Source organism: Streptomyces sp. NPDC007084 (genome assembly GCF_040703595.1).
Classification (GTDB): domain Bacteria; phylum Actinomycetota; class Actinomycetes; order Streptomycetales; family Streptomycetaceae; genus Streptomyces.
The window spans coordinates 299,763-357,433 of sequence record NZ_JBEYFY010000003.1; the positions used below are offsets into that span (position 1 = coordinate 299,763).

A 57,671-nucleotide genomic window follows, 5' to 3' on the forward strand; every position below is an offset into this window, starting at 1 on the left:
CTCGCCCGGAACCCCCTCCTTCACCTCCCGGCCTGGTCAGGACGGCCCTCAGGCTGGCAGGATCGCGCGCATGCTCCAGGCACTCCCCCGCATCGGCAAGCGCCCCGCGCTGTTCGGCTCAGCGGCCGTCCTCGCGGTCGTCGGGCTGCTGCTGTGGTGGCTGCTGCCCATCGGCGCGAAGTCACCTTCGGGGACGATCACCTTCAGCGCGGGCACCCCGACCGGGGTGTACCAGCGGTACGGCACGCTCCTCCAGGGAGCCATGGCCAAGGACATGCCCGGGGTCGACGTCAGGCTGCTGAACAGCGACGGCTCGCAGGAGAACGTGCGGCGGGTGGCCACCGGCGAGGCCGACTTCAGCATCGCGGCGGCCGACGCCGTGGAGACGTACATCCTGCAGAACAAGCCGGGCTCGGGCCGGCTGCGCGGCTGCTCGCGGCTGTACGACGACTACGTCCACCTGGTGGTGCCGCGCTCGTCGTCCATCCGTTCGGTGGCGGACCTGAAGGGCCGCAAGGTCGCCGTCGGGCCGAGCGGTTCCGGGGTGCGGCTGATCGCGGACCATGTGCTCCAGGCGGCGGGGCTCGACCCCGACAGCGACATCGTGCCGTTCGACAACGGCATCGCGACCATGCCGGAGCTGCTCAAGGATCACCAGATCGACGCGTTCTTCTGGTCGGGCGGCCTGCCGACGAACGCCGTGCTCGGGCTCTCCGAGACCGACGACATCAAGCTGGTGCCGATCGGCGGCGACCTCATCAAGAAGCTGCACGAGCAGGGCGGCGCCTCGCGTTACTACCGGGCCGCGGTGATGCCCGCCGACGCCTACCCGAAGGCGCAGCGCGGGGCGGCCGTGCAGACGCTGGCCGTGGCGAACTTCCTCATCACCCGGGACGACGCGAACGCGAGGCTGACCGAGGAACTCACCCGCACGGTGATCGCCAGCCGCGACCGCATCGGCGCCGTGGTGCACGCGGCCCAGCTCGTGGACCTGCGCACCGCGATCTACACGGACCCGCTGCCCCTGCACGAGGGCGCGCGGCGCTACTACCGCTCGATCAAGCCGTAGCCCAGGCCTGCCGCCGAGGCGGCTGCCGCACGGGGCTCAGGTCACCGCGCCGGGCTCCGACCTGGGCACCCGCACGGTCACCCGCAGGCCGTGCGGTTCGTGATGGTCGTACGCGATGGAGCCGCCGCCCGCCTCCAGGAGGGCCCGCGAGATGGAGAGGCCGAGGCCGGAGCCCTTCACGTTCTGGTGGACGGCGCTGCGCCAGAAGCGGTCGCCGATCCGGGTCAGGTCCTCGTCCGTGAGACCGGGGCCGCCGTCGGTGACCACGACGGTCGACGTCCGGCCGTTGGACGCGACCGTGACCTCGACGCTCTCGCCCTCGGGCGTGAACTTGAGCGCGTTGTCGATCACCGCGTCCAGGGCGCTGGACAGGGTGACCGGGTCGGCCCAGGCGGTGGTGGCCGGGCAGTCCCCCACCAGCCGTACGCCCCGGCTCTCGGCGACCGGATGCCAGGACGCGACCCGCTCGGCGGTCAGCGCGCCGATGTCGGTGAGGCACACGTCGGCCTCGGCGTGCTCGGCGAGGGCCAGGTCGAGCAGGTCGTCCAGGACCTGGGCGAGGCGCTTGCCCTCGGTGCGGACGGAGGCGATCTCCTCGTTGCCCTCGGGCAGTTCGAGAGCGAGCAGCTCGATGCGCAGCAGCAGCGCGGAGAGCGGGTTGCGCAACTGGTGCGAGGCGTCGGCGACGAAGGCGCGCTGCTGCTCCAGCACGTCCTCGACGTTGTCGGCCATCTCGTTGAACGACCGGGCCAGGCGCTGGAGTTCCGGTGGCCCGCCGGCCGCGGCGACCCGGGACTTCAGGCGTCCGGTCGCGATGTCGTGGGTGGTGGCGTCGAGGACCCGCACGGGCCGGAGCACCCAGCCGGTCAGCCGCAGCGCGGCGCCGACGGCGAGGAGCATCGCGGCGATCTCGCCCGCTCCGATGATCAGCCAGCCGTGCAGGGTCGCGGACCGCATCTGTCCGGTGGGCGAGTCGGTGACGACGACGGCGATGACGTCGCCGTCTTTTATGACGGGGGAGGCGACGACGAGCCGGTGCCGCTGCCAGGGCCAGACCTGGGACGGGTCGTGGCTGCGGCGGCTGACGAGGGCCTCGTTGAAGGCGTCGCGGGCCACGCCGGTCCGGGGCAGCCGCCAGTCGTCCGGGGCGTTGGCCATCGGCTTGTCGTCGCGGTAGAAGACACCGGCGCGGATGCCGTACACGTCGTAGTAGCGGGCCAGCTCGTTGCGCAGCGTCTCGCCGCGTTCGTCGGGGAAGCCGCCCTGAGTGCCGCTCGGCGGTTCGGTGACGTACTGGGCGAGCGCGGAGAAGCGCGCGGTGTCGTCGATGCGGTCGACGACGACACGCTGCTGCTGGGCCGCGGCGACGCTGACGGCGAGCGGTACGCCGAGGGCGAGCAGGACGGCCGCCATCAGGACGATGAGCAGCGGCAGGAGACGTGTGCGCACCCGGGCCCGCTATCCGGCCGGGGCGACGAGCCGGTATCCGACGCCGCGCACGGTCTCGATCAGCGCCGGCATGCGCAGTTTGGAGCGCAGCGAGGCGACGTGCACCTCGAGGGTGCGTCCGGTCCCCTCCCAGCTCGTGCGCCACACCTCGCTGATGATCTGCTCGCGGCGGAACACCACGCCGGGCCGCTGGGCGAGCAGCGCGAGCAGGTCGAACTCCTTGCGGGTGAGCTGGACGGTCGCGCCGTCGACGGTGACCTGCCGGTTGGGGAGTTCGATGCGGACGGGGCCGAGCAGCAGCGCGTCCTCGCCGGGGGCGGCGGTGTCGTCGTGGCTGGTGCGCCGGGCGACGGCGTGGATACGGGCGAGCAGTTCCCCGGTGTCGTACGGCTTCACCACGTAGTCGTCGGCGCCGAGGTTGAGGCCGTGGATGCGGGAGCGGACGTCCGCGCGCGCGGTCACCATGATCACCGGGGTGGCGGTGCGCTTGCGGATCTTGCCGCAGACCTCGTAGCCGTCCTGGTCGGGCAGTCCGAGGTCGAGCAGGACGACCCCGAATCCGTCGCTCTCCGGGACGAGCGCCTGGAGGGCCTCCTCGCCGCTGCGGGCGTGGGTGACGTCGAAGCCGTGCCGGGCGAGCACGGCGGACAGGGCCGCGGCGACGTGGTTGTCGTCCTCGACGAGCAGCAGTCTCATTCCGGCCCCCTCCGGTTCATCGGTCGTACGGTGCCATGCGCACCGGTCGTACGGTCTCGTTCACCGGCCGTACGGTCTCGGCGCGTAGAACGCGGCGCACGCGCGCGTGCGCCAAGAAGGAAGTCACTCCGATGGAGCAGGACGGCGTCAAGAGTCTTCGGGTTGCCTGCTACTTCCGTTACCCAGCCGGTACGCGCCCGCGCACGGGTCGCTACGACACGTGTCCGATTGCTACCGGATCGTGATGCTCAAGTTCCCCTCAGATGTAATGACGCTGGTCGTGCCGGGTCACTACTGTCCTGCGAAACCGAGGAGGACGGAGCCCAAAAGCGATGACCGAAGTATCGGTGGCCCAGGACGACCTGGCCGGGACCGACGAGCTGGTCGTCCTGAAGAGCGTCAACAAGCACTTCGGCGCGTTGCACGTACTCCAGGACATCGACCTGACGATCACACGGGGTGAGGTCGTCGTGGTCATCGGACCGTCCGGGTCCGGGAAGTCCACGCTCTGCCGGACGATCAACCGCCTGGAGACCATCGATTCGGGTGACATCTCGATCGACGGCAAGCCGCTGCCCCAGGAGGGCAAGGGGCTGGCCCGGCTCCGGGCCGACGTCGGCATGGTCTTCCAGTCCTTCAATCTCTTCGCGCACAAGACCGTGCTGGAGAACGTGATGCTGGGCCAGGTCAAGGTCCGCAAGACCGACAAGAAGGCGGCGGAGGAGAAGGCCCGCACCCTGCTCGACCGCGTCGGTGTCGGCACACAGGCGGACAAGTACCCGGCGCAGTTGTCCGGCGGCCAGCAGCAGCGTGTCGCGATCGCGCGGGCGCTGGCGATGGACCCCAAGGTCATGCTCTTCGACGAGCCGACCTCGGCACTCGACCCCGAGATGATCAACGAGGTCCTGGAGGTCATGCAGCAGCTCGCCCGCGACGGCATGACCATGATCGTCGTCACCCACGAGATGGGCTTCGCCCGTTCGGCCGCCAACCGCGTGGTGTTCATGGCCGACGGCCGCATCGTCGAGGAGGCGGTGCCGGACCAGTTCTTCAGCAACCCGCGCAGCGACCGCGCCAAGGACTTCCTGTCGAAGATCCTGCACCACTGAAACCGTCGCACGACCCCAGTCTTCGACAGCCCGTACTTCTTTTCCTCACGCAAAGGATGTTCACCATGAAGCTCTCCAAGGTCGTAGCCGCCTCGGCCGCCGTGCTCGCTCTCACCGCCACCGCCACCGCGTGCGGTTCGGACAACAAGGACGACAGCGGTTCCTCGGGCGGCGGCAAGATCAAGGTCGGCATCAAGTACGACCAGCCCGGTCTCGGCCTGAAGCAGCCGGACGGCTCCTTCTCCGGCTTCGACGTGGACGTCGCCACCTATGTGGCCAAGGAACTCGGCTACAAGCCCAGCCAGATCGACTTCGTCGAGACGAAGAGCGCCGACCGTGAGAACGCGCTCGCCCGTGGCGACGTGAAGTTCATCGCGGCCACCTACTCGATCACCGACGAGCGCAAGCAGAAGGTCGACTTCGCCGGCCCCTACCTGCTCGCCCACCAGGACCTGCTCGTCAAGGCCGACTCGAAGATCGCCAAGGGCACCGACCTCAACGGCAAGAAGCTGTGTTCGGTGACCGGCTCGACCTCGGCGCAGAACGTCCAGAAGACGATCGCCCCGAAGGCCAACCTGCGCCAGTACAGCGGCTACTCGGAGTGCATCGCCGGTCTGCAGAGCGGTGCCGTCGACGCGGTGACCACGGACGACTCGATCCTCGCGGGCTTCGCCGCGCAGGACAAGTACAAGGGCCAGTTCAAGCTCGTCGGCCTCAAGCTCAGCAACGAGAACTACGGCGTCGGCATCAAGAAGGGCGACTCCGCCCTGGAGAAGAAGATCAACGCCGCTCTCACCAAGATGGTCAGCGACGGCTCCTGGGACGCGGCGGTCAAGAAGAACTTCGGCCCGGCGAACTACAAGAACGAGCAGGCCCCGAAGATCGGCGCGATCGTCAAGTAGTCCGACAGCAGTCCGACCGTCCGAGGTCTCCAGGCACAGCGGGGACCTCGGGCAACGCAGGGCCCCTCAGGTGACGCAGGAACCCGCGGCTCACGCGAGGTTCCGCCGGTGCGCCGCCGCCCGCCGCGATCACGGCGGCGGCGCCCCGCGTCCGCCACGTACGCCACCACCCGGAAGCGCGGGAGATCGTGTTCGACTTTCTTCAAGGTTATGACGTCCTGGGGGCGTTCTGGATGACGGTGAAACTCACCGTCTACTCCGGCATCGGCTCCCTGGTCCTGGGCACCCTGCTGGCCGCGATGCGGGTCAGCCCGGTCCCGCTGATGCGCGGGTTCGGCACCGCCTACGTGAACATCGTCCGGAACATCCCGCTGACCGTCATCATCGTCTTCAGCTCGCTCGGTCTCGCCGACATCTTCGGCGTGACGCTGGGCGCCGCGGACGACTTCAAGCTCCAGGGCTTCCGGCTCGCGGTGCTCAGTCTCGTCGCCTACACGGCGGCCTTCGTCTGCGAGGCGCTGCGCTCCGGGATCAACACCGTGCCCGTCGGGCAGGCGGAGGCGGCGCGGGCGATCGGGCTCAGCTTCGGCCAGACCCTGCGGCTCGTCGTGCTGCCGCAGGCCTTCCGTTCCGTCATCGTCCCGCTGGCGAACGTGCTGATCGCGCTGACCAAGAACACCACCGTGGCCGCCGCCATCGGCGTGGCCGAGGCCGCCACCCTGATGAAGACGATCATCGAGGCCAAGGCGCAGACGGTCCTCATCGCCGCCGTCTTCGCCTTCGGGTTCGTGGTCCTGACCCTCCCCACCGGCCTCATCCTCGGCTGGCTGGGCAAGCGACTGGCGGTGAAGCGATGACTTCCGTCCTCTACGACGCCCCCGGTCCCCGGGCCAAGCGCCGCAATGTGCTCCTCTCTGTCGTGTTCTTCGTCCTGCTCGCCCTGATCCTGTGGTGGATCTGGACGGCGATGGACGACAAGAACCAGCTCAAGTGGGACCTGTGGGAGCCGTTCACCACGGCGGACGCCTGGAGAACCTATCTGTGGCCGGGGCTTCTGGGCACCCTGAAGGCCGCCGCGCTGAGCATGGTGATCGCCCTTCCGCTGGGCGCCGTCTTCGGCATCGCCCGGCTCTCCGACCACCGCTGGGTGCGCGTTCCGGCCGGTGCCGTGGTCGAGTTCTTCCGCTCGATCCCGGTCCTGCTGCTGATGCTGTTCGCGAACGAGCTGTACTCCCGCTCGGCCGGCATCGCCAGCGAGGACCGCCCGTTCTACGCAGTCGTCACCGGCCTGGTCCTCTACAACGCCTCGGTCCTCGCCGAGGTCGTCCGGGCCGGCATCCTCGCCCTGCCCAGGGGACAGACGGAGGCCGCGTACGCCATCGGGCTGCGCAAGGGCCAGACGATGGGCAGCATCCTGCTGCCGCAGGCGGTCACGGTGATGCTGCCGGCGATCGTCGGCCAGCTCGTGGTCATCGTGAAGGACACCGCGCTGGGCGGCGTGATGATCGGCTACCAGGAGCTGCTCACGGCGCGCAGCACCCTCGCGGCCAACTACGCCAACGTCATCCAGAGCTTCATCGTGGTCGCCGTCATCTTCATCATCGTGAACTTCGCGATCACCAGCTTCGCCTCCTGGCTGGAAGGCCGGCTGCGGCGCGCCAAGAAGTCGACGGGCGCGGTGCTCGCGCCGGACGACGCGTCGATCGCTGGTACGGCGGGAACAGGCGCCAACTTCTGACAAGCAGTCAATCCGCTTGGACGATGGGGCAGTGGCGGGTGGGGGCAGTGGCATGATCGCCACTGCCCCCGTCACTTGACGCAAGCACCGGCAATAGGTTGCATACGTTCTGTGATCGTGCACCCCGCTCCACCTGCCTGTTCCCGTACGTCTCTCAGGACACCGCTCCGGGCAGGGGGCACCGCGTCGTGGACCCGGTGATCATCGTCGGAGCAGGGCCCGTCGGGCTCACGCTCGCCCTTGCGCTGGCCCGCCAGGAGGTCCCCTCCGTGGTGCTCGACGAGGGGCCGGGCAAGGACGAGCAGCGGCTCGCGCGGAGTGTGGTGCTGCGCGAGGACACGGCCGCGCTCGTCGGCAGGCTCACGGGGCGCCCGCTCGACACCGTGGGGTTCCGTTGGGCCGGATGGCGGTCGATGCGGCGCAAGCAGGTGATGCGCGAGGTCGTCTTCGGCGGAGCCGGAGCCGGAGCCGGAGACGCGGGCGGCTTCGGGTCCCGGGGCGCCGAGGTCTCCCGTGGTGGCGGCCCTCGGGGGGCCGTCACCGGCGGGGCGGCGGGTACGCCCAGGAGTACGGAAGCCCCGGAGACGGCCGGGGAGTTCAGCGCCCCGCTGCACATCGCCCAGCACGAACTGACCGCCGTGCTGCGCGAGGCGATCGTCCACGAGCGGCTCGTCAAGGTGGCCGTCAACAGCCGACTCGACTCCGTCGAGCAGGAGGCCTCGGGCGTCACCGCGCACACCCGGGGCCCCAACGGCACGTGGTGGCGCGGCAGTTACCTGGTCGGCTGCGACGGCCCGCGCTCCACGGTCCGCAAGCTCCAGGACATCCGCTTCCCCGGCCGTACCGCCGTCGAACGGCACGCGGTGGCCGCCCTTCGCGCCGAACTCCCCTGGCCCGGAGAAGCGTTGCTGCACCGCCTGCCGCCGTGGCGGACGTCGGGACCCTCCGCCGGGGAAGTGACCGCGCGCCCCCTCGCCGAGGACGTGTGGCGTCTGGACTGGCTGCTGCCGCAGAGCAAGGACCTGGTCACGCCCGACCTGCTGGTGGCGCGCGTCAGGGAGACCCTCGGCGGCTGGAGCGGCGGCTCCACTCCCGCGTACGAGCTGCTCGACACCGGCGTCCACACCGTGCACCACCGGCTCGCCCGGCGGTGGCGCGTGGGGCGGGTCTTCCTCGCCGGGGACGCGGCCCACCTGCTCGGCGCCCTCGGAACGCAGGGGCTGGACGAAGGACTGCGGGACGCCGACAACCTCGCCTGGAAACTGGCGCTCGCCTGGCATCACGGCCCGCACGACGCCCTGCTCGACAGTTACCAGGCCGAGCGGCGCGCCGTGGTCGCCGCCCGGCTGCGCGCCGCCGACCAGGCACTCCCCGTCCTGCGGGGCGGTGGCGGACTGCGCGCCTACGTCCCCGGCTCCGCCCGGGGACACGACGCGATCCTCACGGACGGTCACCTCGGACGCGGGCCGCTGGGCGCGCCGGGGATCTACGCCGACTCCCCGCTCGCTCCCCCGCCCGCCGACTCCCAGGCCGTCGTCGGCACCGAGCCCGGCGCGCCGGTCACCGACGTGCGGGTCACCGCCGAGGACGGCTCCTTCGTCCCGCTGCGTGAACGGCTCGGGCGCGGGGTCCTGCTCGTCGTGCTGATCGCGCCGGGCACCGGTGTGTGGGAGCGCAAGCACTGGGTGACGGCCGGCATCATGCCCCGGCTCGCCGCCGCCGTGACCGCGCTGCCGCACCCGGCCGAACTGCTCGTCGCCGAGAGCTATCCGGGCGCCGCCGCCCACACCGTGCTCCTCGTCCGGCCCGACGGCCATCTGGTCACCGCGCTCAGCGGCGTCCGCCCTGCCGATCTCTACGAGGCGGCCGAGGCGGCACTCGGCGGACCGGCCCCGACGGAGGCGACGGAAGCCACGGCAGAGGGGACGACGGAGGCGGAGGCGACGGCCGGCCGCAAGTGAGTCCGGCGGAGGGGGTGATCACCTGCCAGGAAACGACTCCGGGCGGGGGCCGCCGGTCTCCTGCTGGGACGGCACCCAGCCCCGCTGTGGGACGGCACCCGGCCGTCAGGACGCGGAGCACCCTCCGGAGACGGGACCTTGCCGGTACCGCTCCCCGGCCGGGACCGGCCCTCCGTCGGAGCGGAATCCCGGCCGGGGACAAGCCCCTCACCGAAGCCTTCCCCCGGCCGGAGCCGAACGCTCTGTGACCGCGCGAGCAAGGACTACGCATCACCGTGGGCCTCAGCGGTCCACATAGTGACAGTGAGTTGACCGGCCCGCACCACCATGGTCTACTCCGGAGCGTGACCGACACCTGTGTGCGCCTGTGGCGGAGGGTCCATATGGACCTCCTCCGCTATGCGGGCTGCGTGTGTCGCCCGTCCTTCTGACTTCGCATCCCCATCTTCCGCGCGCCGCAGCCGTGCTCTCGCGCGCTCCTCTCGCGAACCTCAGGACGGTCCGAGTGTCTGTGTCACCTTCTGCCCGCGTCTCCCCCGCTGTCCCCGCGCCCTCCGGCGCCCCCACCCAGGCCGACCTGCTCGCCTTCGTCCGCCGTACGGCAGCCGACGCCGAGCTGATCGCCTCGCTCCCCCTCGACCCCCAGGGCCGCACCTGGGTGCGGCTCGAAGGACCCGGCGGCAGCGAGGCCTGGCTGATCGGCTGGCCCCCCGGTACCGGTACCGGCTGGCACGACCACGCCGAGTCGGTCGGCGCCTTCCTCACCGCGTCGGGCGAACTCAAGGAGAACTCGCTCGCCGCCCGCCTGCCCGCCGACGGCTGGAAGACCCTCGAACTCAACGAGGACATCGACCGCCACCGCACCCTGTCCGCCGGCACCGGCCGCGCCTTCGGCCGCCACCACGTGCACGAGGTCCTCAACGAGTCGACCGAGGAGCACGCGATCTCGGTCCACGCCTACTACCCGCCGCTGCCGCAGATCCGCCGCTACAGCCGTACCGGCCAGGTGCTGCGCCTGGAGCACGTCGAGCGTCCGGAGGACTGGCAGTGAGCACCCCGCCCCCCGTCGGCATCGACGAACTGCTGGAGCAGGTCCGCGCCGGCCTCGACCGGATCGAGGCCAAGGAGGCGTACGAGGCCGCCCGGGCCGGTGAGGTGCTCCTGGTCGACACCCGCTACGCGGCCCTGCGCGACCGCGACGGTCTGGTCCCCGGCGCCCTGGTCGTCGAGCGGAACGAACTGGAGTGGCGGCTCGACCCCAACGGCAGCCACCGCGCCCCGGAAGCCACCAGCCATGACCTGAAGGTCGTGGTGTTCTGCAACGAGGGATACGCGTCGAGTCTCGCCGCCGCCTCCCTGCGTCAGTTGGGGCTGCACCGGGCGACCGATCTGGTGGGCGGCTTCCAGGCGTGGAAGGCGGCCGGCCTTCCGGTCGTCGCACCCGCCGACACGGAGGCCTGACCCGCCGCCCCGCCGGGGGTCGGGCGCGCTCGGTTGGGCAGCCGGCCCCTCTCGGGCCGCCCGCGGGCGGCGGGTGCGCCCTCAGGCGAGAGGCGCCCCCTACGTGTCGAGGCTGGAGAAGTCCGTCGAGACGGGCGGCGGCACCTTCGCAGGTGCCGCCTCTCACCTACCTCCCGGTACCGCCGACTGCCGGGCTCCCGCGCCCTGTGCCCCGCCTCCCGCGCCCGAGAGGCTCCGAACGCGATCGGCGCCCCCGCGCGTCCACCGTGTTCAGAGCCCGCCAGACCGTCCGACGTGCAAGTCCCATGAGCCCGGCCGCCGTTCAGATCCGGCGACGGCCGACACTCAAATCCCATGAGCCCGGCCGACGTTCAAATCCCGTGACCGGCCCACACTCGAATCCCGTAGAACCAGCTGCCGTTCAGAGCCCGTGAGGCCGACCGCCGAAAGGTCGGCACATCTGGGCTGGGCGGGCCCGGAACCTCACCGCCTCACTCAGAACCCCTCCTCCCCCAGCCCCTCCGTGTCCTCCCCCTCTTCCTCCAACGCCTGCCGGACCACGCGCAGCGCCATGCCCTGGGAGTAACCCTTGCGGGCGAGCATGCCCGCGAGGCGCCGCAGCCGCTTGTCGCGGTCGAGCCCGCGGGTGGAACGCAGCTTGCGGGCGACCAGCTCCCGCGCGGTCGCCTCCTCCTGCTCGGAGTCGAGCTGTCCGACGGCCTCGTCGATCAGCGTCGGCTCCACGCCCTTGGTCCGCAGCTCCTGGGCGAGCGCCCGTCTGGCGAGCCCACGGCCGTGATGCCGGGACTCGACCCAGGCGTCGGCGAAGGCGCTGTCGTTGATCAGCCCGACCTCTTCGAACCGGGACAGGACCTCGTCCGCGACCTCGTCCGGGATCTCTCGCTTGCGCAACGCGTCCGCGAGCTGCTTGCGCGTACGCGGGGTCCCGGTGAGCAGACGCAGGCAGATCGCGCGCGCCTGCTCAGCCGGGTCCCTCGGGGGCTCCCCCTTCTCGGCCCTCGACGAGGAGGGGGTGCCTCCGTCCCGCGGGTCGTCGGACGGCTCGCCGAAACCGCCGCGTCTCCGACGCCCCCGTCCCCCACGCGGTCCGCCCGCACCACGTCCACCGCCACGCCGGGAACCCTCACCCGGCGTGCCGTCACTTCGCCGCGCCCCGAAGGGGGGCGCGCCGCCGTCCGGATCACCGTCGCCCGGACCGTCGGCGAAGCAGCCGTCCCCGCCGCCGAAGCCGCCGTCGGCGGGGCCGTACGAACGGCCGCCGTACCCCCCGGCACCGCCGTACGCTCCGTCACCGTCACCGTCACCCTCTCCGTCCGGGCCGGCGTCGCCCCCGCCGTACCCCTGCCCCGGCGCCGAGGGGGCGGCAGGGGAGGCGTACTCGGCCCAGTCGGTTCGCCGTGTCATGGGCTAGCCCTTGGCCGCCGCGGCCTTGGACTTGGTGGCCTTGGCCGCCGGCGCCGGAACCGCCTTCGCGGTGTCGTCCGGTGCGGCCGAGACAGCGGCGTCCGTGCCGGGCTCGGCGGTGGGCTGCTCGGGCTTCACACCGACGCCCAGCTTCTCCTTGATCTTCTTCTCGATCTCGTTGGCGAGGTCGGGGTTGTCCTTCAGGAAGTTACGGGCGTTCTCCTTGCCCTGGCCGAGCTGGTCGCCCTCGTACGTGTACCAGGCGCCGGCCTTGCGGACGAAGCCGTTCTCCACGCCCATGTCGATCAGGCCGCCCTCGCGGCTGATGCCCTGCCCGTAGAGGATGTCGAACTCGGCCTGCTTGAAGGGCGGCGCGACCTTGTTCTTGACGACCTTGACGCGCGTACGGTTGCCGACCGCGTCGGTGCCGTCCTTGAGCGTCTCGATGCGGCGGATGTCGAGTCGCACCGAGGCGTAGAACTTCAGCGCCCGGCCACCGGTGGTGGTCTCTGGGGAGCCGAACATCACGCCGATCTTCTCGCGGAGCTGGTTGATGAAGATCGCGGTGGTCTTCGACTGGTTGAGCGCGCTGGTGATCTTCCGCAGGGCCTGGCTCATCAGACGGGCCTGGAGACCCACGTGCGAGTCGCCCATCTCGCCCTCGATCTCCGCGCGCGGCACCAGGGCGGCGACGGAGTCGATGACGATGAGGTCGAGCGCGCCGGAGCGGACCAGCATGTCCACGATCTCCAGGGCCTGCTCGCCGTTGTCCGGCTGGGACAGGATGAGGTTGTCGATGTCGACGCCGAGCTTCTTCGCGTACTCGGGGTCGAGGGCGTGCTCGGCGTCGACGAACGCCACCTGGCCGCCGGCCTTCTGCGCGTTCGCCACGGCGTGCAGCGTCAGGGTCGTCTTACCGGAGGACTCCGGGCCGTAGACCTCGACCACGCGGCCGCGCGGGAGCCCGCCGACGCCGAGGGCGACGTCGAGCGCGGTCGACCCGGTGGGGATGACCTCGATGGGCTCATTCGGCCGCTCGCCCAGGCGCATGACAGCGCCCTTGCCGAACTGCCGTTCAATCTGCGCGAGCGCGGCGTCGAGCGCCTTCTCGCGGTCGGTTCCTGCCATGGGTTCCACCCGGTTTGCTTGAGTCGATCGCTTCACGTCAAAGACGCTAACGCCTGCCACTGACAATGCGCCCCGACGCCCGTCCGGCCTGTGGATAACTCGGGCACATCTCCACGAAAACCCTGCCGAAATCCCCGTCGAGGGCTCCGCCGGAACTTCCATAAGAATGGATGTTCGATTTTCGTGTCAAGCGCACCACGCGGCACCTCCGAGACTACGTTCACGGTCCGACAACGCCCCGGATTTCCGGTTTCTCTCCGGCCGGGGGCTCGCCACCCGCCCGACAGAACAGAAGGACAGAACGGAACAGAAAGGCGCCGGGGCTACTCCCGAGGGCGTAGCCCCGGCGCCTTCGGGAGTACGACGACGTCCGCCCGGTCCGCCGGGCACGCTGTGCGCCATGGAAACGACGAGGGCCCGCCCCCTGACCCCGCCGAGGCTCCCGCTCCGTCCGGCCGAGCGGCTCTGCCACGCCACGGGCGCCCTGCTCGTGCTGTCGGGATGCGCGCATCTGCTGGTCCTCGCCGTCGACGGGGGTCCCTGGGACGGCCCGGTGTCCTGGCGCAAGCCCGTCACCTTCGGGCTCTCCTTCGGGCTGACGCTGATCGCGGTCACCTGGGTCACGTCGTACCTGCGCGTGGGGGCACGGCCGCGTGCCGCGCTGCTCGTCGTGTTCGCGGCGGACTGTGTGGTGGAGGTCGGCGGGATCACCCTCCAGGCGTGGCGCCGGGTGCCCTCACATCTCGACATGGAGACCGGCTTCGACACGGCGGTGTCCATGACGCTCGCGGCGGGCGGCGCCGTCCTGGTCGTGGTGCTGACCCTGTTCGCGGTCGCGTCGTTCCGGAACCGGCCCGCCGGTCCCCGGGGCATGCCGCTCGCCCTGCGCTCCGGGTTCGCGATCCTGCTCGTCGCGCTGGCCTCCGGGGCCGCGATGATCGCGCGCGGGGTCGTCCTCACCCGCACCGGCCACCAGCGGGCCGCCTACCACTCGACGGCTTCGCTCAAGCCGCTGCACGGGGTCAGCCTGCACGCCGTCCTGGTACTGCCCGCGCTGGCCTGGCTGCTGTCCCGCACCGACTGGAGCGAACGGACCCGGGACCGCGTCCTGTCGGGGGCGGTCGGCTGCTACGCCGCCGCCGTCCTCGCCGCCGGCGTCGAGGCGGTGCTCACCTGGTGAGAGGTGAACGTCACCGGTCGAGGAGTCGCCGCACGCGCGCGACGATCCCCTCCGAGCCGCGCGTGCGGTGGCCGTGGACGCGCGGGTCGTCCATGACCTCGTACCGCTTCACATAGGCCCCGAGGAACGCCTGGAGCGTGGCCACGGCGGGGATGGCGATCAGGGCGCCGACGGCTCCGAGAAGCGCGGTGCCCGCGATGACGGACCCGAAGGCGACCGCCGGGTGGATGTCCACCGACTTGGAGGTCAGCTTGGGCTGCAGCATGTAGTTCTCGAACTGCTGGTAGATCACGACGAAGACGAGCACCCACAGCGCGTACCAGGGGTCGACGGTGAAGGCGATCAGCATCGGCAGGGCGCCCGCGAGATAGGTGCCGATGGTCGGGATGAACTGGGAGATCACACCGACCCAGACGCCGAGCACGGGCGCGTAGGGCACGCCGAGCGCCTCCAGCAGGATGTAGTGCGCCACTCCCGAGATCAGCGCCATCAGGCCGCGCGAGTAGAGGTAGCCGCCGGTCTTGTCGACGGCGATCTCCCAGGCGCGCAGCACCTCGGCCTGCCGGGCGGGCGGCAGCACCGAGCAGAGCGCGCGCCGCAGCCGCGGTCCGTCGGCGGCGAAGTAGAACGAGAACAGCGCGATCGTCAGCAGCTGGAAGAGACCGCCCAGGACCTGCCCGGAGACGTCCAAGACGCCGGTGGCGCTGTTCTGCACGTACTTCCGCAGCCAGGCGGAGTGGAGCAGGCTGTCCTGGATGTCGACCCGTCTCAGGTCGGTGTGGAAGTGGGTGTTGATCCAGTTGATGACGGAGTCGAGGTAGTCCGGGAAGCCCTCGACCATCTTGATGATCTGCCCCGCGAGCATCGAGCCGAGGAGTGTGACGAACCCGGCGATCAGGATCAGCGAGCCGAGGAAGACGAGGAACGCGGCCAGCCCCCTGCGCATGCCCCGCGCGGCCATCCAGCTCACCGCCGGTTCGATGGCGAGGGCCAGGAAGAACGAGATCAAGATGTTGATCAACAGGCCCGTGAGCTGGTGGAACGCCCAACTGCCCAACTGGAACGAGGCGACGAGCGCCAGCGCGAGCACCATGGCTCGCGGCAGCCAGCGCGGCATACGGGCACCTTGTGCGACGACGCCCTCTCCGGGCGGGTCGGGGGGTGTCGTGCCGGACGGGGATGCCTGCTGGTCGACCTGCGTGTCGTCGTCTGTCGGGGCCACGGAGCAAGTCTCGCCCACGCCACCGACAATCGGTCCCGATCCCCCCTGTTCGATGCCCGTCAGAGACGAGCCCCGGTTCCGACCAGGTGCTTTTCGGGTCCCTGTCAGTGCTTTTCGTACGGAACGTCCATCGACGCGCACACCACGCGCCAGACGTCCTTGGCCTCCCAGCCCGCGTCCAGCGCCTCGTTGACGGTGCGCCCGCCGAGTTCCGTCATCACGTGATCGCGCGCGAAGGTGTCGGCGTATGCCGCGCCGAAGTGATCAGCCATTCGCTGCCAAAAGACCGTCAACCGCATGACTCCAGTATCCCGCCCCTGAGGGTGGGCCCGAGCCGGTACCGCATGCCGGGACCGCTTCGCGCCCTACGGTCTGAAGCATGGCCGAAACAGGAGCTTCCCCACTCCCCCAGACGCCCCCGGCGCGTTCCCCGCTCGCGCGCGCCGAGCACTTCATCTGGCTCACCGCGCGCGTGCTGGAACAGCGGCGCTTCGCGTACCACTTCCTCGGCGGTGGCGCCGACCCGGTGGAGACCGCGCTGGCGGCGTACCGCAACGACGACGAGGGGTACGGTCACGCGCTCGAACCCGATCTGCGCGGTCCGGTCAGCCAGCCGCTGCACACCGGGCACGCGCTGCGGGTCCTCGACTCGATCGGGCGCTGCGGCGGGCAGCGGGTCGAACGCGTGTGCCGCTATCTGACCTCGGTGTCGACAGCGGACGGCGCGCTGCCGGCGATCCATCCCAGCCAGCGCGGCTACCCGGCGGCGCCGTTCCTGCCGATCGTGGACGACCCGCCGAGCGAACTCCTCGCCACCGGTCCGGTGGTGGGTCTGCTGCACCGCAACGAGGTGTGGCACGCCTGGCTGTTCCGGGCCACCGACTTCTGCTGGCAGGCGGTCGACTCCCTGGAGCGGTCCCATCCGTACGAGATCCAGGCGGCGGTCGCCTTCCTCGACTCGGCGGCCGACCGCCCGCGTGCGGAGGCCTGCGCCGACCGGCTCGGCCGTCTCGTCCGCGAGGACCGGCTCGTCGTCCTCGACCCCGGTGACCCGGCGGCCTTCCCCGTGGCGCCCGGCTACGCGGAGGGTGAGCACCACTTCCCGCACGACTACGCGAGCACTCCGGGTTCGCTCGCGCGCGGGTGGTTCACCGACGAGGAGATGGCGCGCTCCCTCGACCATCTCGCGGGCGAGCAGCAGGAGGACGGCGGCTGGCCGGTCCGCTGGCGTCAGTGGGCGCCGGGCACCGCCCTGGAGAGCCGTCCCCTGGTGACGATCGAGGCGCTGCGCACCCTTCGGGCGCATGGCAGAGCGCTCGGCTGAGGAGGCCGGCCCGGCGGGACGGTCAGCCCGCGATCGCGCGGACCCCGGCCGTCACCACCACGGCAGCGGCGATCACCAGCAGGAAGGGGGCACGCAGGATCAGCGCCACGGCCGCCGCGGCGAGCCCGGCGGCCTTCGCGTCCACGACCAGGACCCGCCCGTCCGCCAGGGTCTGCTGCGCCGTGAGGGCGGCCAGGAGCGCGACGGGCAACAGGGCGGCGAGTCGCTGCACGAGGGGCCGCTCCAGCACCCCGGCGGGGATCAGGAGGCCGATCAGCTTGACGACGTAGCAGCCGACGGCGGTGGCTCCGATGGCGATCCAGATGTTCAACGGTCTTCCCCAGATGCGTCGTGCGGTACGTCGTCGTGCGATGTGCCGTGCGGTGTGTGGTGCGGTGTGTCGTGCGATATGTCCTCGGGTGCCCCCTCCGGGACGCCGGTCGGTGCCTCGGCGCGAGTCGGCGCCGGGGTCGCCGCCGTGCCGCCGGGCTTACCGCTGGGCGTGTCGCCGCCGGTCCGCGCGGGGCGGCGCCCGGTCACGTAGAGCACGGCGGGCGCGGCGAGCGCGGCCACCAGGACGGGTACTCCGGCGGGCAGCACGGGCAGCAGACCGAGCCCCAGCAGGACCGCGATGCCCGCGACCGCGCGTTCCGTGGCGGACTTCAGCATGGGTGCCAGCAGGGCCAGGAACACGGCGGGCCCGGCGGCGTCCAGGCCCCACGCGTCGGTGTCCCCGATGGCCTCGGCGCCGACCGCGCCGACCAGCGTGGTGAGGTTCCACAGGAGGTACAGCGTCAGACCGGTGACCGTGAAGCCGAGCCGGACGCCCCGGCGGGTTGGCTGGGCGAGCGCGACGGCCGTGGTCTCGTCGATCACCCAGTGCGCGGCGAACGGGCGCACCGCGCGCGGGAGGGCGAGGAGCTGCGACAGGCGCAGTCCGTAGAACGCGTTGCGCACTCCCAGGAAGAAGGCGCCGGCGGCCGCGGTGAGCGGGTTGCCGCCGGCCGCGAGCGCGCCCACCAGGGCGAACTGCGAGGCCCCGGTGAACACCAGGAGGCTGAGCGCGCAGGTCTGCGGCAGGCTGAGGCCGCTGCCGGCCGAGGTCACCCCGAAGGCGAAACCGGACAGTCCGACGGCGGTCCCGACTCCGAGTGCGTCGCGGACGACGGCGGCGTCGGGTTTTCCGCCTTCTTCACTGTGAGGGTCCGCGAGAGCTGTCTGTTCTGCCACGTGTCGGACGGTAGGAGGAGCCGCCCCGCCGCGTCTTGTACGTTCTTGCGCTCCCGCTGGTAGGCGCCCGGGGGCACGCCCACGATCCGGGTGAAGTGTCGGTTGAGGTGCGGCTGGTCGGTGAAGCCGACGGCGACGGCCGCCTCGGCGGGGGCGGAACCGGCGTCCAGAAGATGACGTGCCCGGCGCACCCGGGCGTCGGTCAGCCAGGTGTGCGGCGGCATCCCGTAGGCGTCCCGGAACGCGCGCAACAGGGCGAACGAGCTGGTGCCGAGGTCGGCCGCGAGCCGCTCCAGCGTCGGCGGCTCGGCCATCCGCTCGTCCAGCACGGCACGCGCGCGTGCCGCGAGCCGGGCGCCCGCGGTCCGCACGGCCCGCTGGGGCAGGGGCCCGCCGTTCAGGCGCAGCAGCCGGGTGACGGCGACCCGCAGCAGGGTGTCGGCGGCCAGCGCGTTGCCCTCGTCGGCGGCGCGGAGCACCTGGTGGACCAGGCCGGCCGCGTAGGGGTCGTCGAGGACGGGGCGGGTGAAGCCGGGGGCGCCGCGCAGGGTGGTGGTCTCGGCGGCGATCTCCGCGACGAGTTCCGGCGAGGGGTACACGGCCCCGTAGCGCCAGCCCTCGGGGACCCCGGCGCGTCCGGTGTGCGGGGTGTCGGGGTTGACGAGGGCGAGCGCGCCGGGACCGGCGTACTGGTCGGCGCCGCCGTGGTGGAAGACCTCCACACCCTCGTCGATGGCGGCGATCACGAAGTTCTCGTGGGTGTGCCGTACGAAGATCTTCTCGACGTACCGGGCTCGCAGGAGATCGACACCGGGCAGCTCCGCGTACTGCCAGTGCCGTGCCCGCTCCTGCCCCGAACCTGTCACGTCCTCATTCTCCGCCACCCGCGCCGCGAGGCCCGCGCCCGTCCCCTCGCACCCCGCTGCCGAGCAACGCGGCCGTCCGTCGCGGCCCATTCCCGGGCGCCCCGACCGCCACCGCAGCCCGCTCCCGAACCCGGCGCCCCATCCACCGCGCCCCCTCCACCACAACCGGCTCCCGCCCCTCGCGGTGGCCGGCCGGCCACCGCGCCCTGTGGCCGTATCCGCGCAGGTCAGGGCGATTGTCAGTGTGCGGGTGCAGGATGGACGCATGGTCAGCTCCGCACATCGAGCCCTCGACGGCTTCTCCCCCGCGACCCGCGGCTGGTTCACGGGGGCGTTCTCCGCGCCCACCGCGGCCCAGGCCGGGGCGTGGCAGGCCATCGGCGCGGGCTCGGACGTGCTGGTCGTGGCCCCGACCGGCTCCGGCAAGACGCTGGCCGCGTTCCTCGCCGCGCTCGACCAACTGGCGTCGACGCCCCCGCCGGCGGACCCCAGGAAGCGCTGCCGCGTGCTGTACGTGTCACCGCTCAAGGCGCTCGCGGTCGACGTGGAGCGGAATCTGCGCAGCCCGCTGACCGGTATCCGGCAGGAGTCGGTGCGGCTCGGGCTGCCGGAGCCCGAGGTGAAGGTCGGTATCCGCTCCGGGGACACCCCGCCGGCCGAGCGCAGGGCGCTCGCGACCCGCCCCCCGGACATCCTGATCACCACCCCCGAGTCGCTGTTCCTGATGCTGACGTCGGCCACCCGCGACGCGCTGACGGGCGTCGAGACGGTGATCCTGGACGAGGTCCACGCGGTCGCGGGCACCAAGCGCGGCGCCCATCTCGCGCTGACCCTGGAGCGCCTGGACGACCTGCTGCCCAAGCCGGCCCGGCGGATCGGCCTGTCGGCGACCGTGCGCCCGGTGGACGAGGTCGCGCGGTATCTCTCCCCGCAGCGCAAGGTGGAGATCGTCCAGCCGCCCTCCGGCAAGGAGTTCGACCTCTCGGTCGTCGTCCCGGTGGAGGATCTGGGCGAGCTGGGCGGCTCCCCGGCCGCCGACGGCAAGGAGGGCGCGGAGAAGCCCTCCATCTGGCCGCACGTCGAGGAGCGGATCACCGACCTCGTCCAGTCCCACCGGTCCACGATCGTGTTCGCCAACTCCCGGCGCCTCGCGGAGCGCCTGTGCAACCGGCTGAACGAGATCGCCTACGAGCGGGCGACCGGCGAGCCCCTGGACGAGGCGCATTCGCCGGCCGAGCTGATGGGCGGCTCGGGCGCGGCCCAGGGCGCTCCGGCCGTCATCGCGCGGGCGCACCACGGTTCGGTGTCCAAGGAGCAGCGGGCGCAGGTCGAGGAGGACCTGAAGGCCGGCCGGCTGCCCGCCGTCGTCGCCACCTCCAGTCTCGAACTGGGCATCGACATGGGGGCGGTCGACCTGGTCATCCAGGTCGAGTCCCCGCCTTCGGTGGCCTCGGGGCTCCAGCGCGTGGGCCGCGCGGGCCACCAGGTCGGCGCGGTCTCCACGGGCGTCGTGTTCCCGAAGTACCGGGGGGACCTGGTGCAGGCGGCCGTGGTCACCGAGCGGATGCGCACGGGCTCCATCGAGTCCCTGCGGATTCCCGCCAACCCCTTGGACGTCCTGGCACAGCAGCTCGTCGCCATGACGGCGCTCGACACCTGGCAGGTCGACGACCTGCTCACCACCGTCCGCCGCGCGGCCCCCTTCGCCTCGCTCCCCGAGTCGGCGTTCACCGCCGTGCTCGACATGCTCGCGGGCCGCTACCCCTCGGACGCCTTCGCGGAGCTGCGGCCCCGCGTCGTCTGGGACCGCGTCGCGGGCACGGTCACGGGCCGGCCCGGCGCCCAGCGCCTCGCCGTCACCTCCGGGGGCACGATCCCCGACCGGGGGCTCTTCGGGGTCTTCCTCGCGGGAGCCGACCCCAAGAAGGGCGGCGGCCGGGTCGGCGAGCTGGACGAGGAGATGGTCTACGAGTCCCGGGTGGGCGACGTGTTCACCCTCGGCACGAGTTCCTGGCGCATCGAGGACATCACCCGGGACCGGGTCCTCGTCTCCCCGGCCCCCGGCGTCCCCGGCAGGCTGCCGTTCTGGAAGGGCGACCAGCTCGGCCGGCCCCTCGAACTGGGGCGTGCCGTGGGCGCGTTCCTCCGCGAGGTCGGCTCCCTCCCCCAGGACGACGCCCGGCTCCGCCTCCTCGCGGCGGGCCTCGACGCCTGGGCCGCCGACAATGTCCTGGCCTACCTGACCGAACAGCGCGAGGCCTGCGGTCACGTGCCCGACGACCGCACCATCGTCGTCGAGCGCTTCCGCGACGAGCTGGGCGACTGGCGCGTCGTCGTGCACTCCCCGTTCGGCGCCCAGGTGCACGCCCCCTGGGCGCTCGCCCTGGGCGCGAAACTGTCCGAGCGCTACGGCATGGACGCCCAGGTGATGCATGCCGACGACGGCATCGTGCTGCGGCTGCCCGACGCCGACCTGATGGGCATGGACCTGCTCGACCAGGCCCCCACGAAGCCGGGCACCGAGTACGACGCGGACCAGGCACCGGTCGGCGCCGCGGACGTCGCCTTCGACAAGGGCGAGGTCAACCAGATCGTCACGGACCAGGTCGGCAGCTCGGCCCTGTTCGCCGCCCGCTTCCGCGAGTGCGCCGCCCGCGCCCTGCTGCTGCCGCGCCGCAACCCCGGCAAGCGCACCCCGCTGTGGCAGCAGCGGCAGCGTGCCGCCCAACTGCTCCAGGTGGCGAGCGAGTTCGGCTCCTTCCCGATCGTCCTCGAAGCGGTCCGCGAATGCCTCCAGGACGTCTTCGACGTCCCGGGTCTCACGGAGCTGATGGGCGACATCGAGTCCCGCAAGGTCCGCCTCGTCGAGGTCACCACCCCCGAGCCCTCCCCGTTCGCCCGCTCGCTCCTGTTCGGCTACGTGGCCCAGTTCCTGTACGAGGGTGACTCGCCGCTCGCCGAGCGGCGGGCCGCCGCGCTGTCGCTGGACTCGCGCCTGCTGGCCGAGCTGCTCGGCCAGGCGGAGCTGCGGGAGCTGCTCGACGCCGATGTGCTGGCCGAGCTGGAGAGCGAGCTGCAGTGGCTCACCGAGGACCGGCGCGTCAAGGACGTGGAGGGCGTCGCCGACCTGCTGCGCGTGCTGGGGCCGCTCACGGACGCCGAGCTGGCCGAGCGGGGCGCCGAGCCGCACTGGGCCCAGGAGCTGGCGTCCGCGCGCCGCGCCATCCGGGTCCGGATCGCCGGGGCCGACCACTGGGCGGCGATCGAGGACGCCGGCCGCCTGCGGGACGCGCTCGGCACGGCCCTGCCGGTCGGCGTCCCGGAGGCCTTCACGGAACCGGTGAAGGACCCGCTCGGCGACCTCCTCGCCCGGTTCGCCCGCACCCACGGACCGTTCACGTCCACGACGGCCGCCGCCCGCTTCGGTCTCGGGACGGCGGTCACGGACGGGGCGCTGCACCGGCTGGCCGCCGCCGGGCGGGTCGTGCAGGGCGAGTTCCATCCGGCGGGCATCGGCCAGGAGTGGTGCGACGCGGCGGTCCTGCGCAGGCTGCGGCGCCGTTCCCTCGCCGCGCTGCGCCACGAGCTGGAGCCGGTGCCGCCCGCCGCGCTCGCCCAGTTCCTCCCCCAGTGGCAGCACGTCGGCAGCGGGCACGGGCTGCGTGGCATCGACGGTCTGGTGCGTGCCGTCGAGCAGTTGCAGGGCGCGTCCGTGCCGGCGTCCGCGCTGGAGAAGCTGGTCCTGCCGTCCCGCGTCGCCGGTTACACGCCGGCACTGCTCGACGAGCTGACGGCCGCCGGAGAGGTGGTCTGGGCCGGGGCGGGTTCGCTGCCGGGCAAGGACGGCTGGGTCTCGCTCTACCTCGCCGACGCCGCGCCCCTGCTGCTCCCGGCCGCGCACCCCCTGGAGCTGACGGCCCTGCACCAGTCGGTCCTCGACACCCTCACCGGCGGATACGGCCTCTTCTTCCGCCAGATCGCCGACCAGGTCCGCGCCACCACCCACCCCGACGCCACCGACCCCCAGCTCGCGGACGCCCTCTGGGACCTGGCCTGGTCCGGGCGCCTCACCAACGACACCCTGGCCCCGATGCGCTCCCTGCTCGGCTCGGGCCGCACCGCCGGCTCGACCGCCCACCGCGCCAAGCGCTCGATCCCCCGCGGGCGGTACGGCGCCCTGACGGGCGGCGCCCGCCCCCAGTCCCGTACGGGCCCGCCGACCGTGGCGGGCCGCTGGTCGCTCCTGCCCGAGCGCGAGCCCGACCCCACCGTGCGCGCTCACGCCTTGGCCCGCACCCTGCTCGACCGGCACGGCGTGGTGACCCGGGGCGCCGTCGCGGCGGAGGGCGTGGAGGGCGGCTTCTCCGCGGTCTACCGCATCCTGTCCGCCTTCGAGGACAGCGGCCAGGCCCGCCGGGGCTATGTGGTCGAAGGCCTCGGCGCCGCCCAGTTCGCCATGGACGGCGCGGTGGACCGGCTGCGGGCCGCGGCCAACGCCCGGGACCGGGGCGACACCTCGTCCGGCCTCATGTCCCCGGGCGGCCCCGGCTTCCCGGACGACTCCCCCGGCGCGCACGGTTTCCCCGACGACCACGCCCTGCCGCCCGGACGGGGAACCGGTCACTACCCGACGGACCTTCCCGGCTCCCCCGATCTCCCCGGGTTCCCGGACATCTCCGGCCTGCCGGGCACCGGCGGCCTCTGGGACACCGCCGGCCCGCCGGACCCCGACGGGGACGGCGACGATCCCCCCTTCGACGCTCCCCACTTCGGCACCCCCGACTTCGGCACCCCCGACACCGACGGCCACGGCACCGAGGGTCACGACCCCGCCTTCAGCGCACCCCCCTCGTCCCGGCACAACGGCTCCCCGTACGGAAACAGCCCCGCCGGTCCCGCCCGCCAGGGTTTCCCGCACGGCGGCTTCCCGGCCGGTGCCCGCTCCCGTACCCAGGACACCTCCCCGGCGGTCGTCCTGGCCGCCGCCGACCCGGCGAACGCCTATGGCGCGGCGCTGCCCTGGCCGGAGTCCCCGACCGAGGCGGGCCACAAGCCGGGCCGCAAGGCGGGCTCCCTGGTGGTCCTGGTGGACGGCGAGCTGACCCTGTACATGGAGCGCGGCGGCAAGACCCTGCTGGCCTGGCCCGCCGATCCGGACGGCCCGGTGGGCGAGGACCCCCGTCTGCGCGCCGCCGCCGAGGCCCTCGCGGCGTCCGCCCGCGCGGGCTCCCTCGGCACGGTCACGGTCGAGCGCGTCAACGGAGCGTCGGCCCTGACCTCACCGCTCGGCACCCTCCTGGAAGGATCGGGCTTCATCGCCACCCCACGCGGGCTGCGCCTCCGAGCCTGACCCCGCCCCGCCTCTCCCGGGCCGCGCCTCGGGGCCCGGCAGCGCTCCCCACATCACGCAGCCGGGTCCACGGCTCCGCGCCCCGCCCCGAGGGCCGGCTCCCGAACGGCTGAATCCCGAACTGCTGGATCCCGAAGGCCGGCCTACGGAGCTGCCCAGTCCCCGCCCTACGCGGCCGCGTCCACGGCCGGGGGCCGCCCCCACCATCGCGGGCGGGCGCGCCCACGCGCCCCTCACCGCCCCCCACCGCAGCCGGGCACTCCCAGCCCGCGCCCCTTCACCGCCCCGACACAAGCTGAGCGCCTACGGACGGACCTGCCACCCACACCCCCGGACCCACCACACCCCCCGCACACCCCACAGTCCACTCCACTCCACCCCACACCACTCCACTCCACTCCGCCCCCACCCATGCCACCCTGGACCCATGCCCGAAGGAGACACCGTCTGGCAGGCCGCGAGGCGGTTGCGTCTGGCCCTCGCGGGGAAAGTGCTGACCCGGTCCGATCTGAGGGTGCCGCGCTATGCCACAGCGGACCTCACCGGCCGTACCGTCCTGGACGTCACCCCGCGCGGCAAGCACCTGCTCACCCGGATCGAGGGCGGCCTGACCCTGCACTCGCATCTGCGGATGGACGGCTCCTGGAAGGTCTTCGAGCCCGGCCGGCGCTGGAGCGGCGGCCCGGCGCACCAGATCCGGGCCATCCTCGGCACCGAGGACCGCACCGCCGTGGGGTACCGCCTGCCCGTACTGGAACTCCTGCGCACCAGCGAGGAGGAGCGCGCGGTCGGTCATCTCGGCCCCGATCTCCTGGGCCCCGACTGGGACCCGGACAAGGCATTGGAGAACCTTCTGCGCGATCCCGACCGCGCCCTCGGCGAGGCCCTCCTCGACCAGCGGAATCTCGCCGGGATCGGCAACGTCTACAAGAGCGAGCTGTGCTTCCTGCTCGGTGTCACCCCCTGGCTCCCCGTCGGCGCCCTGCCCGCAGGCCTGGCCGCCCAACTGCCCGGCCTCGCCAAGAAGTTGCTGGAGTTCAACCGCGACCGCCCGGCCCGCGTCACCACGGGCCTCCGCGACCAGCACCTGTTCGTGTACGGCCGAGCCCCCCGGCCCTGTCTGCGCTGCGGGACGCCGATCCGTGTCGCCGACCAGGGCGACGGGTCCCGCGAGCGCCCCACGTACTGGTGTCCCCGCTGTCAGACGGGTCCCACCCCCGCGCCGGGCGCGCGCCGAGCCGTACATCAACCCCGCACAGCCAATTGACGACCCGTCAGAAACGCTCGTACCGTCGCTTCATGGCCCCCGTCGCGTACGACCTCACCGGACGCACCGCCTTCGTCACCGGCGCGGCGAGCGGTATCGGCCGCGCCTCCGCGGTGCTGCTCGCGCAGGCGGGCGCCGCCGTGCACTGCGCGGACCGCGACGGGCAGGGCCTGCACGAGACGGCGACCCTGATCAAGGACCAGGGCGGCACGGCCCACACGCACCACATCGACGTCACCGACCGCGCCCAGGTACGGCAGGCGGTCACCTCGTGCGAGCGCGTCGACGTCCTGGCCGCCGTCGCCGGGATCATGCACAGCAGCCCCGTACTGGAGACGAGTGACGAGGATCTCGACCGGGTGCTGAGCGTCAACTTCAGAGGCGTGCTGCACGCCTGCCAGGAGGCGGCGCAGGTCATGATCGCGAAGGGGGTGCGGGGCAGCATCGTCACGATGGCATCGGGCGCGATCGACACCGGAGGGCCGGGCCTGTTCTGCTACAGCGTCTCGAAGGCGGCCGTCGTGCAGCTCACCAAGACGCTCGCCACGGAGGTCGGACCGCACGGGATACGTGTCAACGCGGTCGCGCCCGGCTGGGTCCGTACGCCCATGACCGACCGGCACGGCGAGAAGCAGGCGCACACCGAGGCGTTCATGGCCCGGCTGTCACCACTGGGCCGGGTCGGGGAGCCCGAGGACATCGCCCACGCCGTACTGCACCTGGCCTCGGACGCCTCGGCGTTCACCACGGGCCAGATCCTCCGCCCCAACGGCGGCGTCGCGATGCCCTGGTAGCGCACGCCGCACCCCACCCACAGCCCGCCTCACACGCAGACGCCCGGCGGCCTCGCCAACGCCCGGCCCCGCACCGAAGGCCCGCCGACCTCGCCGCCCCGCTACCCCACCCCCGGAGCCGCTCCGGGCCCCTCCCCGTTCCCCTGGCCGCTTCCCCGGCGGCGCCAGGCCTCCCGCCAGTACGCCCACCAGCGGTCGGAGCCCACGGCGCCGGCCGCGCGGGACTTCGGCACACAGTGGACCGGGAGCAGGCTCAGCCCCCAGCCGCCCGCCGCGATCGTCCCCTCCAGCACCCCCGCGCCCGGCACGAAGGCGAGCCGGAGCACGCTGCACCACCACACCGCGCCCAGCGCCACGGCGGCCCCCCGGCGCACTATTCGCCCCGCCATGGCACCCTCCTCCGGCCCGGCACCCGGGCCATCGACGCGGTCGGCCGTCAGCCGTTCTCCGCCTGGAACATCCAGTGGTGCTTCTCCAGGTCCGCCGTGATGGCGATGAAGATGTCCTGGCTCACGGGGTCCGGTTCGCCGGTGGAGTCCACGCGTTCCCGCATCCGGGTGATCACCGCGGCGAGCGCCTCCACGAGGGTGGCCACCGCGTCCTCGTCCTTGATCCAGCCGTCGGGGGTCACCCCGATGCCGCTGCTCGTGGCCACGGTCGCGGCCCGCCCGTCCGGCGGGACGCCCAGGGTCGCGGCGCGCTCGGCGACGGTGTCGGAGTGCAGGCGCGCGGTGTCCACGACCTCGTCGAGCTGGAGGTGGACGGAGCGGAAGCGGGGCCCCACGACGTTCCAGTGCACCTGCTTCGCCACGAGGGAGAGGTCCACCAGGTCGACCAGGGCGCCCTGCAACGCCTCGGCGACGGTCTTCAGGTCCGCGTCGGACAGGGGGCTCTTCACGACGTACATCCGCATCCTCCGATTCACCACGGGTCCGGCGGTCGGCCTCGCCCCGTCCCTCCACCATGAAGGGCGCACCGAACCCCGGCAAATGGACGCATACCGAACGTCACTGTCCGTGTCCGGGGGACGCGAAAGCCCCGGCCAGGCTCCTCCAGGTCTTCCTGGAGACGCCCCGGCCGGGGCTTCCATGTGCGTGTGACCGCTCAGGGACCTTCGAAATCCGTGAGCGTCAGGCGGCGACGACGTCGACCGCCTCGGCAGGCGCCTTGATCGTGACCCGTTCCGGTGGCACACCGGTCACCGATACGGAATTGAGCATCGGGCGACGCACCGGTGCGGGCACCGGTTCGGTGGCCGCAGCCGACTGGGCCAGCTCGGCGAGAGCGAGTTCGTCGCTCACTTCCCGCATGAGCTCGGACATCCGTACGTCCAGCGCGTCGCAGATCGCGGAGAGCAGCTCGGAGGACGCCTCCTTCTGCCCCCGCTCCACCTCGGAGAGATAGCCGAGTGAGACTCGGGCGGACGAGGAGACTTCGCGCAGAGTACGGCCCTGGCGCTGGCGCTGCCGACGCAGCACGTCACCAAGCAGGCGACGGAGCAGAATCATCGGTGGCTCCCTCCTCGGACCGCGTAGCCGCATCCTTCACGCCCCACCGTACCGCCTCGCGCCGCGGCCGTGCGGGGAGCGATGTCGTGTTCACTCAGGGCTGCAAACATCAAAACCCCCGGGAGAGTCGCTACAGCACTGTCACCTGCGAAGACGTCACAATAACCGTCTCTGAGGCTACCTTGGGGGCTACTTGTGTCTTTCCCCCCGTCCTGGGCTTCAACGCTGTACCTGCACGGACGGGCCGCAGGGGAGACATCAGAACTTCGGGCAAGCGGCACGCTGAGGGTTACACCTCGATTCTCGTCCATACTCCATGTCGCCACTTTTACCCGTTAACGGGTCGACGCATCCGCTTCATTCCAACTTCTACGGACCGGGCTCGACCAATGTTCAAAGATGAACGCTTGCCCGCCGAACTTTCGCTCCCTACCGCCGGTCCGGCGGACGCCTGCTGCTCAAACCCTCCGCGGAGGTCGCGCCCGAGGTGGCGGGCGGGCCCCTACTCGCAGCACGCGGTGTCCACTACTCGCAGAACGCGGTGTCCACGGCGGACATGACCGCCTTGGCCGACTTCTCGGGGTCGCCGCCGAAGGTTCCCGGCAGGGCGGTGACGGCGAGGCCGACGGAACGGCCGTCGTCCGTGGCTCCGCCGCGGGTCTCGAACCCGTCGATGTCACCGCCGTGACCCCAGTACCTGCCGCCGCAGCTCAGCGGGACGCTGAACACGCCGAGCCCGTACCGCCACCCCGGGAGTAGCGGAGCGTCGACCGTCTTGCGCATCTCGGCCAGCTGCCTGGCCGGAAGCAGCTTCCCGTCGAGCAGTGCGCGGGCGAACTTCGCGAGGTCGCTCGGCGTCGATATCAGCTGGCCGGCGGCTCCGCCCCAGGACGGGTCCATCTCGGTCGCGTCGACGACCTTGCCGGTCTTCGGGTTGCCGATGGCGTATCCGCTCGGGTGCGGGCTGCGGATCGTCTGGTCGCCAGGCTGGGGCCAGTAGGTGTGATCCAGCCCCGCCTTCTCGATGACGCGCCGGGTGATCTGCTCCTGCACCGGGCGTTCGGTGATCTTCTCGATCAGCATGCCCGCGAGAAGATAGTTGGTGTTGCTGTACTCCCACTTGGTGCCGGGGGCGAACTTCGCGGGGTGGGCGAGCGCCGCGGCGAGCAGATCGCTCGGGTGGAAGAACTTGTGCTGGACCTTGTCGAACTCCTCGAGTCCGATGTGCTCGGTGTAGTTGGGCAGGCCGCTGGTGTGTTGCAGCAGGTTGCGGACGGTGATCTTCTCGGCGTCGATGCCGGGGCCGCGAACCACGTTCGGCAGGTACTTCTCGATGGGCGCGTCCAGGTCCACCCTGCCCTCGGCCACGAGCTGGAGGACGACGACGGCGGTGAAGCTCTTCGTGTTGCTGCCCGCCCGGACCTGGGCGTCGTGCGGGACCGGGTCGTGTTTGCCCAGGCGGGAGGAGCCGGCGACCAGCGAGGTTTCCCGGCCGCCCTTGCTCGTCCAGGCGAGTGCGGCCGGGAACTTCTCCTGCTTCACCAGGGAGTCGAGGCTTTCCTGGAGGGGGCGGTCGTGGGCGGGGTTCGCCACGGCCGCGCTGGTCAGGGTGGTGGTGCTGATCAGGCCCGCCGCGGCAAGGAGCAGTAGCCTGCCGCGCAGCTTCGAGGTGTGGGTACCAGGCATCGGAATCCCCTTGTTCGTTCGGGCGGATCGACATCCACAACGATGTCCGAATCCGGCCCGAAGATCAGTGGAGGTACCACCTGAAAGCGGGGTGGAGCCGGCACCACCCCGAAAGGGACGTCGCGACTCTCCCCGCCACACACACGAGGTCCGCGCCGGCGGAAGGACGGCCGGGTGTCAGTGCCTTGCCGAGCCGGTCACCATGGGCAGCCCGACAAAGTCGGCGAGAGCCCGCTGTCCCGCGACGTTCACGTGCACTCCGTCGCCGGTGTCGTAGGCGGGATTGATGCTGTTCGGCTTCAGCGGGTCCTTCAGCACCTGGTCGAAGTCCAGAACACCGTCGCACGTGCCGGAGCAGTCACCGCCCTTGCGCACGAACTCCGCCACGGCGTGCCGTGCCCGGTTGGCGGTGTCGCTGTAGCCGGGGCGCGGGGTGATCGGGGTGACGTACACCTTGACCCCGGCCTTGTGCAGGCGCTTGAAGGTCTCCCGGTAGCTCGCGATCACCTGGTCTGCGTCACAGCCGGCCGCGAGGTCGTTGGTGCCGTAGTAGAAGAGGACACCGCTGACCCCGTTCAGGGAGAGCACGTCACGCTCCAGGCGGGCGAGCGAGTCGAATCCCTGGAAGTACGGTGCGGTTCCGGGGCAGTCGGCGTAACTGGTGGTGCCGATGATGCCGGCGTTGGCGACGGCGAACTGGCGGTTGGCGGGCAGCTCCTTGTGGATGCGTCGCGCCAGGATGTCCGTCCATCGCTGGTTGTTGCCCAACTCGGTGCAGCCGGTGCCGCAGTTGGTGCTGCCGGTGCCGTCCACGACCGAGCTGCCGTAGGCGACAAGGGTGCCCTTCAGGTCCTTGTTGCGTACGTCGACCGCGCTGACGAGGTAGGTGGACTCGACCTTCTCGGTGTACGCGTCCGGACCCGCGTCCGAGGTCCGGTCGCCGGAGCCCGGCGCGGACAGGTAGTTGGTGCGGAACGCGGAGTCGTGGCGGCTTGCGCTCGCCTCGCCTGCCACCGACAGCGAAACGGCCACATCATCGCCCGCTTCCGACCGCAGGGAGACCGGGTCGCTCCACGCCTCGCCGCCCGCCGGCACGGCGATGCCGCTCTTGCCGTGGAACCGGACCGCCCTGGGCTTGCCCTCCAGCGCGGCGCTCTTGCCGTCGCTCGGGGCGACGGAGGCCGCGTCGATGACGAGCGGAGTCCTGCCGAGAGTGTTCTGCACACGGATGCGCAGCGCGTCCCCGCCCTGGCTGAGGTGGCTGATCATGCGGACGGACTGGTCGCGCAACGGGTCCGGGGCCAGGCTGTGCGGCGGGTTGGCCCATGCGGTGTGCCATCCCGCCCGGGCGGGCGCGTGAGCCTGGGACGCCGGGGATTCCTGCGTGCCCGCGACCGCGACACCCGCCGTGCAGGTGAGCGCGGCCGCGAGGATGAGAGCTGACGAAGCACGGAACATGACACTCCTATGGAGGGACGCGGGCGACGAGTGGGATGAGTGAGTGGGGGCGGGGCCCGCCCGTCCGGCACCGGGGCACCGCGGTGGTACACCGATGCCGGACGGCCACCGGACGGACGGGCTCCGCCAGGAAGCTCAGGGCTGCCAGGTGCGCGGGGAGCCTAGGGCCGCCGGGTGCAGGAAGCTCAGGGCTGCCGGGTGCGCAGGGAGCCTAGGGCCGCCGGGTGCAGGAAGCTCAGGGCTGCCAGGTGCGCGGGGAGCCTAGGGCCGCCGGGTGCAGGGAACTCAGGGCTGCCAGGTGAAGGTCGCCACCGCGCCCGCGGGCAGGGTGTACGTCAGCGAGCGGCCCCCGTCCGTGATCGAGAACTTCTGCGCGGACGAGCCGGTGTTGACGGCGTACACGACGCGTTCGCCGTCCGGGTTCTGGAAGGCGACGTTCTGGACGGTGCCGGCCGTGGTGGAGCCGATGCGGGTCGCGCCCACGTCCACGAACTTCGTGAGGTGGCCGAGGGTGTAGTACTCGGCGTTGCGCTTGACGGTGCTGCCGGCGATCTCGACGACACCGTTGCAGCGGGTGCCGCAGTTGCCCTGGTGCGGGCCACCGTTCTGGTCGAGGGCGAGGTTCCAGTTGACGACCGTCTCGCCGCCCGCGCGCATGTTCCGCACGACCAGGTTCTCGGCGTGCCACTTCAGGGTGTCCTTGAAGGTGTCGGCGGTGTTCGCCGAGTCCGTGCCGGAGCACTCGGTGAAGAACACCCGCTTGCCGGCGTCACGGATCTGCTGCTGTCCCTCCGGCGAGCCGCCGTAGCAGTGGAAGGCCGCGCCGATCAGCCGGGACATGCCAGACGTCTTGCTGAACACGTCGAGCGGATAGTTCGGGTGGTCCCAGTTGTGGTCGTAGGCGAGCAGGTTGGTGCCCAGGCCGTTGGCGGTGAGGGTCTTGTCGAAGACCTTCAGGAAATCGGCCTGTTCGCCCGAGGTCATGCCCATCGAGGGGTACGTCGTCTGGAACTCGGGCTCGTTCTGGACGCTGAGGTCGGTCAGCTTGATTCCCTCGGCGCCGTACGCCTTGATCGCCTTGACGAGGTAGTCGGCGTAGTCCTGGTAGTGGGCAGGGTCGAGCTTGCCGCCCTTGAGGTCCTTGCTCGTCTTCATCCAGGCGGGCGCCGACCAGGGGGTGCCCATGAAGCGGATCGAGGAGTTGACCGACAGGGCCTGCTTGATGACCGGGATGGTCTCCTTCTTGTCCCGGGCGATCGAGAAGGAACCCTTGGTGTCCTCGTACGTGGCGAAGCCGGGGTCGGCGTTGAAGTCGCTGCTGCCGAGCGGCTGACGCAGGTAGTTCAGCCCGATGCCGTCCCCGGTGCGCGAGAACAGCGAGGTGAGCAGGGAGCTTCTTGTCGCGGAGGGAAGCTGCTGGATGAGATGGGCGGAGGCCTCGGTGACCGAGGCGCCCGCCCCGGTGAACCGCTGCCCGGTGGCGGACGGGTTGATCGCCACGTTCGCCGACTGCTGACCGCCCGTGAACGGTGTGCTGCCGGCGTCCCTGAGCTTGCTGGTGCCGTCCGCCGTGGTGATCCATACGCGGGCTGAGTCGGCGGCCGCGGACTCCGGGCGGACGGTGCGGCCGTGTCCGCCGTGGCCTCCTCCGCCGTGGCCTCCGCTTGCCGCGCCGTGGGCGGTGCCCGTACCGGCGAGGGCCAGGGCGGCGGCCAGGACGGCCGCCTTCATCGCCTTCGTCCGTGTGCGACGTGGTGCGCTTGCTGTCATCTTGCGGCTCCTTCGATGGCGTTCTGACGCTTACGGTTGTGCCGCGATCTCCTCTCCGTGCGGGGTGACCGGCCTGCGGTGGGCCGGCTTCGGGTACGTGAGACCGGCCTCGGCCACGTGAGACCGGCGTCGGCTACTTGAGGCCGGTGTCGGCTACTTGAGGCCGGTGGTCGCGATGCCCGCGATGAAGTGGCGCTGGAACAGCAGGAACACCACGACCATCGGGGTGAGGACGACGAGTGCTCCCGCGAGCAGCACGCCGAAGCGGGTGAAGTCCTGGCCGCTGGATATCAGGGCGAGGCCGACGGGCAGCGTGTACTGCTCCTCGTTCTGCGCGACGACCAGCGGCCACAGGAAGCTGTTCCACGAGCCCAGGAAGCTGAAGATCCCGAGCGCGGCAAGGGCGGGCCTGGTCAGCGGCAGGATCACCCTCCAGAAGATCGCCAGTTCTCCGCAGCCGTCCACCCGGGCCGCGTCGATCAGTTCGTCCGGCAGCGTCCGCATGAACTGCCGCATCAGGAACACCCCGAAGGGCGTGGCGAGGAACGGCAGGATCAGGCCGAGCAGGGAGTCCGTCATCCCGAGGTTGGTCATCAGCACGTACAGCGGTACGAACGTGACGAGCGCCGGCACCATCAGCGTGGCGATGACCAGGACGAACACGGCCTGCCTGCCCCGGAATTCGAGCTTGGCCAGCGCGTAGCCGAGCATCGAGCAGAACACGAGGTTGCCCGCGGTGACGGCGGCGGCGACCACTACCGAGTTCACGAACATCGACAGGAAATCCAGCTTCCCGAAGAGCTCCGAGTAGTTGACGGCCGTCAGGTTCGACGGGACGAGGGTCGGCGGCACCCGGCGGATCTCCGCCTCCGGCTTGAGCGAGCCGGACAGCATCCACAGGAACGGCACCACCATCAGGACCAGGGCCCCGGACAGCGGCAGATACAGCCAGGGGCTGCCCCACTTCTCGCGGCGGCGCCGCTTCCTCCGTACGGCCGGCGGGATCGTCGACGGGACGGCCGAAGGGACCTCGACAGTGTCGGTGGCGGTCATCACGTGTCGTCCTTCAGCAAGCGGAACTGCAGTGCGGTGAGCGCCGCGATCAGCACGAAGACCACGTAGCCCGCGGCGGCGGCGAGGTCGTAGTTGCCGAAACCGAACTGCCGGTAGGCGTAGAACGTCGCCGACACCGTCGAGTCCAGCGGGCCGCCCTGGGTCATCACGAACGGCTCGTCGAAGAACTGCAGATACCAGATGCCGAGCATCACCGAGGTCAGCAGCGTGGCCGGTCGCAGCAGCGGCAGGACGATGTGCCGGAACCGCTTCCACGGGCCGGCGCCGTCCAGTTCGGCGGCCTCGATCAGGGAGTTCGGGATGGACTGCAGCCCGGCCAGCATGATCACCATGACGGTGCCCAGGTTCCGCCACACCGCCATCACGATCATCACGGGAAGGGCCGTACGGGTGTCGGCCAGCCATGCGGGCCCATCGATCCCAACCCATGCGAGGACCGTGTTCACCAGGCCTGCCCGGGGTTCGAGCAGCGTTTTCCAGATGACGGCCACCGCGACCACGCTGGTCACCACCGGCAGGTAGAAGCCCACCCGGAACACCGACCGGAAGCAGCGGATGCCGCGGTCGAGGATCACGGCGACGGCGAGGCCCGCGGCGAGCGTCAGCGGCAGCCCCACGAGCACGAAGACCGCGGTGTTGCCGAGGGCCTTGAGGAAGACCGGGTCCTCGAAAAGCCTCACGAAGTTGTCGAGCCCGACGAACCCGACAGCGAACGGGGTGCGCAGGTCGGCGCTCTTGGTGTCGGTCATGCTCATCACCAGGGACCACGCCAGCGGCAGCAGCATGAAGGCGAGGAACAGCATCAGGAAAGGTGCGGCGAGCAGCCAAGCCGCGGGGGCCTGGCGCCGGCGCGCCGTCGAGCGCCGCCCGCCCGCCGCCTTCTTCCGTACGGGGGGTGGGGTGCTCGCCCGTTCACGCGTGGGCAGGAGGGTCATGCCGGTCAGCGCCCCGCGCCGATGCCGGTCGCCTTCTCCTGAAGCGTCTTCTGGACCTGCTCGGGCGTGGCCTTGCCGAACGCCAGCTTCTCCAGCTCCTTGTCGATCACCTCGGCGACCTGCTGCCAGGTGGTGATGGCCGGGGGCGCCTTGGTGACCTCCAGTTGCTCGGCGAACGCCTTGAGCTTCTCGTCACCGGCCAGCCGCTTGTCCTCCCAGGCCCGCTTTGCCGCCGGCAGCTGGCTGGTGGCCGCTCCGTAGGTGGCCAGGTTCTTCGGCTCGCTCAGGAACCTGATGAACTTCCATGCCGCGTCGGAGTTCTTCGCCTCCTTGAACACGGACAGCTCGACGCCCCCCGCGAGGCCCGCGCTCTGCTTGCCCTTGGGCAGCGGCATGGTGGCCCACTTGCTGTCCAGCTCGGGCGAGTTGCGGTGCAGGTTGGCGCCGATGCTCGTGGACTGCTGTAGCGCGCCGAGTACACCGTCGGTGAAGCCCTGCGCCTGGTCCGACTTGTCGGTCGGGGCCATGCCTTCCTCGAAGAACCGCCCGTAGTACTGGAGCGCCTGCTTCACCTCGGGGGAATCGAAGGTGAACTTCTTCGCCTGCGGGTCGTAGATGTCACCACCCGCCTGCCAGACCAGCGGCAGCCAGAACAGCCAGGCGTTGAAGCCGGTCTGCAGGCCGAAGGAGCCGCGCAGCTCGGGGTTCTCCTTCTTGGCGGTGGCCTGCAGCGCCTTCATGTCCTGGTAGAAGGTGTCCCAGTCGGCGCCCGGGGCGCCGTCGACACCCGCGTTCTTCAGCGCGTCCGTGCGGTAGTAGACGACGGAGGTGTCACCGGTGAAGGGCACGCCGTAGGAGGTGCCCTTGTAGAGGGTGGTGTCCCACTGGCCGTCGAAGAAGTCCCCGGCCGCGAACGCCTTGGGGGTGGCCTGCAGTCCCTTCATGGAGGCGAACTCGGAGAGCCAGGTGGAGCCGATCTGCGCCAGGTCCGGGGTGTTGCCGCCGGCGATCGCGGTGGTCAGCTTCTCGTGCGCGGCGTCCCAGGGCACCGCCGTGATGCGGACGTCGACGTCCGGGTTCTGCTTCTCGAACTCGGCGGCCAGGGCTTCGAGGGTCTTCTCCTCCGCCTCGTCGTCGCCCATCTTCCACATCGTGACCTTGCCCTTGGCGGGTCCGTCTCCGAGTCCGGCGGGCGCGTCCTTGCCGTCGGCGCCTTCATCGGCGCGGCCGCATCCGGTGGCGAGCAGGGCGACCGCGACGCCCGCCGCGATCACTGTGGTGCGCTTGAAGTGGCGCATGGTGTCGGCTCCTTGAGGGTGCTCTGGTACACGACAATGGGGTGTGGGCATGCCGTCGGCTGGAGGCCGCGCGTCCTGCGGCCTTCCTGCGGTTCAGGCGACAGTGATCTCCGTGGTGCGGCGCAGATCCCGGCTGGAGCGCCCCACGTGCAGCCGGTAGCGCCCCGGCGGCGTACGCCAGTGGCCGGCCTCCGGGTCCCAGACCTGCAAGGCGCGCTGTCTGACGACCACTTGGGCGGTCGTCCGCGCGCCGGGCCCCGCCTCGACCACCGCGAATCCGGCAAGGGTGCGCACGGGCCGGTCGAACTCCCCTTCCGCAGGCGGTTCGAGATACACCTGAACGACTTCACGCGCGCGGCGTGAGCCCGTGTTGACGACCTCGACCGTGACGTTCAGCCCGTCTCCGGCTCCGGTGGCGGGCCCGGACGGTTCACCGGAGACGGGAGCCTGATGGACGACGAGGGACTCGTAGCTCCAGGCGCTCCAGCCGAGACCGTGCCCGAAGGGGTACGCGGGCGTCAGACCCGCGCGGTCCCAGGCGCGATACCCGATGTGCAGCCCTTCCCGGTAGTCGACGACACCGTTCGTGGGCCGTGCGTGCGGCACGGGGACGTCCTCCGCGCGGGCGGGCAGCGTCCAGGGCAGCCGGCCGGCCGGTTCGGTGCGGCCGGTGAGCACGTCGGCGAGGGCGTGACCCGCCTCCTGCCCCGGCAGCCAGCCCCACAGCAGCGTGGGCACTTGTTCGGCCCAGGGCAGCAGCACGGGCGCTCCCGCGTTCACCACCACGACGGTACGAGGGTTGGCGGCGACCACGGCCCGTACCAACTCGTTCTGGCAGCCCGGCAGTTGTAGTCCGGCGCGGTCCCATCCCTCCGATTCGACCTCTTCGTTCGTCCCGACGATCACCACCGCGACATCCGCGCTCCGGGCCGCGCGTACCGCGTCGGCGATCTCGTCCGCCGCGCTCGGGCCGGGCGTCCGGTGGCGGAGGTGGGCACTGATGAACCGCCCGTATCCGGCGGCGTCGACCACGGTGAGATCGGCCGTGACCCGCACCTGGAGGGGTACCTGTGCCTCCTCGACGGTGATGTCGACACCGCGGGTCCCGGGACGGCTGTGGCTGGAATCGAGGACCATGTCCACACCGCGCTCGGCATCCTCACGCGAGACAAGGGCGCCGTCGACCGTGCAGCGGTGGCGACCCGCACACCCGAACTCGAGCCGGTGCAGGCCGGGTTCGGTGAGGACGAGCCGCGTGCGCAGGGTCACGCGATGCGTATCGGCCGGGAACGCCTCAAAGCCGCCCCAGTCGCCGGTCGGCCGCAGCACGGTGCCGATTCGGGCGCCGTCCTTGTCAAGGAAGTCGGCCCGGATGCCCGGCCCCTCGCCGTGCGGGTCCTCGGCGTGTGCCCCGTCGACGAAGGGCGGCAGCATCCGCGCGTCACCGCCGCGGCGCACCGTGAGCGTGACATCGGTGGGCAACGCCGCGCGCAGCCCCTCTTCGTATCCGACGGTCCGTGCGGTGGGAACGTAGGCGCTGCCGCCGCCCTGGAGGTACGGGCGTACGGCGTTGGGGCCGATGAGGGCGACCGACCGCGCATCCGGCAGCGGCAGCAGCCCCCCTTCGTCGCGCAGGACCACGATCGACTGCGCGGCAACGTGCCGCAGCAAGGCGTACGAGTCGTGTGTCCGCCGTGCGGTGGCGGCGGCCCCCTCGTCCGCGGCGGCCCCGTCCGCCAGCCGTCCGACCCTGCGGGCCAGTCGCAGCACCCGTACGACCTTGTCGTCCACGAGCGCCTCGGGCACCCGGCCCTCCCGCACGGCCTGGACCAGGGAGTCGCCCCAAGGCCCGTCGGGTCCCGGCATCACCACGTCGAGTCCGCCCAGCGCCGTCCGCACGGTCGTCCGCGCGGAGGCCCAGTCGGAGATCACCGGGCCGTCGAACCCCCACTCTTCCTTGAGGATCGAGCGCAGCAGGCGGTGGTGCTCGGCGGCCGGGGCGGATTCCACTCCGTCGTCGAGTCCGGAGTAGGCGGACATGACGCTCCACGGCCGCGCCTCGGCGATCACCTGTTCGAAGGGGGCGAGATAGACCTCGCGCAGCGTCCGCTCGTCGATCTTGGACCGGTAGCGCGTGCGGTCCGTCTCCGACTCGTTGGCAACGAAGTGCTTGAGACACGCAGCCACCCGCGCCCCCTGCAGACCGCGTACGACGCCGCTCGCCATCACCGCCGTGAGCTGCGGGTCCTCCGACCAGTACTCGAAGTGGCGCCCGGCGACCGGGGTCCGCTGAAGGTTGGCCAGCGGAGCGAGGAGCACGTGCACGCCCTTGCGTCGCGCTTCGGCGGCGAACAACTCACCGACCCGCTCCGCGAGGCCGCGGTCCCAGGTGGCGGCGACCGCGCTCGGCGCGGCGGCGAGCAGACCGGTCGGGTCCGCCTCCTCGCCGGTCCCCCGCACCCCCTGCGGCCCGTCGGACATGACCACGGAGCGCAGCCCGAGCCGGGGCTCGGCGGGCAGTGACCACAGGTCTTCTCCGGTGAGCAGCCGCACCTTGGCCTCAAGGCACAGCGCGCGTACCCGGCGCAGCAGATCAGTACCGTCCTCGGCGGCCGATTCGGTGTCCTGGGCATGCGCGGCGGGGGAAGTCATGGGCGGCATAGAAACATACTTACCGAGTACTTAGTAAGTAGTTGCGCACAACTTCTTACACGGTGATCAGGCACGGCCTAGACTCCAGCACGTGAGCAAGGACAAGGCGGCGCCGACCGCATCCCGAACCGGTGGACGCGGCCGACGCGGGCGCAGCTCCGCAGCCCAGGAACGTCACGACGAGATCCTGCGGATCGCCATGGAGATCTTCGCGGCCCGCGGCTACGGCAAGGCCTCCCTCGCCGAGATAGCCGACCGCGCGGGCCTGACCCAGGCCGGAGTCCTGCACTACTTCCGCTCCAAGGCGAACCTCCTGACCGAGGTCCTGGACCTGCGCGACGCGACCGACATCGCCGACCTCGGCCCGCAGCGTCCGCGCGGCCTCGCCTTCCTCAGACACCTGGTGGACACCACCCGCAACAACGCCGAGCGCGAAGGCATCGTGCGGCTCTACACCGTGCTCTCCGCGGAGAGCGTCACGGACGACCACCCCGCCCAGCCCTACTTCCGCAACCGCTACGCGGGCCTGCGCGCCTTCGTCGCCGAAGCCTTGACGGAGGCCTGCGAACTGGGCGAAGTCCGCGAGGACGTGAACGTGACCGCCGCCGCGAACGCCATCATCGCCGTCATGGACGGACTGCAGGTGCAATGGCTTCTGGACCACGAGGCAGTGGACATGGCCGCGTCCACGGACCAGGCGATCAGCGCGCTGGTGGACAGCCTGCGGAACGAGTAGCTCCCGGGCCAGCCCGGCCCGCCCCGGCCCGGCCCGGGCTGGACCGGGCTGGACCGGGTTGGCCAGCGCTGGCCCGGGCCGTCGGCAAGACGGGGTGGAGCGGGCTACACCCGCGGGCGGGGAGTCTGCTGTCTCGTCCGGGGCCCCTCCCGATTGCGATCGTCTTCCTGACGCACTCGGCTCGGGAAGGCGGACGACATGTTCAGGCGGCGCGTGGGCGTACTCGAAGGCGGGACGGCGGTGTCCGGCCCGGTCGCGGCCCTGGAACTGGACGGGGTGAGCCGTGAGTACCGCGAGGGGGTGCGCGCCCTCGACGCCGTATCGCTGCGCGTACCCGCCGGACGGTTCGTCGCCGTCATGGGCCGCTCGGGGTCCGGGAAGTCGACGCTGCTGCAGTGTGCCGCGGGCCTCGACCGCCCCACGTCCGGGACGGTGCGGATCGGCGGTACGGATCTGTCGGGCCTGGACGAGGCCGCGCTGACCCGGGTGCGGCGCGACCAGGTGGGCTTCGTCTTCCAGGCGCTGAACCTGGTGCCCTCGCTCAGCGTCCTGGAGAACGCCGGTCTGCCCCTGCTCCTCGCGGGAGCGGGACCGGACGACTCCTGGGGCGAGCGGGCGCTGCGGGCCCTGGCCGCGGTCGGTCTCGCCGACCGCGCCGACGACGCGCCCGCGCGTCTGTCCGGCGGTCAGCAGCAGCGCGTGGCACTTGCCCGCGCCTTGGTGACCGAGCCCGCCGTGGTCTTCGCGGACGAGCCGACGGGCGCCCTTGACCCGGTGACGGCGGCGGACGTACTCGCGCTGCTGCGGGCCGCGGTGGAGGAGCGGGGCCGCACGGTGGTGATGGTGACGCACGATCCGGCGGCCGCCGCGTGGGCCGACGAGGCGGTGTTCCTGCACGAGGGGCGGCTGGCGGGCCGCACCGAGTCGCCCGACGCACAGCACGTACGCGACGTACTGCGCGACTTGGCCCTCCGGAGCAGGTCATGAGTGCTGTCTCGGCTCTCCTCGCCGCCCGTGCGCACCGGGCTCACCGCCGGTCCTGGTCCGCCGTGGCCGCCGCCCTCGTCCTGACCTCCGCGCTGCTCGGCTCGTTCGCGCTCGCGATCGTGTCGACGGCTCTCGGACACCCACGCGTGGAGCGGTACGCCGGCGCGCCCGTCGTGGTGGCCGGCGACCAGACCACCCGGCACACCGCCACATCCTGGGACTCGGACACGGAGACGGCGACGGCGGCGCTCACCGAGCGGGTCCGCGTGCCGGACGCGACGATCGGGGTCCTGCGCGGCGTGGACGGCGTACGGGCGGCGGTCCCGGACCTGTCCATCCCCCTCACCGCCACTCCCTCCGGACGCACTCTCGTCGGACACCCCTGGGAGGCGGCTCAGTTGGGCCCGTACAGACTCCTGGAGGGACGAGCCCCGGCGCGGGAGGACGAGATCGTCATCGCGGCCGGTGAGGACCACTCGCCCGGCGAGCGCGTACGCCTGCGCGGCGACGGCACCTCCCGCACGTACGACATCGTGGGTGTCGCGCAGGGCGAGGACTCCGTCTACTTCACGACTTCGCGGGCGCGCACGCTCGCGGGCCGCCCCGGAGCCGTGGACGCCATCGGGGTGCTACCCCAACCCGGTCTCGGTGAGCGGGAGTTGTACGAGCGGACGCGCGCCGCGCTCGACAAGGCCGGCGCCCGCGACCTGAGCGCGCCGCACCGGGCGAAGGGCGATGCCCGGCCGCTGCGCGTCCTGACCGCGGACGGCCGCGGACTCGCCGAGCACCTGGACGTTCCGGCGGCGCGCACCGGAGCGCTGGAACTGCTCACCGCCATCACGGCGAGCGTCGTCCTCATCGCACTCCTGGTGGTCGCCTCCCTCGTGGCCCAGGCCCTGCGCCAGCGCGCCGCCGAACTCGCCCTGCTGCGCGCCGTGGGCGCCTCCCCACGTCAGCTGCGGGCGGCCGTCGGACGTGAAGTGCTGCGCGTCTCGGTACGTCCCGCACTGCTCGGCGCCATCGCCGCACCACCGGCCTTCCTGGCCCTGAACCATCTCCTCGACTCCGGCGGCGCACTGCCCGAAGGACTCGTACTGCCCACCCCTGCCTGGCTGTTCACCGCCCCACTCGTCACCGCCGCGCTCACCATCGCCGCCGCGCGACTGACCGCCTTCTTCGGCTGTGCGCGGGCCGCGCGGATCCGCCCGGCCCAGGCGCTCGGCGAGGCGCACGGCGCGTCGGCGAGCCCCGGCGAGGGGCGGCGCACCGCGGGACTCGTACTGCTCGGCCTGGGTGTCGGCTCGGCGGGGGTGTCCGTGACGCAGAGCGGATCGGCCGCGGCGACGGCGGCCAGTACGTCGGCGCTGACGATGGTGATCGGCTGTGCGGTGCTCGGCCCGTGGATCGGCCGCGGCGCGCTCGCGGTGCTCGGCCGCCTCCTGCGCCGGCGCGGACCTCAAGGCAGGTTCGCGGCAAGCGAGTTGGCGGCCAACACCGCGCGCTTCGGCGCGGCGATCACCCCGATCGTGCTGGTGACGGCCTTCGCCGCCGTACAGCTCGGGGCGGGTGCGACGCTCCAGCACGCCGGCGAACGTCAGGCCGTGGCCGCCCTGCACGCGGACCTCCGCGTGCCGGACACCGGCCGGCTGGCGGAGATCCGCCGCACGCCCGGTGTCGCGGCGGCGACCGCGATCGTCCGCAGCACGGTCGTGCTGGCCGGCACCGAGGCCGGCGCACCACGGCTCGAACGCCTTCCCGTTCTCGGCGTCACCCCCGACGGCCTGCCCCGCACCCTTGACCCGAAGCCGGTCGAAGGCTCACTGGACGCGCTGCGGCCGGGCACGGTTTCGGTCGGCAGTGACCGCGCCCGGGCCGACGGCCTCAAGGTCGGCTCACAGGTACACCTGCGTTTCGGCGACGGGGACGACCGCGCCCTGAAGGTGGTCGCGGTCCATGAACGCGGGCTGGCACTGGGCGAGTTCCTGCTCTCCCACCAGGAGCTGACCCGCCACATGACCTCCCCGCACACCGGCGACGTACTGGTGGCCGCCGCCCCTGACGCGGATGTCCCTGCCCTGCGTTCGGCACTGACCCGAACCCTGGAAGCCGAGGTGACCGAGGCACACCCCGTGCACCTCACCCTCCCCGACCAGTCACTGAACGACCGGCTGGGCGGGATCGCCGTGTCCGCGATCGGCGTCTTCACCGTCATCGCCGTCCTCAGCACCCTCACGTTGATCGGAGCGGGCCGCCGCCCAGGCCTCCGTCTGCTCCGCCGCGTCGGCGCCGGCCGGCGACAGGTCCGCGGGATGCTGTGCGTCGAGGCCGCCGTACTGACCCTGACGGGACTGGTCGTGGGAGCGGCGGTCGCGGCGGTCCCCCTCCTCGCCTTCAGCTTCGCCACGGCACGCACGCTCCCCCATCTCCCGCTCTCTCAGGCCGCGTTGATCGCCGCGGTCGTCACGGCGACGGCCTTCGCGGGCACCCTCCTGCCGACCCGCGAGGCCTCCCGGTGACCGCCCCGCCGAAGGCCCCGGACCGCCCGGGCCAGTGCCCGGCCTCCAGCGGTGACGCCGGAGGTCTGCGGGGTGCGGGCCCTTGGGCGAGGGGCCCGCGCGTGGAAGCGCACGCCAAGGCAAGGGCGGCGCTGGGGAGGGACTGCGGATCGGCGGAACCGGAGAGGCAGTCGCGGATCGGCGGGGTCGGACACGCAGAGGCGGATCGACAGGACCGGAGACCCAGAGGCGGATCGGCAGGGTCGGCACGACCGGACGGCGCGACCGGTTGGCTCGACCGGACGGCACGACCGGTCGGCTCGACCGGACGGCGCGACCGGACGGCACGACCGATTGGCTCGACCGGACGGCACGACCGGTCGGCTCGACCGGACGGCGCGACCGGACGGCACGACCGGACGGCGCGACCGGACGGCGCGACCGCTGCCGCGCTATCTATCCGTTCAGGTACGCGAGCACCGCCCGCACCCGCCGGTGCCCGCCGTCCGTCTGCGGCAGGTCGAGCTTCACGAAGACGTTGCCGATGTGCTTGTGCACCGAACGCTCCGTGATCACCAGGGACCTGGCGATCGTGGCGTTGTCGTGGCCCTGAGCCATGAGCTGCAGCACCTCGCGCTCGCGGGGAGTGAGCGAGTCGAGGGGCGAGCCCTCGCGCCGCCGCGAGAGCAGTTCGGTGACGACCTCGGGGTCGAGCGCGGTACCGCCCGAGGCCACCCGCTCCAGCGCGTCGAGGAACTCGTCGACCCTGCCCACCCGGTCCTTGAGCAGATAGCCGACGCCCCGCGCACCCCCGCCGAGCAGTTCCGCCGCGTAGGTCTCCTCGACGTACTGGGACAGGACGAGCACCGGCAGGCCGGGCAGCGTCTCGCGGGCCGCGAGCGCCGCCCGCAGCCCCTCGTCGCGGAAGTCGGGCGGCATCCGTACGTCCAGTACGGCGGCGTCCGGGCGGTGTTCGAGCAGCAGCGGCAGGATCTCGGGGCCGGTGGCCGCGACGCCCGCCACCTCGTGCCCCGCCGACCGGAGCAGCAGGACGAGTCCCTCCCGCAGCAGGGCGTTGTCCTCGGCGATCACCACGCGCACGGCAGCTCCACTTCGATCTCGGTCGGCCCTCCGGCGGGGCTCGCCAGGCTCACCTTGCCATCGAGGGCGGCGACCCGGCGCCGCACGCCGAGCAGCCCGCTGCCGGCCGACTCGTCCGCTCCCCCGCGTCCGTGGTCCCGTACGAGAACGCGCAGCAGCATCGGGGTGCGCACCAGTTCCACCTCGGCGCGGCTGGCCCCGCTGTGCTTGACCGCGTTGGTGAGCGCCTCGGCGACCACGAAGTACGCGGCGGCCTCGACGGCGGCCGGCGCGCGCGGCCCGTCGACGACGCCCTGCGCGGAGACCTCCACGGACAGACCGCTGGACGCCGCGAGCGCCCGCACCGCCCCGTCGAGACCACGGTCGGTGAGCACGGGCGGATGGATGCCCCGTACGACGTGGCGCAGTTCGGCGAGCGCCTGCTCGGCCTGGTCCTGGGCGTCGTCGAGGAGTTGGCGCGCGGCCTCGGGGTCGCGGTCGTAGGCGCGTTTGGCGAGCCCGATGCGCATCGAGAGCGCCACGAGCCGGGCCTGGGCGCCGTCGTGCAGATCGCGTTCGATCCGCCGCAGCTCGGCGCCATGTGCGGCGACCGCCCCCGCGCGGGTGGCGGTGAGCAGTTCGACGCGCTGGGCTAGTCCGGCGCCGGGCGGGGGCTTGAGCAGTCCGCGCGACCAGGAGCAGGACAGATCGGCGATGGCGTCGAAGACGGGCAGGAGGACGGGACGGCGTCCGAGCACTCCGCACCAGATCCCGTCGACGATGACCGCGGGCAGCCACAGGAGCGCGGCGAGGCAGCAGAGGGTCAAGCCGTAGAGGAGCTGGGCGAGGACCCAGCGCAGGTCGCGGTAGGTCGCGGGGTCCGTGGTCGCATGGCGCAGCCGCTCGGCGAGCGGTCCGGTGAGCGGCGGATACGCCTCCGGCACGCCCTCGCCCGTACGGGCCCCCACCCGGCGCCGCTCGAAGGACGCGAAGCTCCGTACGGTCTGCACGGTCTCGGGCAGCAGCCCCGCGCCGATGACGAGGAGGGTGCCGACGAGGCCGACCAGCAGCAGTGCGAACACCAGATAACAGGCGAGGCTGAGCCCGGCACCGACCAGCAGATGCCGGGTCGCACGCCAGGCCCGCCCCATCGCCGCGTCCATGTCCGCGCGGGTGCCGCCGTCCATGGTCATCAGGCTAGTACCGGCCCGGCTGTCAGGCGGCCTTCCGCTTGTCGCGCAGCAGCCACAGGCCGGCCGCCGAGCCGAGGAAGACCACACCGGCCGGGACCGAGACGGCGGCCTGGGTCATGCCGTCCCCGAGGAGGCCGGCGAAGACGTTGACGATGAGGGCGACGACGAGCAGCAGCCAGAGCAGGGGCTTCATGGCGGACTCCGTGAGGTGGTGGGCGGGCCGTGCCTTACGTGATCCATCCTGGCAAGCGGTCCGGTGCCGCGACGACAGTGCCTGCTGGTCGAACCGTGGTGTAGCCCGCTCCACCACGGCTCCCGCAAGAGAGAGGGCCCTGCCGGCGGACTCGCTGCTCAGACGTCCCCGTGGTCACGGAACCGGTCAGCGACCGCGTTCCGCTCCGTACTCCTGTGTCCGCTCGTTCATTCCTGGGACCGCTCGTTCCCGGTCTGCGCGCCCACCAGCTCCGTCAGGAGCAGGGCGAGCACGCTGCGTACGCTCTCCCTGCGGATTTCCGCCCGGTCACCGTTCAGCCGCAGGGGCGCCACTTTCCCGTCGACGGGAGGAGAAGTCGCCTCGGAGGGGCCCGCGACGGCCACGTAGACCGTGCCGACCGGCTGTCCGTCCTGGGGGTCCGGGCCGGCGACGCCCGTGGTCGCGATCCCCCAGTCCGCGCCGAGCGCCCGGCGCACGCCGGCCGCCATCTGGGCCGCGACCTGCGGATCGACCGCCCCGCGCTGCGCCAGCAGAGTGGCGTCGACCCCCAGCAGCTCGTGCTTGAGCTGGGTGGCGTACGCGGTCACGGAGCCCCGGAACGCCTTCGAGGCGCCCGGCACCGCCGTCACCTCGGCGGCCACCAGGCCACCGGTGAGCGACTCGGCGACGGCGAGCGTCTCGCCCCTGCCCGTGAGCAGTCGCACCACTTCGGCGGCCGTGGACGTCACCGCGCGGCCTCCTCGGCGGCGGCTTCCTCGGCGGCGGCCCGGCGCGCGGCGATGCCCTGCCGGCGCAGCACGACGGCCTGTCTCACGTAGTCGAGGCCGGTGACCACGGTCAGGACGACCGCCACGGCCATGACCCAGAACCGCAGCGTGGCCAGGCCGCCCGTCAGCGCCAGGATGTACATCCCGACCGCCGTGCCCTGGGCCAGCGTCTTCAGCTTGCCGCCGCGGCTGGCCGGGATGACCCCGTAGCGGATCACGACGAAGCGCAGCAGGGTGACGCCCAGCTCGCGGCCGAGGATGACGACGGTGACCCACCAGGGCAGGTCGCCGAGGCCGGACAGGCAGACGAGCGCGGCGCCCATGATCGCCTTGTCGGCGATGGGGTCGGCGATCTTCCCGAAGTCGGTGACGAGGTTGTAGGTGCGGGCCAGATGGCCGTCGAAGATGTCGGTGATCATGGCGACGGCGAACGCCGCCCACGCCCAGGCGCGCATGGCGGGGTCGTAGCCGCCGTCGGCCAGCATCAGCGCCACGAATCCGGGCACGAGGACGAGCCGGATCATGGTCAGAATGTTGGCGATGTTCCAGAGGCTGGCCTGGTCGACGGCCGCGGCGGTGATCTTCCCGCCCCGCACCGGCTTGCCGTCGCCCGGAGCACCGGACGCGTCGGGGGCGCTCGTCGCGCCTTTGGCGCTGGGGGAGCCGCCCGCCGCGGATGCCGGGACTCCGGTCATCTGGCCGCCTCCTCGGTCTCCGTACACGCGAGCGCGCCGATCAGCGGCTCGGCCACCAGGTCGACACCTTCCGTGCCGACCACCTTGGCCTCGACGATACGGCCGACGGTCAGTCCCTCGCCGCTCGTGAACAGCACCTGGCCGTCCGTCTCGGGCGCCTGGTGCGCCGCGCGGCCGTACGCGCCGTCCTCGTCGTCGACCGACTCGACCAGGACGCGCAGGGTCTCCCCGACGCGCTCCTCGGCGCGCTGGGCGACGAGTTCCTCGGCGAGCCGGGAGACCCGCGCGAGGCGCTCGGCGACGACGTCCTCGTCCAGCTTGTTCTCGAAGGTGGCCGCCTCCGTGCCGTCCTCGTCGGAGTAGCCGAAGACGCCGATCGCGTCGAGGCGGGCGCCGGTGAGGAAACGCTCCAGCTCGGCGAGGTCGGCCTCGCTCTCGCCGGGGAAGCCGACGATGAAGTTCGAGCGCACGCCGGCCTGCGGGGCCTTGGCGCGGATGGTGTCGAGCAGTTCGAGAAAGCGGTCGGTGTCGCCGAAGCGGCGCATGGAGCGCAGCACGTCGGGCGCGGAGTGCTGGAAGGAGAGGTCGAAGTAGGGCGCGACGTTCTCCGTCGAGGTGAGGACGTCGATCAGGCCGGGGCGCATCTCGGCGGGCTGGAGGTAGCTGACCCGCACCCGCTCGATCCCGTCGATCTCGGCCAGCTCGGGCAGCATCGTCTCCAGGAGACGGATGTCACCGAGGTCCTTGCCGTAGGAGGTGTTGTTCTCTGAGACCAGCATGATCTCCTTCACGCCCTGCTCGGCCAGCCAGCGCGCCTCGTTCAGGACGTCGCTGGGGCGGCGCGAGATGAAGGAGCCGCGGAAGGACGGGATGGCGCAGAAGGTGCAGCGGCGGTCGCAGCCGGAGGCGAGCTTCACCGAGGCGACCGGCGAGCCGTCCAGCCGGCGGCGCAGGGGCGCGCGCGGGCCGGAGACCGGGGCGACGCCTTCCGGGAGGTCGGTGGGGGCGCCGTGGCCGGGAAGGGCCACTTCCTCGCCGGCGGTCTGCCGCTCGGCCGGGCTGATCGGCAGCAGCTTGCGCCGGTCGCGCGGGGTGTGGGAGGCGTGGATGCCGCCGTTCAGGATGGTCTGGAGGCGGTCGGAGATGTCGGCGTAGTCGTCGAATCCGAGCACGCCGTCGGCCTCGGGGAGGGCTTCGGCGAGTTCCTTGCCGTACCGCTCGGCCATGCAGCCCACCGCCACGACGGCCTGGGTTCTGCCGTGGCCCTTGAGGTCGTTGGCTTCGAGCAGGGCGTCGACGGAGTCCTTCTTGGCGGCTTCGACGAAGCCGCAGGTGTTGACGACGGCGACGTCCGCTTGCTCGGCGTCCTCCACGAGGTGCCAGCCGTCCGCCTCCAAGCGGCCTGCGAGCTCCTCCGAGTCCACCTCGTTACGGGCGCAGCCAAGGGTGACGAGTGCGACGGTACGGCGTTCAGGCATGGGCTCAAGACTACTTTGTCCCGCCGACACCCCACGTCGACGGGGTTGGCCGAGACCGGCCAACCCCGTGGACTGCTGGTGTCTGCCCGCGTCGGGCCCCGTCAGCCGACCTGCGGGTCGCCCTTGGTGTAGGTCAGGCGCTCGACCGCGCCGGGCCGGAAGTCGTCCTCGATCTTCTTGCCGTTGACGTAGAGCTGGATGGCTCCGGCGTCACCGAGGATCAGGTTGATCTTGGAGCTGTCCTGGAAGGTCTTCGACTCGCCCTTGTTCAGCAGGCCGTCGAAGAGCATCCGTCCGTTGTGGTCCTTGGCGGAGATCCAGCTCCGCCCGTCCGGGGCGCTGACCCGCACGGTCACCTTGTCCTGCGGAGCGGCCGCGATGGCGCTGTCGGAGGGCTCGGGCTTGGGGTCGGCGGGCTTGCTGGCGTCCGCGCTGGGCTTGGCGGCCTTGCCGGCGGTGGGGGTCGAGCCCTCGGCGACCTGGGTCTTGGAGTCGTCGCCGCTGTCGCCGCCCTTGACGACGGTGAACCCGACGAAACCGATCACCGCGACGATCGCGGCGACCATGGCGGCCGTCCAGTTCGGTCCGCGCCGCTCGGGGCGGATGCGTTCGGCCTCGAACAGCGGCGCGGCGGGCGTCGGCGCGGGACGTCCGCCGTGGTCGGCGTCGTACTGGGCGAGGAGGGGGGCCGGATCGAGCTGGACGGCGCGAGCCAGCGTCCGGATGTGCCCGCGGGCGTAGACGTCGCCGCCGCACGGGGTGAAGTCGTCCTGTTCGATGGCGTGGATGATCGTGATGCGGACGCGGGTGGCGTTGCTGACGTCGTCGACGGTCAGGCCGGCGTCGACGCGTGCCTGCTGGAGGGCACGGCCGACGGAGACCCGCTCGACCGCGCGGTCGTCTTCGAACGGACGCTCGTCTTCGGGGGTGTTGCCGTCAGGGGAGTTGCCGATGGACACGGGGGCGCCTTTCGAGCGTGTAGCCACCTGTGCTGGAGGTTCAGTCTAGGGGGGGTACGAAAGGGTGGGGCAACCGGGCGGTGGGACTTTGTACGCCATCAGAATGGCCGGTCATCCTGACGCCGGGACAGTTCGCGTCCCTTCGCTCAACTTGACGTGCGACGAAGGGAAACGGTTGCTCGCCGATCCCTTACGGGTGAGTCACGTTCGAATATCAGCCTGGGGCTGAACGTGTCGTTCCGCCACCCGCGCGGCGGGCCGCCCGGTCACCGGCGTCCCGCCGTGCCGCGACCGGCCGTCCCGTCTTCCTCCGCCGAAGCGCCGAGTGAGCGCCTGCTGAGGTCCTGCTGTGCTGCCTATGCTTCTGCTTCCCCGCGAATCACGGCCAACACTCCGTCCAGCTCGTCCGCCTTCACGAGCACGTCGCGGGCCTTGGAGCCCTCGCTCGGCCCGACGATGCCGCGCGACTCCATCAGGTCCATCAGCCGGCCCGCCTTGGCGAAGCCGACGCGCAGCTTGCGCTGGAGCATCGAGGTGGACCCGAACTGCGAGGTGACGACCAGTTCGGCCGCCGCGCACAGCAGGTCGAGGTCGTCGCCGATGTCCTCGTCGATCTCCTTCTTCTGCTTGGTGCCCACGGTGACGTCGTCCCGGAAGACGGGCGCCATCTGGTCCTTGCAGTGCTGCACGACCGCGGCGACCTCGTCCTCGGTGACGAACGCGCCCTGCATACGGGTGGGCTTGTTGGCGCCCATCGGCAGGAAGAGCCCGTCGCCCTTGCCGATCAGCTTCTCGGCGCCGGGCTGGTCGAGGATGACCCGCGAGTCGGCGAGCGAGGAGGTGGCGAAGGCGAGCCGGGAGGGCACGTTCGCCTTGATCAGGCCGGTGACGACGTCCACCGAGGGGCGCTGGGTGGCGAGCACCAGGTGGATGCCGGCCGCGCGGGCGAGCTGCGTGATGCGCACGATCGCGTCCTCGACGTCACGCGGGGCGACCATCATCAGGTCGGCCAGCTCGTCGACGATCACCAGGAGGTACGGGTACGGGGTCAGCTCGCGCTCGCTGCCCTCGGGCAGCTTGACCTTGCCGTTGCGGATGGCTTCGTTGAAGTCGTCGATGTGCCGGTAGCCGAACGCGGCGAGGTCGTCGTAGCGCAGGTCCATCTCGCGGACGACCCACTGGAGCGCCTCGGCGGCCCGCTTCGGGTTGGTGATGATCGGCGTGATCAGGTGCGGGATGCCCTCGTAGGCGGTCAGCTCGACGCGCTTGGGGTCGACCAGGACCATCCGGACGTCCTCGGGCGTCGCGCGGACCATGACCGAGGTGATCAGGCAGTTGATGCAGGAGGACTTTCCGGAGCCGGTGGCACCGGCGACCAGGACGTGCGGCATCTTCGCGAGGTTGGCCATCACATAGCCGCCCTCGACGTCCTTGCCGAGCGCGACCAGCATCGGGTGGTCGTCCTCGGCCGCGTCCGCGAGGCGCAGCACGTCACCGAGGTTGACCATCTCGCGGTCGGTGTTGGGGATCTCGATGCCGACCGCGGACTTGCCGGGGATCGGGCTGATGATCCGCACGTCGGGGCTGGCGACCGCGTACGCGATGTTCTTGGTGAGCGCGGTGATCCGCTCGACCTTCACGGCGGGGCCCAGCTCGACCTCGTAGCGGGTGACCGTCGGACCGCGGGTGAAGCCGGTGACGGCGGCGTCGACCTTGAACTCCCGGAAGACGTTCTGCAGGGAGGCGACCACGGCGTCGTTGGCGGCGCTGCGCGTCTTGCCGGGGCCGCCGCGCTCCAGGAGGTCGAGCGAGGGCAGCGCGTAGGTGATGTCGCCGGAGAGCTGGAGCTGCTCCGCGCGCGGGGGCAGCTCGCGGGGCGCCTCGGGCGCGGCCTTGGTGAGGTCGGGCACGACCCCCTCGGAGGGCAGCGGCTGCTGCTTGGGCCGCTTGGCGCCCGGCACCGGGCCCTTCGTGCGGGCGGCCGGGACCGGGGTGGTCTCCTCGTAGCCGTCGCGCTCCACACTGACGCCCTGCGTCAGGTCGGCGACCAGCGGCGAGGGCGGCATCCCGTGCAGCACGGCGCCGTCCAGCGCGGCGGCAGCGGCGGCGGCGACGTCCACCGCGTCCATCGGCCGGTTCGGGTCGGGCTGGCGCGTACCGGAGCGCCGAGGGCGGCTCCGGCGCTTGGTGAGCGCGTCCTGCTCGGCGCTGTCCGGGTCGTACTCGCCGGGGGCCTGCGGGCGTCTGCGGGGGCGCGGGGAGACCGACTCGCGCCACTGCTCGTCGTAGCGCTCGTCGTCCTCGCCGAACGCGTCCTCGTCGAAGTCGGCCTGGACGACGCCGAGTTTCTGGCCGAGCAGCCGCAGCCGCTGCGGGATCGCGTTGACCGGGGTGGCCGTGACGACGAGCAGCCCGAAGATCGTGAGCAGTACGAGGAGCGGCACGGCGAGGACGTCGCCCATGGTGTACGTCAGCGGGGTGGAGGCACCCCAGCCGATGAGTCCGCCGGCGTCCCTTATCGCCTGCATGCCGTCGCTGCGCGCGGGCGAGCCGCAGGCGATGTGGACCTGGCCGAGCACGCCGATGGCGAGCGCGGACAGGCCGATGACGATGCGGCCGTTGGCCTCGGGCTGTTCGGGGTGGCGGATGAGCCGGGCCGCGATGACGCCGAGCAGTATCGGCACGAGCAGGTCGAGGCGCCCGAAGGCACCGGTGACGAGCATCTCGACGAGGTCGCCGACCGGGCCGCGCAGGTTGGACCAGGTTCCCGCCGCGACGATCAGCGCGATGCCGAGCAGCAGGAGCGCGACGCCGTCCTTGCGGTGAGCGGGGTCGAGACCCCGGGCGCCCCGTCCTATGCCCCGGAAGGTCGCTCCGACGGCATGGGCGATGCCCAGCCACACGGCGCGCACCAGCCGGTACACGCCCGCGGTGGGGCTGGGCACCGGCGCGGGAGCGGGCCTCTTGGCCACGGGCCGCTTGGCGGGCGCCTTCCTGGCGGCCGGCTTTTTCGCGGGGGCCTTCTTCGCCGGAGCCTTCGTCGGAGCGGCCGCCTTCTTCGCGGGCGGCTTCTTGGCTGCGGACTGACGTGAGGCCATGTGTGTGAGGTTACCGGTGGAGACGACGGCGGACACGTGTGCCTACCGCTTCACCCGTTCGTGTCGCCCTTGCGAGGAGCGGAACTGACGCGTCCTCATACGGTTTCCCGGCGGGACACGACAGCTCCGACAACGTTTCCGCGCCCGGCGTGGGGTCAGCTCTGCGAGGGCAGTGAGGGCGCGCTTCCGGTGCCCGGCTCCAGGGCGTCAAGCGCTCTGCGCAGTCCGGTGAGTTTGCGCTCCAGATGGGCCGCCGTCGCCACCGCCGCCGCGTCCGCCGAATCGTCGTCCAGTTGCTTGGACAGCGCCTCGGCCTGCTCCTCGACGGCCGCGAGCCGCGCGGAGAGTTCGGCGAGCAGACCGGCGGGCTCCTTGGCGTCGCCGAGCGCCGCCTTCCCTCCGCCGCCCTCCAACTGGAGCCGCAGCAGGGCCGCCTGCTCCCTCAGCTGGCAGTTCTTCATGTACAGCTCGACGAACACCGAGACCTTGGCGCGCAGCACCCACGGGTCGAACGGCTTCGAGATGTAGTCCACCGCGCCGGCCGCGTACCCGCGGAAGGTGTGGTGGGGGCCGTGGTTGATGGCCGTCAGGAAGATGATCGGGATGTCCCGGGTCCGCTCCCGCCGCTTGATGTGCGCGGCGGTCTCGAAACCGTCCATGCCCGGCATCTGGACGTCCAGCAGAATGACCGCGAAGTCGTCCGTGAGCAGCGCTTTGAGCGCTTCCTCCCCGGACGATGCCCGCACCAGTGTCTGATCGAGCGCGGAGAGGATCGCCTCCAGCGCCAGCAGATTCTCCGGCCGGTCATCGACCAGGAGGATCTTGGCCTTCTGCACCATGGCCCGCCCTCCTCGCCCCGGCATGGGGCCTCCCCTGTCCACAGGACTTGGGGTCGCGCCCGGCGCCGCCCCAGAGGACGACTCCCTTACGCCGTCCGTCCTTGTGCCGGTCATGGTAGCCGCACCCCGCCTGTCGCCACACCCTGTCACCGTGATGTCACTGTGCACGTAGCGGAAACGCGGCGGGAGACCAGAAGGTTCCCCGTATCCCGGGGTTCTACACGGCCCCGGGCCCACTCGCTCGCCCCCGCCGTCGTACGAGGTCGGGCCGCCGCCGGGACCACCCCGTACGGTCACACCCGCGTCGACGCCGCGTCACCGGGCGGCGGCCCGCGCCGCCGCCCGGTGTCGGCCATGTCACCCCTCCCGCATCCACTGCTCCATCACGGAGAGCAGGTGATCGGGGTCGACCGGCTTGGTCACGTAGTCCGAGGCGCCCGACTCGATCGCCTTCTCCCGGTCGCCCTTCATCGCCTTCGCGGTCAGCGCGATGATCGGCAGGCCCGCGAACTGCGGCATCCTGCGGATCGCCGTGGTCGTCGCGTAACCGTCCATCTCGGGCATCATGATGTCCATCAGAACGACCGTCACGTCGTCGTGCTGCTCCAGGACCTCGATGCCCTCGCGGCCGTTCTCCGCGTACAGCACCGACAGGCCGTGCTGCTCCAGGACGCTCGTCAGCGCGAACACGTTGCGGATGTCGTCGTCGACGATCAGGACCTTCTCGCCCTCGAAGCGGATGCCCCGGCGCGGCTCCGGTCCCGCCTCAGGGGCCGCCCACTGCTCCTGAGAGGCTCCCGCATCGCTCTCCGGCTGCCCGGGAGCGGCGGTGCGCTCCTCGGCCGCCGGAAGCGTCCTGCGGCGCCTCCTGAACAGGGCGGCGGGCCCGTTCTGGGTGTCCTGGTACGACTTCACCTCGGCCGTCATCTCGACGCCCGACGCGGCCAGCTCGGCCTCGGAGGCGAGCAGCTCGCCCGCCTCCAGCGCCGGGGCCAGTTGCCCGTAGCCCTGCGGCGGCAGTTCGCTCGGGTGCAGCGGCAGGTACAGCGTGAAGGTGGAGCCGCGTCCCGGCTCGCTCTGCGCGTGGATCTCGCCGCCCAGCAGCCGCGCGATCTCCCGCGAGATGGACAGCCCGAGGCCCGTGCCGCCGTACTTGCGGCTCGTGGTGCCGTCGGCCTGCTTGAACGCCTCGAAGATCACCCGCATCTTGCTCGCGGCGATCCCGATACCGGTGTCGGTCACCGAGAACGCGATCAGGTCGCCGTCCGCGTCCCGCAGCGAACCCGCCTCCAGGAGCTGTTCCCTGATGGCCACCGGCACATCGGCGCCGGCCGGCCGGATCACCAGCTCGACCGCCCCGGAGTCGGTGAACTTCACCGCGTTGGAGAGCAGGTTGCGCAGCACCTGGAGGAGCCGCTGCTCGTCCGTGTGCAGGGTGGCGGGCAACTCCGGCGAGACCCGCACCGAGAAGTCGAGGCCCTTCTCCGCCGTCAGCGGGCGGAAGGTGGCCTCCACGTAGTCGACGAGCTGGACGAGCGCGATCCGGGTCGGCGACACGTCCATCTTGCCCGCCTCCACCTTCGACAGGTCGAGGATGTCGTTGATGAGCTGGAGCAGGTCCGAGCCCGCGCCGTGGATCGTCTCGGCGAACTCGACCTGCTTGGGCGTCAGGTTCGTGTCCGCGTTGTCGGCGAGCAGCTTGGCGAGGATCAGCAGCGAGTTGAGCGGCGTCCGCAGCTCGTGCGACATGTTCGCCAGGAACTCGCTCTTGTAGCGCATGGAGACGGCGAGTTGCTCGGCGCGCTCCTCCAGGACCTGGCGGGCCTCCTCGATCTCGGTGTTCTTCACCTCGATGTCACGGTTCTGCTGGGCCAGCAGCTCGGCCTTCTCCTCCAGCTCCATGTTGGAGTCCTGGAGCGCCTTCTGCCGGTTCTCCAACTCAGCGGAGCGCTCCCGCAGTTGCTCGGTCAGCTCCTGCGACTGCCGCAGCAGCACCTCCGTCTTGGTGTTCACCGAGATGGTGTTGACGCTGGTGGCGATCATCTCGGCGATCTGGTTCAGGAAGTCCTTCTGGATCTGTGTGAACGGCGTGAACGACGCCAGCTCGATGACCCCGAGCACGGTCCCCTCGAAGAGCACCGGCAACACGATGACCTGCGCCGGAGGCGCCTCACCGAGCCCGGAGGAGATCTTCAGGTAGCCGCTCGGCGCGTTCTCCACCAGGATCGTGCGCTTCTCCTGGGCGGCCGTCCCGATCAGCGCCTCGCCGGGCCTGAACGACGTCGGCATGGAGCCCATCGAGTAGCCGTACGACCCGAGCATGCGCAGCTCGTAGGCCTCCTCGTCCTCGGCGCCCGCCTCGTTGCCGTCGACCAGCGGCATGGACAGGAAGAACGCGCCGTGCTGCGCGGAGACGACCGGCGTCAGCTCGCTCATGATCAGGGAGGCCACGTCGTCGAGGTCGCGGCGGCCCTGCATAAGGGCGGAGATACGGGCGAGGTTGCCCTTCAGCCAGTCCTGTTCCTTGTTGGCGATCGTGGTGTCGCGCAGGTTGGCGATCATCTTGTTGATGTAGTCCTGGAGTTCCTGGATCTCGCCGGACGCGTCCACGTCGATCTTCAGGTTCAGGTCACCGCGGGTCACCGCGGTCGCCACGCGCGCGATGGCACGCACCTGCCGGGTCAGGTTCCCGGCCATCTCGTTCACCGACTCGGTGAGGTCGCGCCAGGTCCCGTCCACGTCACGCACGCGTGCCTGGCCGCCCAACTGCCCCTCGGTGCCCACCTCGCGGGCCACCCGGGTGACCTCCTCGGCGAAGGACGAGAGCTGGTCGACCATCGTGTTGATGGTGGTCTTCAGCTCCAGGATCTCGCCGCGCGCGTCGATGTCGATCTTCTTGGTCAGGTCGCCCTTGGCGATGGCGGTCGTGACCATCGCGATGTTGCGCACCTGGCCGGTCAGGTTGGACGCCATCCCGTTCACCGACTCGGTGAGGTCCTTCCAGGTGCCGGACACGCCCGGGACGCGCGCCTGGCCGCCGAGGATGCCGTCGGTGCCCACCTCGCGGGCCACCCGGGTCACCTGGTCGGCGAACGAACTCAGCGTCTTCACCATGGTGTTGACGGTGTCGGCGAGCTGCGCGACCTCACCGCTCGCCTCGACCGTGACCTTCTTGGTGAGGTCGCCGTTGGCCACCGCCGTCGCCACCTGGGAGATGTTGCGCACCTGGTTGGTCAGGTTGTTGGCCATCACGTTGACGTTGTCGCTCAGGTCCTTCCAGATGCCGGTGACCCCCGGCACCCGCGCCTGGCCGCCCAGGTTGCCGTCGGTGCCCACCTCGCGGGCCACCCGGGTCACCTGCTCGGCGAAGTTCGAGAGCTGGTCGACCATCGTGTTGACGGTGGTGACCAGTTCCAGGATCTCGCCCTTGGCGTCGACGGTGATCTTCTTGGACAGGTCGCCCTTGGCGACCGCCGTGGTGACCTCGGCGATGTTGCGCACCTGGATGGTCAGGTTGTTGGCCATGAAGTTCACCGACTGGGTGAGGTCCTTCCAGGTGCCGGAGACCCCCTGCACCTCGGCCTGCCCGCCGAGCATGCCCTCCGTGCCCACCTCGCGGGCCACCCGCGTCACCTGCTCGGCGAAGTTCGAGAGCTGGTCGACCATCGTGTTGAGGGTGTTCTTCAGCTCCAGGATCTCGCCGCGCGCGTCCACGTCGATCTTCTGCGACAGGTCACCCCGGGCCACCGCCGTCGCCACCTGGGCGATGTTGCGCACCTGGGCGGTGAGGTTGCCGGCCATGCCGTTCACCGAGTCGGTCAGGTCGCGCCACACACCGGCCACGCCGGGCACCTGCGCCTGACCGCCGAGCCGGCCCTCGGTGCCCACCTCGCGGGCCACCCGGGTCACCTGGTCGGCGAACGCGGAGAGCTGGTCGACCATCGTGTTGATGGTGTTCTTCAGCTCCAGGATCTCGCCGCGCGCGTCCACGTCGATCTTCTGCGACAGGTCACCCCGGGCCACCGCCGTGGTCACCTGCGCGATCTGCCGCACCTGCGAGGTCAGGTTGCCCGCCATGAAGTTGACGGAGTCGGTGAGTTCCTTCCACGTACCGGACACGCCGTCGACGCGGGCCTGGCCGCCGAGCCGGCCCTCGGTGCCCACGTCCCGGGCCATCCGCGTCACCTGGTCCGCGAAGCTCGACAGCTGGTCGACCATCGTGTTCACGGTGTTCTTGAGCTGGAGCATCTCGCCGGACACGTCCACGGTGACCTTCTGCGACAGGTCACCGTTCGCGACCGCCGTGGTCACCTGCGCGATGTTGCGCACCTGGCCGGTCAGGTTCTGGAAGGCCGTGTTGACCGAGTCCGTCAGGTCCTTCCAGGTGCCCGCCACGCCCGGCACCTGCGCCTGGCCGCCCAGCTCGCCCTCGACGCCGACCTCGCGCGCCACCCGGGTCACCTCGACACCGAACGACGACAACTGGTCGACCATCGTGTTGACGGTGTTCTTCAGCTCCAGCATCTCGCCGGCCACGTCCACGGTGACCTTCTGCGACAGATCGCCGTTGGCCACCGC

44 protein-coding genes and 2 pseudogenes (1 of these 46 only partly in view) are annotated in these 57,671 nt (G+C 71.5%); 17 read left to right on the plus strand and 29 right to left on the minus strand.

Annotated elements, in window-relative coordinates; genetic code table 11:
• Positions 1-70 precede the first annotated feature (70 nt).
• Positions 71-1,069 carry a TAXI family TRAP transporter solute-binding subunit gene (locus AB0912_RS04815; protein WP_366696497.1) on the plus strand — a complete coding sequence of 333 codons (999 nt, stop codon included), beginning with the start codon at positions 71-73 and terminating at the stop codon, positions 1,067-1,069.
• A 36-nt stretch (positions 1,070-1,105) separates the two neighbouring features.
• Here AB0912_RS04815 and AB0912_RS04820 read toward each other — a convergent pair whose 3' ends face one another.
• Positions 1,106-2,518: a HAMP domain-containing sensor histidine kinase gene (locus AB0912_RS04820; protein WP_366696498.1), complete on the minus strand. Its 1,413-nt coding sequence runs from the start codon at positions 2,516-2,518 to the stop codon at positions 1,106-1,108.
• Between the two features lie 9 nt (positions 2,519-2,527).
• The gene (locus tag AB0912_RS04825) at positions 2,528-3,214 is read right to left on the minus strand and encodes a response regulator transcription factor (protein WP_366696499.1); all 687 of its coding nucleotides are present in this window, start codon (positions 3,212-3,214) and stop codon (positions 2,528-2,530) included.
• Between the two features lie 332 nt (positions 3,215-3,546).
• Here AB0912_RS04825 and AB0912_RS04830 point away from each other — a divergent pair, with 332 nt between their 5' ends.
• The 8 genes from AB0912_RS04830 (at position 3,547) to AB0912_RS04865 (ending at position 10,385) form a co-directional block, all read left to right on the plus strand.
• Positions 3,547-4,323 (plus strand): amino acid ABC transporter ATP-binding protein, encoded by a 777-nt coding sequence (locus AB0912_RS04830; protein WP_366696500.1) that lies wholly within the window; start codon positions 3,547-3,549, stop codon positions 4,321-4,323.
• Between the two features lie 65 nt (positions 4,324-4,388).
• Positions 4,389-5,225 (plus strand): glutamate ABC transporter substrate-binding protein, encoded by an 837-nt coding sequence (locus tag AB0912_RS04835; RefSeq protein WP_366696501.1) that lies wholly within the window; start codon positions 4,389-4,391, stop codon positions 5,223-5,225.
• Positions 5,226-5,413: 188 nt separating this feature from the next.
• Entirely contained in the window at positions 5,414-6,082 is a 669-nt protein-coding gene (locus AB0912_RS04840) for an amino acid ABC transporter permease (RefSeq protein WP_366696502.1), read from the plus strand.
• Positions 6,079-6,963 (plus strand): amino acid ABC transporter permease, encoded by an 885-nt coding sequence (locus AB0912_RS04845; protein WP_366696503.1) that lies wholly within the window; start codon positions 6,079-6,081, stop codon positions 6,961-6,963. The genes AB0912_RS04840 and AB0912_RS04845 overlap by 4 nt, the downstream gene beginning before the upstream one ends.
• 188 nt (positions 6,964-7,151) lie before the next feature.
• Positions 7,152-8,924 (plus strand): FAD-dependent monooxygenase, encoded by a 1,773-nt coding sequence (locus AB0912_RS04850; RefSeq protein ID WP_366696504.1) that lies wholly within the window; start codon positions 7,152-7,154, stop codon positions 8,922-8,924.
• Between the two features lie 359 nt (positions 8,925-9,283).
• Positions 9,284-9,355: a putative leader peptide gene (locus AB0912_RS04855; RefSeq protein WP_324618291.1), complete on the plus strand. Its 72-nt coding sequence runs from the start codon at positions 9,284-9,286 to the stop codon at positions 9,353-9,355.
• Positions 9,356-9,429: 74 nt separating this feature from the next.
• The gene (locus AB0912_RS04860) at positions 9,430-9,975 is read left to right on the plus strand and encodes a cysteine dioxygenase (protein WP_366696505.1); all 546 of its coding nucleotides are present in this window, start codon (positions 9,430-9,432) and stop codon (positions 9,973-9,975) included.
• Entirely contained in the window at positions 9,972-10,385 is a 414-nt protein-coding gene (locus AB0912_RS04865; RefSeq protein WP_366696506.1) for a rhodanese-like domain-containing protein, read from the plus strand. Before AB0912_RS04860 ends, AB0912_RS04865 begins: the two co-directional genes overlap by 4 nt.
• A gap of 495 nt (positions 10,386-10,880) precedes the next feature.
• On the opposite strand, the gene recX is transcribed toward AB0912_RS04865, so the two are convergent.
• Complete coding sequence (gene recX, locus AB0912_RS04870; RefSeq protein WP_366696507.1) at positions 10,881-11,810, minus strand: recombination regulator RecX; 930 nt, start codon at positions 11,808-11,810, stop codon at positions 10,881-10,883.
• 3 nt (positions 11,811-11,813) lie between these two features.
• Complete coding sequence (recA, locus tag AB0912_RS04875; RefSeq protein WP_366696508.1) at positions 11,814-12,938, minus strand: recombinase RecA; 1,125 nt, start codon at positions 12,936-12,938, stop codon at positions 11,814-11,816.
• Positions 12,939-13,338: 400 nt separating this feature from the next.
• On the opposite strand from recA, the gene AB0912_RS04880 reads away from it, so the two are divergent.
• Positions 13,339-14,118, plus strand: a complete 780-nt coding sequence (locus tag AB0912_RS04880) for a hypothetical protein (protein ID WP_366696509.1) — start codon at positions 13,339-13,341, stop codon at positions 14,116-14,118.
• A 10-nt stretch (positions 14,119-14,128) separates the two neighbouring features.
• Here the strand turns inward: AB0912_RS04880 and AB0912_RS04885 are convergent, their stop codons facing one another.
• Both AB0912_RS04885 and AB0912_RS04890 read right to left on the minus strand, forming a co-directional pair.
• A complete protein-coding gene (locus AB0912_RS04885; RefSeq protein ID WP_366696510.1) occupies positions 14,129-15,340 on the minus strand; it encodes an AI-2E family transporter in 1,212 nt (403 codons plus the stop codon).
• A 104-nt stretch (positions 15,341-15,444) separates the two neighbouring features.
• The gene (locus AB0912_RS04890; protein WP_366696511.1) at positions 15,445-15,639 is read right to left on the minus strand and encodes a DUF3046 domain-containing protein; all 195 of its coding nucleotides are present in this window, start codon (positions 15,637-15,639) and stop codon (positions 15,445-15,447) included.
• 80 nt (positions 15,640-15,719) lie between these two features.
• Between AB0912_RS04890 and AB0912_RS04895 the strand changes: the two genes are divergently transcribed.
• Positions 15,720-16,664 carry a hypothetical protein gene (locus AB0912_RS04895; RefSeq protein WP_366696512.1) on the plus strand — a complete coding sequence of 315 codons (945 nt, stop codon included), beginning with the start codon at positions 15,720-15,722 and terminating at the stop codon, positions 16,662-16,664.
• 22 nt (positions 16,665-16,686) lie between these two features.
• Here the strand turns inward: AB0912_RS04895 and AB0912_RS04900 are convergent, their stop codons facing one another.
• The 3 genes and pseudogenes from AB0912_RS04900 to AB0912_RS04910 all read right to left on the minus strand — a co-directional run.
• Positions 16,687-16,995 carry an AzlD domain-containing protein gene (locus AB0912_RS04900; RefSeq protein WP_366696513.1) on the minus strand — a complete coding sequence of 103 codons (309 nt, stop codon included), beginning with the start codon at positions 16,993-16,995 and terminating at the stop codon, positions 16,687-16,689.
• A complete protein-coding gene (locus tag AB0912_RS04905; RefSeq protein ID WP_366696514.1) occupies positions 16,992-17,894 on the minus strand; it encodes an AzlC family ABC transporter permease in 903 nt (300 codons plus the stop codon). The genes AB0912_RS04900 and AB0912_RS04905 overlap by 4 nt, the downstream gene beginning before the upstream one ends.
• 113 nt (positions 17,895-18,007) lie before the next feature.
• Positions 18,008-19,138, minus strand: a pseudogene (locus AB0912_RS04910) (AraC family transcriptional regulator); the annotation flags it as partial.
• On the opposite strand from AB0912_RS04910, the gene AB0912_RS04915 reads away from it, so the two are divergent.
• The 3 genes from AB0912_RS04915 to AB0912_RS04925 all read left to right on the plus strand — a co-directional run bounded on the left by AB0912_RS04915 (position 19,026) and on the right by AB0912_RS04925 (position 26,171).
• Complete coding sequence (locus AB0912_RS04915; RefSeq protein ID WP_366696515.1) at positions 19,026-24,110, plus strand: ATP-dependent helicase; 5,085 nt, start codon at positions 19,026-19,028, stop codon at positions 24,108-24,110. The pseudogene AB0912_RS04910 and the gene AB0912_RS04915 sit on opposite strands and share 113 nt — an antisense overlap.
• A 427-nt stretch (positions 24,111-24,537) precedes the next feature.
• The gene (locus tag AB0912_RS04920) at positions 24,538-25,377 is read left to right on the plus strand and encodes a DNA-formamidopyrimidine glycosylase family protein (protein WP_366696516.1); all 840 of its coding nucleotides are present in this window, start codon (positions 24,538-24,540) and stop codon (positions 25,375-25,377) included.
• 32 nt (positions 25,378-25,409) lie between these two features.
• Positions 25,410-26,171 carry an SDR family NAD(P)-dependent oxidoreductase gene (locus AB0912_RS04925; protein ID WP_366696517.1) on the plus strand — a complete coding sequence of 254 codons (762 nt, stop codon included), beginning with the start codon at positions 25,410-25,412 and terminating at the stop codon, positions 26,169-26,171.
• 101 nt (positions 26,172-26,272) lie between these two features.
• On the opposite strand, the gene AB0912_RS04930 is transcribed toward AB0912_RS04925, so the two are convergent.
• From AB0912_RS04930 to AB0912_RS04975, 10 genes and pseudogenes are all read right to left on the minus strand, one after another.
• Positions 26,273-26,560: a hypothetical protein gene (locus tag AB0912_RS04930; RefSeq protein ID WP_366696518.1), complete on the minus strand. Its 288-nt coding sequence runs from the start codon at positions 26,558-26,560 to the stop codon at positions 26,273-26,275.
• 47 nt (positions 26,561-26,607) lie between these two features.
• Complete coding sequence (locus AB0912_RS04935) at positions 26,608-27,078, minus strand: DNA starvation/stationary phase protection protein (protein WP_366696519.1); 471 nt, start codon at positions 27,076-27,078, stop codon at positions 26,608-26,610.
• A gap of 223 nt (positions 27,079-27,301) precedes the next feature.
• Entirely contained in the window at positions 27,302-27,679 is a 378-nt protein-coding gene (locus tag AB0912_RS04940) for a helix-turn-helix transcriptional regulator (RefSeq protein ID WP_037620346.1), read from the minus strand.
• A 525-nt stretch (positions 27,680-28,204) separates the two neighbouring features.
• Positions 28,205-29,365, minus strand: coding sequence for a serine hydrolase domain-containing protein (locus AB0912_RS04945; protein WP_366696520.1), 1,161 nt, complete (start codon positions 29,363-29,365; stop codon positions 28,205-28,207).
• 177 nt (positions 29,366-29,542) lie between these two features.
• Positions 29,543-30,823, minus strand: a complete 1,281-nt coding sequence (locus AB0912_RS04950; protein ID WP_366696521.1) for a GDSL-type esterase/lipase family protein — start codon at positions 30,821-30,823, stop codon at positions 29,543-29,545.
• 294 nt (positions 30,824-31,117) lie between these two features.
• A pseudogene (locus AB0912_RS04955) lies at positions 31,118-32,593 on the minus strand (glycoside hydrolase family 30 beta sandwich domain-containing protein); the annotation flags it as partial.
• A 153-nt stretch (positions 32,594-32,746) separates the two neighbouring features.
• On the minus strand, positions 32,747-33,646 hold the full coding sequence (locus tag AB0912_RS04960) for a carbohydrate ABC transporter permease (protein WP_366696522.1): 900 nt from the start codon (positions 33,644-33,646) through the stop codon (positions 32,747-32,749).
• Positions 33,646-34,602, minus strand: a complete 957-nt coding sequence (locus AB0912_RS04965) for a sugar ABC transporter permease (protein ID WP_366696523.1) — start codon at positions 34,600-34,602, stop codon at positions 33,646-33,648. The genes AB0912_RS04960 and AB0912_RS04965 overlap by 1 nt, the downstream gene beginning before the upstream one ends.
• 5 nt (positions 34,603-34,607) lie before the next feature.
• On the minus strand, positions 34,608-35,900 hold the full coding sequence (locus AB0912_RS04970; RefSeq protein WP_366696524.1) for an extracellular solute-binding protein: 1,293 nt from the start codon (positions 35,898-35,900) through the stop codon (positions 34,608-34,610).
• A gap of 93 nt (positions 35,901-35,993) precedes the next feature.
• Positions 35,994-38,552, minus strand: coding sequence for a glycoside hydrolase family 3 C-terminal domain-containing protein (locus AB0912_RS04975; protein ID WP_366696525.1), 2,559 nt, complete (start codon positions 38,550-38,552; stop codon positions 35,994-35,996).
• Between the two features lie 184 nt (positions 38,553-38,736).
• Between AB0912_RS04975 and AB0912_RS04980 the strand changes: the two genes are divergently transcribed.
• From AB0912_RS04980 to AB0912_RS04990, 3 genes are all read left to right on the plus strand, one after another.
• A complete protein-coding gene (locus AB0912_RS04980; protein WP_366696551.1) occupies positions 38,737-39,288 on the plus strand; it encodes a TetR/AcrR family transcriptional regulator in 552 nt (183 codons plus the stop codon).
• A 198-nt stretch (positions 39,289-39,486) separates the two neighbouring features.
• The gene (locus AB0912_RS04985; protein ID WP_366696526.1) at positions 39,487-40,275 is read left to right on the plus strand and encodes an ABC transporter ATP-binding protein; all 789 of its coding nucleotides are present in this window, start codon (positions 39,487-39,489) and stop codon (positions 40,273-40,275) included.
• A complete protein-coding gene (locus AB0912_RS04990) occupies positions 40,272-42,791 on the plus strand; it encodes an ABC transporter permease (protein WP_366696527.1) in 2,520 nt (839 codons plus the stop codon). Before AB0912_RS04985 ends, AB0912_RS04990 begins: the two co-directional genes overlap by 4 nt.
• 435 nt (positions 42,792-43,226) lie before the next feature.
• Here AB0912_RS04990 and AB0912_RS04995 read toward each other — a convergent pair whose 3' ends face one another.
• The 10 genes from AB0912_RS04995 to AB0912_RS05040 form a co-directional block, all read right to left on the minus strand.
• A complete protein-coding gene (locus tag AB0912_RS04995) occupies positions 43,227-43,871 on the minus strand; it encodes a response regulator transcription factor (RefSeq protein ID WP_366696528.1) in 645 nt (214 codons plus the stop codon).
• Positions 43,859-45,013, minus strand: coding sequence for a sensor domain-containing protein (locus AB0912_RS05000; protein ID WP_366696552.1), 1,155 nt, complete (start codon positions 45,011-45,013; stop codon positions 43,859-43,861). Before AB0912_RS05000 ends, AB0912_RS04995 begins: the two co-directional genes overlap by 13 nt.
• A 52-nt stretch (positions 45,014-45,065) precedes the next feature.
• The gene (locus tag AB0912_RS05005) at positions 45,066-45,236 is read right to left on the minus strand and encodes a hypothetical protein (protein WP_366696529.1); all 171 of its coding nucleotides are present in this window, start codon (positions 45,234-45,236) and stop codon (positions 45,066-45,068) included.
• 227 nt (positions 45,237-45,463) lie between these two features.
• A complete protein-coding gene (locus tag AB0912_RS05010) occupies positions 45,464-45,985 on the minus strand; it encodes a CinA family protein (protein WP_366696530.1) in 522 nt (173 codons plus the stop codon).
• Positions 45,982-46,719 (minus strand): CDP-diacylglycerol--glycerol-3-phosphate 3-phosphatidyltransferase, encoded by a 738-nt coding sequence (gene pgsA, locus AB0912_RS05015; RefSeq protein ID WP_366696531.1) that lies wholly within the window; start codon positions 46,717-46,719, stop codon positions 45,982-45,984. Before pgsA ends, AB0912_RS05010 begins: the two co-directional genes overlap by 4 nt.
• Positions 46,716-48,197: a 30S ribosomal protein S12 methylthiotransferase RimO gene (gene rimO, locus AB0912_RS05020; protein WP_366696532.1), complete on the minus strand. Its 1,482-nt coding sequence runs from the start codon at positions 48,195-48,197 to the stop codon at positions 46,716-46,718. The genes pgsA and rimO overlap by 4 nt, the downstream gene beginning before the upstream one ends.
• A gap of 101 nt (positions 48,198-48,298) precedes the next feature.
• Positions 48,299-49,156 (minus strand): RodZ domain-containing protein, encoded by an 858-nt coding sequence (locus AB0912_RS05025; protein ID WP_366696533.1) that lies wholly within the window; start codon positions 49,154-49,156, stop codon positions 48,299-48,301.
• Positions 49,157-49,512: 356 nt separating this feature from the next.
• Positions 49,513-52,254, minus strand: a complete 2,742-nt coding sequence (locus AB0912_RS05030; protein ID WP_366696534.1) for a DNA translocase FtsK — start codon at positions 52,252-52,254, stop codon at positions 49,513-49,515.
• A gap of 155 nt (positions 52,255-52,409) precedes the next feature.
• Positions 52,410-53,093, minus strand: a complete 684-nt coding sequence (locus tag AB0912_RS05035) for a response regulator (RefSeq protein WP_366696535.1) — start codon at positions 53,091-53,093, stop codon at positions 52,410-52,412.
• A gap of 357 nt (positions 53,094-53,450) precedes the next feature.
• Positions 53,451-57,671: the 3' portion of a HAMP domain-containing protein gene (locus AB0912_RS05040; RefSeq protein WP_366696536.1), read on the minus strand. It continues 1,272 nt past the right edge of the window; only the last 4,221 of its 5,493 coding nucleotides appear in the window; its start codon lies off the right edge, out of view; it ends in the stop codon at positions 53,451-53,453.

Bases quoted from the DNA above. Each gene is read 5' to 3' on its own strand.
- AB0912_RS04815 (WP_366696497.1), top strand. From the start codon at position 71: ATGCTCCAGGCACTCCCCCGCATCGGCAAGCGCCCCGCGCTGTTCGGC.
- AB0912_RS04825 (WP_366696499.1), bottom strand. From the start codon at position 3,214: ATGAGACTGCTGCTCGTCGAGGACGACAACCACGTCGCCGCGGCCCTG.
- AB0912_RS04830 (WP_366696500.1), top strand. From the start codon at position 3,547: ATGACCGAAGTATCGGTGGCCCAGGACGACCTGGCCGGGACCGACGAG.
- AB0912_RS04835 (WP_366696501.1), top strand. From the start codon at position 4,389: ATGAAGCTCTCCAAGGTCGTAGCCGCCTCGGCCGCCGTGCTCGCTCTC.
- AB0912_RS04845 (WP_366696503.1), top strand. From the start codon at position 6,079: ATGACTTCCGTCCTCTACGACGCCCCCGGTCCCCGGGCCAAGCGCCGC.
- recX (WP_366696507.1), bottom strand. From the start codon at position 11,810: ATGACACGGCGAACCGACTGGGCCGAGTACGCCTCCCCTGCCGCCCCC.
- recA (WP_366696508.1), bottom strand. From the start codon at position 12,938: ATGGCAGGAACCGACCGCGAGAAGGCGCTCGACGCCGCGCTCGCGCAG.
- AB0912_RS04880 (WP_366696509.1), top strand. From the start codon at position 13,339: ATGGAAACGACGAGGGCCCGCCCCCTGACCCCGCCGAGGCTCCCGCTC.
- AB0912_RS04890 (WP_366696511.1), bottom strand. From the start codon at position 15,639: ATGCGGTTGACGGTCTTTTGGCAGCGAATGGCTGATCACTTCGGCGCG.
- AB0912_RS04895 (WP_366696512.1), top strand. From the start codon at position 15,720: ATGGCCGAAACAGGAGCTTCCCCACTCCCCCAGACGCCCCCGGCGCGT.
- AB0912_RS04915 (WP_366696515.1), top strand. From the start codon at position 19,026: ATGGTCAGCTCCGCACATCGAGCCCTCGACGGCTTCTCCCCCGCGACC.
- AB0912_RS04920 (WP_366696516.1), top strand. From the start codon at position 24,538: ATGCCCGAAGGAGACACCGTCTGGCAGGCCGCGAGGCGGTTGCGTCTG.
- AB0912_RS04925 (WP_366696517.1), top strand. From the start codon at position 25,410: ATGGCCCCCGTCGCGTACGACCTCACCGGACGCACCGCCTTCGTCACC.
- AB0912_RS04930 (WP_366696518.1), bottom strand. From the start codon at position 26,560: ATGGCGGGGCGAATAGTGCGCCGGGGGGCCGCCGTGGCGCTGGGCGCG.
- AB0912_RS04935 (WP_366696519.1), bottom strand. From the start codon at position 27,078: ATGTACGTCGTGAAGAGCCCCCTGTCCGACGCGGACCTGAAGACCGTC.
- AB0912_RS04940 (WP_037620346.1), bottom strand. From the start codon at position 27,679: ATGATTCTGCTCCGTCGCCTGCTTGGTGACGTGCTGCGTCGGCAGCGC.
- AB0912_RS04945 (WP_366696520.1), bottom strand. From the start codon at position 29,365: ATGCCTGGTACCCACACCTCGAAGCTGCGCGGCAGGCTACTGCTCCTT.
- AB0912_RS04950 (WP_366696521.1), bottom strand. From the start codon at position 30,823: ATGTTCCGTGCTTCGTCAGCTCTCATCCTCGCGGCCGCGCTCACCTGC.
- AB0912_RS04960 (WP_366696522.1), bottom strand. From the start codon at position 33,646: ATGACCGCCACCGACACTGTCGAGGTCCCTTCGGCCGTCCCGTCGACG.
- AB0912_RS04965 (WP_366696523.1), bottom strand. From the start codon at position 34,602: ATGACCCTCCTGCCCACGCGTGAACGGGCGAGCACCCCACCCCCCGTA.
- AB0912_RS04970 (WP_366696524.1), bottom strand. From the start codon at position 35,900: ATGCGCCACTTCAAGCGCACCACAGTGATCGCGGCGGGCGTCGCGGTC.
- AB0912_RS04975 (WP_366696525.1), bottom strand. From the start codon at position 38,552: ATGACTTCCCCCGCCGCGCATGCCCAGGACACCGAATCGGCCGCCGAG.
- AB0912_RS04985 (WP_366696526.1), top strand. From the start codon at position 39,487: ATGTTCAGGCGGCGCGTGGGCGTACTCGAAGGCGGGACGGCGGTGTCC.
- AB0912_RS04990 (WP_366696527.1), top strand. From the start codon at position 40,272: ATGAGTGCTGTCTCGGCTCTCCTCGCCGCCCGTGCGCACCGGGCTCAC.
- AB0912_RS05000 (WP_366696552.1), bottom strand. From the start codon at position 45,013: ATGGACGCGGCGATGGGGCGGGCCTGGCGTGCGACCCGGCATCTGCTG.
- AB0912_RS05005 (WP_366696529.1), bottom strand. From the start codon at position 45,236: ATGAAGCCCCTGCTCTGGCTGCTGCTCGTCGTCGCCCTCATCGTCAAC.
- pgsA (WP_366696531.1), bottom strand. From the start codon at position 46,719: ATGACCGGAGTCCCGGCATCCGCGGCGGGCGGCTCCCCCAGCGCCAAA.
- rimO (WP_366696532.1), bottom strand. From the start codon at position 48,197: ATGCCTGAACGCCGTACCGTCGCACTCGTCACCCTTGGCTGCGCCCGT.
- AB0912_RS05030 (WP_366696534.1), bottom strand. From the start codon at position 52,254: ATGGCCTCACGTCAGTCCGCAGCCAAGAAGCCGCCCGCGAAGAAGGCG.
- AB0912_RS05035 (WP_366696535.1), bottom strand. From the start codon at position 53,093: ATGGTGCAGAAGGCCAAGATCCTCCTGGTCGATGACCGGCCGGAGAAT.